General features: G+C 61.4%; 49 protein-coding genes and 5 pseudogenes (1 of these 54 running past the window's edge). 32 read left to right on the forward strand and 22 right to left on the reverse strand.

What is annotated here, in order from left to right; genetic code table 11:
- Positions 1-380: 380 nt before the first annotated feature.
- The 4 genes and pseudogenes from E4K09_RS26330 to E4K09_RS26345 form a co-directional block, all read left to right on the forward strand.
- Positions 381-674, forward strand: a pseudogene (locus E4K09_RS26330) (ABC transporter permease); the annotation flags it as partial.
- Positions 673-930, forward strand: a pseudogene (locus E4K09_RS26335) (thioredoxin domain-containing protein); the annotation flags it as partial. The pseudogenes E4K09_RS26330 and E4K09_RS26335, both read left to right, overlap by 2 nt.
- A gap of 9 nt (positions 931-939) precedes the next feature.
- Positions 940-1,485 carry an alkylhydroperoxidase, AhpD family gene (gene ahpD, locus E4K09_RS26340; protein ID WP_134500600.1) on the forward strand — a complete coding sequence of 182 codons (546 nt, stop codon included), beginning with the start codon at positions 940-942 and terminating at the stop codon, positions 1,483-1,485.
- A 375-nt stretch (positions 1,486-1,860) separates the two neighbouring features.
- Positions 1,861-2,559, forward strand: coding sequence for an IS6 family transposase (locus tag E4K09_RS26345; protein ID WP_134500601.1), 699 nt, complete (start codon positions 1,861-1,863; stop codon positions 2,557-2,559).
- Between the two features lie 279 nt (positions 2,560-2,838).
- Here the strand turns inward: E4K09_RS26345 and E4K09_RS26350 are convergent, their stop codons facing one another.
- From E4K09_RS26350 to E4K09_RS26360, 3 genes are read right to left on the reverse strand one after another with little or no spacing between them, the layout of a single operon-like run.
- Entirely contained in the window at positions 2,839-3,765 is a 927-nt protein-coding gene (locus tag E4K09_RS26350) for a 2-hydroxyacid dehydrogenase (RefSeq protein ID WP_134500602.1), read from the reverse strand.
- A 51-nt stretch (positions 3,766-3,816) separates the two neighbouring features.
- Positions 3,817-5,124 carry an NAD(P)/FAD-dependent oxidoreductase gene (locus E4K09_RS26355; protein ID WP_134500603.1) on the reverse strand — a complete coding sequence of 436 codons (1,308 nt, stop codon included), beginning with the start codon at positions 5,122-5,124 and terminating at the stop codon, positions 3,817-3,819.
- A gap of 27 nt (positions 5,125-5,151) precedes the next feature.
- Complete coding sequence (locus tag E4K09_RS26360) at positions 5,152-5,832, reverse strand: helix-turn-helix domain-containing protein (RefSeq protein ID WP_204985794.1); 681 nt, start codon at positions 5,830-5,832, stop codon at positions 5,152-5,154.
- A gap of 235 nt (positions 5,833-6,067) precedes the next feature.
- Between E4K09_RS26360 and E4K09_RS26365 the strand changes: the two genes are divergently transcribed.
- From E4K09_RS26365 to E4K09_RS26385, 5 genes are all read left to right on the forward strand, one after another.
- Positions 6,068-7,711, forward strand: coding sequence for an ABC transporter ATP-binding protein (locus tag E4K09_RS26365; protein WP_134500604.1), 1,644 nt, complete (start codon positions 6,068-6,070; stop codon positions 7,709-7,711).
- Between the two features lie 52 nt (positions 7,712-7,763).
- Entirely contained in the window at positions 7,764-9,422 is a 1,659-nt protein-coding gene (locus E4K09_RS26370) for a peptide ABC transporter substrate-binding protein (protein WP_134500605.1), read from the forward strand.
- Positions 9,423-9,494: 72 nt separating this feature from the next.
- On the forward strand, positions 9,495-10,445 hold the full coding sequence (locus E4K09_RS26375; RefSeq protein WP_134500606.1) for an ABC transporter permease: 951 nt from the start codon (positions 9,495-9,497) through the stop codon (positions 10,443-10,445).
- Between the two features lie 22 nt (positions 10,446-10,467).
- Positions 10,468-11,355, forward strand: coding sequence for an ABC transporter permease (locus tag E4K09_RS26380; protein WP_134500607.1), 888 nt, complete (start codon positions 10,468-10,470; stop codon positions 11,353-11,355).
- A gap of 76 nt (positions 11,356-11,431) precedes the next feature.
- A complete protein-coding gene (locus tag E4K09_RS26385) occupies positions 11,432-12,133 on the forward strand; it encodes an IS6 family transposase (protein ID WP_134500608.1) in 702 nt (233 codons plus the stop codon).
- A 156-nt stretch (positions 12,134-12,289) separates the two neighbouring features.
- On the opposite strand, the gene E4K09_RS26390 is transcribed toward E4K09_RS26385, so the two are convergent.
- Entirely contained in the window at positions 12,290-12,946 is a 657-nt protein-coding gene (locus E4K09_RS26390; protein ID WP_134500609.1) for a TerC family protein, read from the reverse strand.
- Positions 12,947-13,494: 548 nt separating this feature from the next.
- The gene (locus E4K09_RS26395; protein WP_134500610.1) at positions 13,495-14,193 is read right to left on the reverse strand and encodes a GntR family transcriptional regulator; all 699 of its coding nucleotides are present in this window, start codon (positions 14,191-14,193) and stop codon (positions 13,495-13,497) included.
- A gap of 187 nt (positions 14,194-14,380) precedes the next feature.
- Between E4K09_RS26395 and E4K09_RS26400 the strand changes: the two genes are divergently transcribed.
- From E4K09_RS26400 to E4K09_RS26445, 10 genes and pseudogenes are all read left to right on the forward strand, one after another.
- Positions 14,381-15,352: a Bug family tripartite tricarboxylate transporter substrate binding protein gene (locus tag E4K09_RS26400; protein WP_134500611.1), complete on the forward strand. Its 972-nt coding sequence runs from the start codon at positions 14,381-14,383 to the stop codon at positions 15,350-15,352.
- A gap of 161 nt (positions 15,353-15,513) precedes the next feature.
- On the forward strand, positions 15,514-15,966 hold the full coding sequence (locus E4K09_RS26405; protein WP_166802532.1) for a tripartite tricarboxylate transporter TctB family protein: 453 nt from the start codon (positions 15,514-15,516) through the stop codon (positions 15,964-15,966).
- 12 nt (positions 15,967-15,978) lie between these two features.
- Positions 15,979-17,484: a tripartite tricarboxylate transporter permease gene (locus tag E4K09_RS26410; RefSeq protein WP_134500613.1), complete on the forward strand. Its 1,506-nt coding sequence runs from the start codon at positions 15,979-15,981 to the stop codon at positions 17,482-17,484.
- Between the two features lie 55 nt (positions 17,485-17,539).
- Positions 17,540-19,279, forward strand: coding sequence for an L-arabinonate dehydratase (araD, locus tag E4K09_RS26415; RefSeq protein WP_134500614.1), 1,740 nt, complete (start codon positions 17,540-17,542; stop codon positions 19,277-19,279).
- Positions 19,280-19,297: 18 nt separating this feature from the next.
- On the forward strand, positions 19,298-20,017 hold the full coding sequence (locus tag E4K09_RS26420; protein ID WP_134500615.1) for a ribonuclease activity regulator RraA: 720 nt from the start codon (positions 19,298-19,300) through the stop codon (positions 20,015-20,017).
- A gap of 87 nt (positions 20,018-20,104) precedes the next feature.
- Positions 20,105-20,902, forward strand: a complete 798-nt coding sequence (locus tag E4K09_RS26425) for an HpcH/HpaI aldolase family protein (RefSeq protein WP_134500616.1) — start codon at positions 20,105-20,107, stop codon at positions 20,900-20,902.
- A gap of 525 nt (positions 20,903-21,427) precedes the next feature.
- Positions 21,428-22,204 carry a Crp/Fnr family transcriptional regulator gene (locus E4K09_RS26430; protein ID WP_244610706.1) on the forward strand — a complete coding sequence of 259 codons (777 nt, stop codon included), beginning with the start codon at positions 21,428-21,430 and terminating at the stop codon, positions 22,202-22,204.
- Positions 22,205-22,580: 376 nt separating this feature from the next.
- The gene (locus tag E4K09_RS26435; RefSeq protein WP_134500618.1) at positions 22,581-22,835 is read left to right on the forward strand and encodes a DUF2934 domain-containing protein; all 255 of its coding nucleotides are present in this window, start codon (positions 22,581-22,583) and stop codon (positions 22,833-22,835) included.
- A gap of 123 nt (positions 22,836-22,958) precedes the next feature.
- Positions 22,959-24,320, forward strand: coding sequence for an NAD(P)/FAD-dependent oxidoreductase (locus E4K09_RS26440; RefSeq protein ID WP_134500619.1), 1,362 nt, complete (start codon positions 22,959-22,961; stop codon positions 24,318-24,320).
- Positions 24,321-24,575: 255 nt separating this feature from the next.
- A pseudogene (locus E4K09_RS26445) lies at positions 24,576-24,890 on the forward strand (IS6 family transposase); the annotation flags it as partial.
- A 42-nt stretch (positions 24,891-24,932) separates the two neighbouring features.
- Here E4K09_RS26445 and E4K09_RS26450 read toward each other — a convergent pair.
- Positions 24,933-25,082: pseudogene (locus E4K09_RS26450) on the reverse strand (IS6 family transposase); the annotation flags it as partial.
- 414 nt (positions 25,083-25,496) lie between these two features.
- Here E4K09_RS26450 and E4K09_RS26455 point away from each other — a divergent pair.
- The 10 genes from E4K09_RS26455 to E4K09_RS26500 all read left to right on the forward strand — a co-directional run bounded on the left by E4K09_RS26455 (position 25,497) and on the right by E4K09_RS26500 (position 35,900).
- The gene (locus tag E4K09_RS26455) at positions 25,497-26,702 is read left to right on the forward strand and encodes an ABC transporter substrate-binding protein (RefSeq protein ID WP_134500620.1); all 1,206 of its coding nucleotides are present in this window, start codon (positions 25,497-25,499) and stop codon (positions 26,700-26,702) included.
- Positions 26,703-26,776: 74 nt separating this feature from the next.
- Positions 26,777-27,631, forward strand: a complete 855-nt coding sequence (locus E4K09_RS26460) for a branched-chain amino acid ABC transporter permease (protein WP_134500621.1) — start codon at positions 26,777-26,779, stop codon at positions 27,629-27,631.
- An 11-nt stretch (positions 27,632-27,642) separates the two neighbouring features.
- Positions 27,643-28,638, forward strand: a complete 996-nt coding sequence (locus E4K09_RS26465; protein WP_204985795.1) for a branched-chain amino acid ABC transporter permease — start codon at positions 27,643-27,645, stop codon at positions 28,636-28,638.
- Positions 28,635-29,408 (forward strand): ABC transporter ATP-binding protein, encoded by a 774-nt coding sequence (locus E4K09_RS26470; RefSeq protein WP_134500623.1) that lies wholly within the window; start codon positions 28,635-28,637, stop codon positions 29,406-29,408. The genes E4K09_RS26465 and E4K09_RS26470 overlap by 4 nt, the downstream gene beginning before the upstream one ends.
- The gene (locus E4K09_RS26475) at positions 29,405-30,115 is read left to right on the forward strand and encodes an ABC transporter ATP-binding protein (RefSeq protein ID WP_134500624.1); all 711 of its coding nucleotides are present in this window, start codon (positions 29,405-29,407) and stop codon (positions 30,113-30,115) included. The genes E4K09_RS26470 and E4K09_RS26475 overlap by 4 nt, the downstream gene beginning before the upstream one ends.
- A gap of 20 nt (positions 30,116-30,135) precedes the next feature.
- Positions 30,136-31,389 carry a M20 family metallo-hydrolase gene (locus tag E4K09_RS26480; RefSeq protein WP_134500625.1) on the forward strand — a complete coding sequence of 418 codons (1,254 nt, stop codon included), beginning with the start codon at positions 30,136-30,138 and terminating at the stop codon, positions 31,387-31,389.
- Between the two features lie 76 nt (positions 31,390-31,465).
- Positions 31,466-32,968, forward strand: a complete 1,503-nt coding sequence (locus E4K09_RS26485) for a M81 family metallopeptidase (protein WP_134500626.1) — start codon at positions 31,466-31,468, stop codon at positions 32,966-32,968.
- Positions 32,965-33,744: a FadR/GntR family transcriptional regulator gene (locus tag E4K09_RS26490; protein ID WP_134500627.1), complete on the forward strand. Its 780-nt coding sequence runs from the start codon at positions 32,965-32,967 to the stop codon at positions 33,742-33,744. The genes E4K09_RS26485 and E4K09_RS26490 overlap by 4 nt, the downstream gene beginning before the upstream one ends.
- Positions 33,745-33,829: 85 nt before the next feature.
- The gene (locus E4K09_RS26495; protein WP_134500628.1) at positions 33,830-34,276 is read left to right on the forward strand and encodes an Lrp/AsnC family transcriptional regulator; all 447 of its coding nucleotides are present in this window, start codon (positions 33,830-33,832) and stop codon (positions 34,274-34,276) included.
- A gap of 343 nt (positions 34,277-34,619) precedes the next feature.
- Entirely contained in the window at positions 34,620-35,900 is a 1,281-nt protein-coding gene (locus tag E4K09_RS26500; protein ID WP_134500629.1) for a D-amino acid dehydrogenase, read from the forward strand.
- 97 nt (positions 35,901-35,997) lie between these two features.
- Here E4K09_RS26500 and E4K09_RS26505 read toward each other — a convergent pair whose 3' ends face one another.
- On the reverse strand, positions 35,998-36,546 hold the full coding sequence (locus E4K09_RS26505) for a cupin domain-containing protein (RefSeq protein ID WP_134500630.1): 549 nt from the start codon (positions 36,544-36,546) through the stop codon (positions 35,998-36,000).
- A gap of 153 nt (positions 36,547-36,699) precedes the next feature.
- Here E4K09_RS26505 and aptA point away from each other — a divergent pair, with 153 nt between their 5' ends.
- Positions 36,700-38,037, forward strand: coding sequence for an omega-aminotransferase AptA (gene aptA, locus E4K09_RS26510; RefSeq protein WP_134500631.1), 1,338 nt, complete (start codon positions 36,700-36,702; stop codon positions 38,035-38,037).
- 169 nt (positions 38,038-38,206) lie between these two features.
- On the opposite strand, the gene E4K09_RS26515 is transcribed toward aptA, so the two are convergent.
- A complete protein-coding gene (locus E4K09_RS26515; RefSeq protein WP_134500632.1) occupies positions 38,207-38,362 on the reverse strand; it encodes a DUF1127 domain-containing protein in 156 nt (51 codons plus the stop codon).
- 539 nt (positions 38,363-38,901) lie between these two features.
- Between E4K09_RS26515 and E4K09_RS26520 the strand changes: the two genes are divergently transcribed.
- Positions 38,902-41,199, forward strand: a complete 2,298-nt coding sequence (locus tag E4K09_RS26520) for a phospholipase D-like domain-containing protein (protein WP_134500633.1) — start codon at positions 38,902-38,904, stop codon at positions 41,197-41,199.
- 7 nt (positions 41,200-41,206) lie between these two features.
- Positions 41,207-42,829, forward strand: a complete 1,623-nt coding sequence (locus E4K09_RS26525) for a hypothetical protein (protein WP_134500634.1) — start codon at positions 41,207-41,209, stop codon at positions 42,827-42,829.
- Between the two features lie 544 nt (positions 42,830-43,373).
- On the opposite strand, the gene E4K09_RS26530 is transcribed toward E4K09_RS26525, so the two are convergent.
- From E4K09_RS26530 to E4K09_RS26595, 14 genes and pseudogenes are all read right to left on the reverse strand, one after another.
- Entirely contained in the window at positions 43,374-44,393 is a 1,020-nt protein-coding gene (locus E4K09_RS26530) for an MFS transporter (RefSeq protein ID WP_204985796.1), read from the reverse strand.
- A gap of 223 nt (positions 44,394-44,616) precedes the next feature.
- A pseudogene (locus E4K09_RS26535) lies at positions 44,617-45,342 on the reverse strand (alpha/beta fold hydrolase).
- Between the two features lie 46 nt (positions 45,343-45,388).
- Positions 45,389-46,225, reverse strand: a complete 837-nt coding sequence (locus tag E4K09_RS26540; RefSeq protein ID WP_425293888.1) for an alpha/beta fold hydrolase — start codon at positions 46,223-46,225, stop codon at positions 45,389-45,391.
- 157 nt (positions 46,226-46,382) lie between these two features.
- Entirely contained in the window at positions 46,383-48,017 is a 1,635-nt protein-coding gene (locus E4K09_RS26545; protein WP_134500636.1) for an MFS transporter, read from the reverse strand.
- On the reverse strand, positions 48,017-48,439 hold the full coding sequence (locus E4K09_RS26550) for a DoxX family protein (RefSeq protein WP_134500637.1): 423 nt from the start codon (positions 48,437-48,439) through the stop codon (positions 48,017-48,019). The genes E4K09_RS26545 and E4K09_RS26550 overlap by 1 nt, the downstream gene beginning before the upstream one ends.
- Before the next feature lie 12 nt (positions 48,440-48,451).
- Entirely contained in the window at positions 48,452-50,323 is a 1,872-nt protein-coding gene (locus E4K09_RS26555) for an amidohydrolase (protein ID WP_134500638.1), read from the reverse strand.
- A gap of 160 nt (positions 50,324-50,483) precedes the next feature.
- Positions 50,484-50,762, reverse strand: a complete 279-nt coding sequence (locus tag E4K09_RS26560) for a XapX domain-containing protein (RefSeq protein ID WP_134500639.1) — start codon at positions 50,760-50,762, stop codon at positions 50,484-50,486.
- Positions 50,763-50,879: 117 nt separating this feature from the next.
- A complete protein-coding gene (locus E4K09_RS26565) occupies positions 50,880-51,554 on the reverse strand; it encodes a hydrolase (RefSeq protein ID WP_134500640.1) in 675 nt (224 codons plus the stop codon).
- Between the two features lie 142 nt (positions 51,555-51,696).
- Positions 51,697-52,089, reverse strand: coding sequence for a response regulator transcription factor (locus E4K09_RS26570; RefSeq protein WP_244610707.1), 393 nt, complete (start codon positions 52,087-52,089; stop codon positions 51,697-51,699).
- A 140-nt stretch (positions 52,090-52,229) separates the two neighbouring features.
- Entirely contained in the window at positions 52,230-52,856 is a 627-nt protein-coding gene (locus tag E4K09_RS26575) for a response regulator transcription factor (RefSeq protein ID WP_134500642.1), read from the reverse strand.
- Positions 52,857-52,867: 11 nt separating this feature from the next.
- Positions 52,868-54,454: an MASE4 domain-containing protein gene (locus tag E4K09_RS26580; protein WP_134500643.1), complete on the reverse strand. Its 1,587-nt coding sequence runs from the start codon at positions 54,452-54,454 to the stop codon at positions 52,868-52,870.
- A 768-nt stretch (positions 54,455-55,222) separates the two neighbouring features.
- Positions 55,223-56,857: an adenylate/guanylate cyclase domain-containing protein gene (locus tag E4K09_RS26585; RefSeq protein WP_134500644.1), complete on the reverse strand. Its 1,635-nt coding sequence runs from the start codon at positions 56,855-56,857 to the stop codon at positions 55,223-55,225.
- A complete protein-coding gene (locus E4K09_RS26590) occupies positions 56,854-57,228 on the reverse strand; it encodes a response regulator (protein WP_134500645.1) in 375 nt (124 codons plus the stop codon). Before E4K09_RS26590 ends, E4K09_RS26585 begins: the two co-directional genes overlap by 4 nt.
- 35 nt (positions 57,229-57,263) lie before the next feature.
- On the reverse strand, positions 57,264-57,671 hold the 3' portion of the coding sequence (locus tag E4K09_RS26595) for a hybrid sensor histidine kinase/response regulator (protein ID WP_193557360.1). It continues 1,977 nt past the right edge of the window; only the last 408 of its 2,385 coding nucleotides appear in the window; the start codon falls outside the window, past its right edge — the gene reads right to left on this strand; the stop codon is at positions 57,264-57,266.

A 57,671-nucleotide genomic window follows, 5' to 3' on the forward strand; every position in this document is an offset into this window, starting at 1 on the left:
TTGGGCTACCGGCCACCCGCACCCATGACAATGGAGGCGCTCACACAGCAGCTACCCACATCCGCAAGCATGCAGTAGGCTCTCAATGCGCCTGGTCCAAAACCACGGTCAGGTCACCGTCGCTGGTATCCTACTAAAGGAAAATAAACGTGATCCCGGCCGATGTACTTCGAGCTCATGGTAGATAATCATCAACGGTCCTTCCATGACATACTTTGTATGAGCCACTGTTCGCACCGCTGTTGGCATACCCTTAACGGCCGGCGTGGGGCACAGTAGCGGTACACTTCGCTATGAGTTTCCCATGGTTCTAGAGCAGGTTGATCTTGCGCGAGCTTTCCCTGTAACTCCCGACGGATGCGCATCCATGATGCTCCCTCATCCTTAGTCTTGCCGCAAAACGCTTAGCAGTGGCATTCGTAACGCTGCTCTTCGTTGCGTTCGCGATTTTCTTTGCGACCGAGATGCTGCCGGGCGATGTAGCGGAGATCCTCTTGGGGCAGGCCGCCACGCCCGAGGCGGTGGCTGGGCTGCGTTCCGCCATGCACCTCGATCAGCCAGCCTTCGTCCGCTTCATCTACTAGCTCGGCGACCTGTTCGCCGGCGATCTCGGCGTCTCCTATGTCAACAAGATGCCGATCAGTGATCTTATTGGCGGCCGGCTGGTCAACTCATCGGCTTCCCATTTGGCAGTTCGCCGACACGAACGGTTCGCTGGTCGACGGCCTTGGCGTCCGCTCGCCGGATGGCGTTGCCTATCGCTATACCTTCGTGGTCGATCCGGATAACACCATCCAGCACGTGTATGCGACCAACCTCAATGTCGGCCGCAATCCCAAGAACACCCTGCGCGTCCTCGACGCCCTGCAGACCGACGAGCTCTGCCCGTGCAACCGCGAGGTTGGCGGCGAGACCCTGAAGGCAGCCTGAGGAAAGCCCATGTTGATCGAGAGCCTCAAGGAGAAACTGCCGGCCTTCGCGAAGGACGTGCGCCTCAACCTGTCTTCGCTCGCATCCGACGAGACACTGTCGGATCAGCGCAAGTACGGACTCTTCGTCGCCTGCGGGCTCGCGACCCGCAATTCAGTCGTTGCGGGCGCCCTGGAAACCGAGGCGAAGGCCCATCTTTCGCCCGAGGCTCTCGATGCCGCCCGCGCGGCCGCGTCGATCATGGCGATGAACAATGTCTATTACCGCTTCATGCACTTAGCCTCGAACAAGGAATACGGATCGATGCCAGCGCGGTTGCGCATGAATGTCATCGCCAACCCCGGCGTCGACAAGATCGATTTCGAGTTGTGGTCACTGGCAGTCTCGGCCATCAACGGCTGCGGTCTGTGCATCGACAGCCATGAGAAGGTTCTGCGCGAGGCTGGCGTGAGCGCCGCCGAGATCCAGACGGCCGTCCGCTTCGCGGCCGTGATCCAGTCGGCAGCGGTTGCCCTCGAGGCGGTGGGAACACCCTCCCTGATTGCTGCTGAGTAGATCGATTTGCTCCATCCCGTAAAGGTCGGTTAGCGCAGTCTGGCAGCGGCATTCAGCAAGGCAGAGTATGCGCTAAATGCAGCCCTTTCATGAGGCATGCTGCATTGCAAATAAGTCGAATGCAGCCGATATAGGCATTGGCTGATTTCAACGCGGCACCGCTTTTTCTTCCTCCCGGCGTTGCCGTGTCGGCCGTTCCCTCTGGAAGGTTTTGACGTTTTGTCGGACCTCACTTCATGCCGGGCCTTTGGCCCGGCTTTTTTCTAGGACGGCAAAGACAGCTGTCTGGTAGATTGGCGCGATGGAGGTCTTCTGGGCATCGTTGCATTAATCTTGGCGGTATAGGGAGGGGCAGCTATGTGAGGAGCTGTCCTGTTGTCTCTGTTCAAGCGCCGTCGCTTTCCCGTCGAGATCATCCTGCTGTGCGTGCGCTGGTACTGCAAGTACGGGATCAGCTGCCGTGATCTCGCTGAGATGACGCAGGAGCGTGGTGTGGAGGTCAACCCGTCCACCATCTTCCGCTGGGTTCAACGCTATGCGCCAGAGATTGAGAAGAGGATCCGTCAGTATCAAGGACCTCGCTCAGGCTCTTGGCGTGTGGATGAAACTTATGTGCGGGTGGGCGAGCGATGGAAATACCTTTTCCGGGCCGTCGACAAGCACGGTCAGTTGATCGACTTCATGCTGTCAGACCGCCGCAACACCCGAGCCGCTTATCACTTCTTGCGCAAAGCCCCCAAGACAATGAGCGACTGTCCTCACTCATCCATCACGACCGACAAACTGGCATCTTATCCGAGGTTGTTCCGGCGCTTGCAACGAGAGGGTCACTTGGCACACAACGTCGAGCACCGGACATCGAAATATCTCAACAACATTATCGAAGCCGATCACGGTGCGCTCAAGCGCGTGATCCGGCCGACCCGCGGCTTTCAGAGGATGAGAACGGCCTCCGCGACCCTGAAAGGCTTCGAAGTGACGCACATGATCCGCCGGGGCCATTGCATCCTGAGGAAGTCAGGCACGGCAGGCGAAATCTGTCTGGTCAATCAGCCCTTCGGTCTTGCTGCCTGAGCGGCCCATTCGACTGGGTTCGTTGTGTCGTTTCCAAGTTACTGCAACGGAACCTCAGTAGGACAGTGCGGCCAACTTGCCTGAGCGGAAAGGCGGTGTGCCTCGGGGATATGTTGGGTTTCAAGTTCGATCAGATTGACCGCAGGTGTGGCTTGCATGTCCGTCTCCTTGGGTGAGGGATCATGCGATGCCCAGCGACGGCACAGGTACCGCAGTACGGGCTGCAATCAGCATCATATGCCGATTGCAGCCCCGCAACAAAACCGGATTGCGCCGAAACTAATAGCCCCTGGCCGGATCGACCAGCCCGGTAACTGGCTGGCCCGCACGGTGACGGCGGATGTTTTCGACCGTCGCCTCGGCCGCGGTTTCGGCCCGCGAATGTCCTGCAACATGCGGGGTCAGGATTACGCGCGGATGTGACCACAGCGGACTTTCAGCGGGCAGAGGCTCGGGATTGGTCACATCGACGAAGGCGCCCGAAAGCTGGCCCCGGTTCAGCGCATCCAGCAGCGCCTGTTGATCCATGTGCCCACCGCGCCCGGCTTGCACCAGGGCTGCACCTCTCGGCAGTCTGCCGAACAGATCGGCGTTCAGGATGCCGCGCGTGGCATCGGTCAGGGGTAGCAAGCAGACCAGAATATCGGTCTCGGTCAGCATGGCATTCAGCCCGTCCGCGCCGTGGTGGCAATTGATGCCCGCAATGTCCTTAGGTGTGCGGCTCCAGCCCGAGATCTGGAAGCCGAAGGAGCGCAGCGCCTCGGCCACGGTGCTGCCCAGCTGGCCCAGACCCAGAATCCCTACCCGACGCTGGTCGGCCCAGACGAAGTCGCGGGCTTTCCAGATTTTCTTTCGCTGCTGCTCCAGAAACGCGGGCAGATCGCGATGCAGGGCCAGCACCGCCATCACGACGTAATCGCGCACCATCGCGGTGACGCCACTTTCGACCATGCGCACCAGCCGCGCCTTGGGCGGCAGTTCGGCGTTGATGACCTGATCGATGCCGGCGCCGGTCGAGAAGATTAGTTCAACATTGGGGTAGCGCGTCGCCAGATCGCTAGGAAAGTCCCACGTCATCAGATAACGCACCTGTGCCGGGTCCACCTCATCGGCGTCGCTGACGAACGGCAGATCGGGCAGATTACACGCAAAGATCTTGCGGAATGCCTCGACGCGTTTGGGATAGGAAAGAATAAGAAAGGCCATGAAGCATCCTGTCCGTGAAAACGTCCCGGCGTGAGCCTGGACTGTGCCGGTTCAGCGGGTTGCGCGCGCCAGTGCCATGCGGTCGCGCAGGCGATAGCCCTGGATTATGGCAGGCATGAAGTAGGGCTTGCCGTTATAGAAGGGCACAAAGGCGGGCGGGCGGAAGTCGAATGCTGTCTTGCCTTTGTCATCGCCCAGCAGTTTCAGCGCGGCGCGGCTGCCCAGCCATGGCGCCCAGACCACGCCCGATCCACAGAATCCGGTCGCATAGGTTAGGCCCTTGTGCTCGAACAGACGGGGGACCATGTCGCGATTCATGGCGACGTTGCCGAACCAGCTGTGGCTGAGCGCCACGTTCTCAAGCTCAGGGAAGATTCGCAGCAGACCCTTGCGGATCAGCCGCGTGGGCCCCGTTGGATCGTCGTTCGAGGACGCGTCGCGCCCGCCCAGCAAAATGCGCGTGCCATCGGGCGAGGGCCGGAAGTAGTGCCCCAGGATCAACCCTTCGCTATACATCATCCGGCTTGGCATCAGCCGGCCCATGACTTCAGACGACAGACTCTCGGTCACGATGATGCGGCTGCGGACCGGAATCAGGCGACGGCGCAGCCACGGGTTGGCACCGTCGGTATAGCCGTTAGTGCAGACCAGGACTTGACGCGCCTGAATAACCCCAGCTGAGGTCGTGATCTTGTGCCCATTGGTTTCGGCGTCGATGGACTGGACCGCCACACCCGAATGAACGCTTGCGCCCGCCGCCAGCGCCACGCGCAGAATCTCGAAATGGAGCTTCGCCGGATGAACGCCGCCGATATCCTTGCGGACATAGCCGCCACGATAATAGTCGCTGCCGATATAGTTGCGCTGTTCGGACTGTGGCACGGCATATGCTTCGATCCCCAGCTTGCGCTGCAGCGCCTCGGCGCTGCGGGCATAGCTTTCGTACTGCTCGGCCCCGATGGCACCGCCAAACTTTCCGACCAGCTGAAAATCGCAGTCCAGCCGCTCGGACCGGATGAAGTCATACAGAAAGTCGCGGGCGATCTTGCCTTCGAGTTCAATCGCTAGCGCCCGATCCTCACCAAAGCGGCGCGTCAGGTCGGCAAAGCTGGGGCGGATATTGCCGCTGGTGATCCCGCCATTGCGAGACGACGCACCCTCGCCAGGGTTCATCTTATCCAGCACAGTCACCGACCGACCGGCGCGGGCCAGCATGATTGCTGCCGTCAGCCCGGCGTAGCCGGCGCCCACGACGACGACGTCGGCCTGCTTTGTCAGAGGCTGCAAAGGCAAGGGCCTGACCGGGGCCGCTTCCCACCAGTACGGAGTGTTCTTGCACGGGATTTTTGACTGCTGCATTTTCTTCGCTTTCGAATCGTTATCATCTTAAAGATGGCGGTCGAACTGGACCGCGCTGATGATCCACAACACCTCGGCGGGTTCAGCGCTGACGTTGCGCAGGCTGTGCGGGCGGACGCTGTCAAAGACAAAGCTGTCCCCCGGCTCAAGCGCGACTGCTTGATCGTCGACGTTCAGGATGACGTTGCCCGACATGACAAGCCCGCCTTTCTCGGCAGGATAGCTTAGTGCGCGTCCGCCGGACTCGCCGCCCGGCTCGATATGAATGATCATGATCTGCATATTACGCTGATCCGTCGGCGTCAGAAGCTCCTTGCGCAGCGCACCAAGTTCGATCACAGGCCGGTTCTTTCGACGGCGGACGAATTCGGGTTCGGCGCTGCCCGTCAGCTCGTCTTTGGTCTCGCCAAACAGTTCCTGCATTGACACATTCAGGGCGCGCCGCAAGGCCGTCAGCAGCCGAACCGAGGGATTGGCAAGGCCGCGCTCGACTTGGCTGATCATTCCGACAGATACGCCTGACGCTTCGGCTAGCATCTTCAGCGACATCCCTTTCTGATTGCGCAGGTGTCGTAGTCTAGCACCGACCGATTGTTCGGCGGGCTCGCGCACTGCATCTTTGGGAACCAAGGTAGCCAATTGTCCGCCCTCCATAATTTCGGTCTTCTCATTTGAGGCTTGGGACGTAAACAGCTCACGAACCTTCATTATTATGATTTTATACCAGTTTTTTAAAACTTCAAAGCAGATTCGTTAACTGCTATAACAATTCAAAAATGTCACTTTAACTGCTGATTGCTCTTACTTATCAGCTAGTTATCGTCAGTTCTGCGCTGATGTTCCGATTCTTATCCGGTTCTTAGCAGTCAGGCCATCCAAAGCTGTTGTTAAAAAATTCAATATATGTTTTCTTCAGTGAACAATCTGCAACACAGGAGGCATCATGATTTCGGCACCTGCATCGCCAGCGGCCGCGCATGAAGCTGCCCTCTCGATTAACAGTCTGACCGTCAGCCTGCCCAAGGGAATGGAGCGCGGGCATGCTGTTCGAGACATTTCGTTCGACCTTATCCCCGGCCAGATTCTCTGCATCATTGGGGAGTCAGGCTCGGGCAAGTCGGTTACGGCGAATGCCATCATGGGCCTGCTGCCGGCCAGCATTCGCGTGACGAGCGGTGCGATCCGTGTCGGCGCAACCGACATCATGTCCATAGAACGGTCTGAACTTCGCGATATGCGCGGACGCATCGTTTCGATGATCTTCCAGGATCCGCTATCGGCTCTAAACCCGCTGATGACGGTGGGCGCACAAATCGTCGAAGTAATGACCTCTCATGGGGTGGGTACCCCGTCGGAACGCCGAGCGCGCGCTATTGAGTTGTTAACGGAGGTTGGCCTGCCCGAGCCTTCGGTCATGTTCAACCAGTATCCCTTCCGCCTGTCAGGCGGCCAGCGGCAGCGCGTGATGATTGCGATGGCGCTGGCGCTTGAACCGTCGGTCCTGATTGCGGACGAGCCGACGACCGCGCTAGACGTGACGACACAGGCGCAGATTCTGAAGCTGATCCGCGACATTCAGCGTCGCAAGAATATGAGTGTGATGTTCATCACCCATGATTTCGGCGTCGTGGCCGAAATCGCCGACAGCGTCGTGGTCATGGAAAAGGGCAGCATCGTCGAACAAGGCGGCGCCGAACAGGTGCTGAAGAACCCGTCGCACCCCTATACCAAGCGCCTGATCGCGTCTGTGCCACATATGATCGGGCAAGACCGCACGCCACTTTCGGCCTCGGGAGCCGAGCCGATCCTACGGGTGCAAAATCTGGTCAAGACTTACCGCAGCGGCAGCCGCCTGTTCGGTCGGGAACGCGTGGTTCAGGCCGTCAACGACGTGTCCTTCGATCTTCTGCCCGGTCGCACCCTCGGCGTCGTGGGCGAAAGCGGTTCGGGCAAGTCGTCGCTGGGGCGGCTGCTGCTCAAGCTGATGAACAGCGACAGCGGCAAGATCATCTTCGAAGGGCAGGATATCGCCTCGATGCCGGAGGAGAAGTTCCGTGCCCTGCGGCCCAAGCTTCAGATGATTTTTCAAGACCCGTTCGCATCGCTGAACCCACGTTCGACCATCGGCCACATCCTGACAGTCGGCCCCTGCGCGCACGGCGTGCCCTATGAGAAGGCTAAGGCCGATGCTCAAGCGCTGCTGAAGCAAGTTGGTCTGGATGCGGGTGCCTTCGGCCGGTATCCGCACGAATTCTCCGGCGGACAGCGTCAGCGCGTCGGCATCGCGCGGGCGCTGATGTTCAAACCGAAGCTGCTGGTAGCAGACGAATCCGTCTCGGCACTGGACGTGTCGATCCAGGCGCAGATCTTGAAACTGCTGGAACAGATCCAGCGCGATACCGGGGTTTCGATGGTCTTCATTACGCACGATCTGCGCGTGGCGTCCCAGATCTGCGACGAGATCGCCGTGATGCAAAAGGGCAAGATTGTCGAACGCGGGCCGCCCTCGCGCATCTTCTTGAACCCGCAATCCGCTTACACACGTGAGCTGGTAGCAGCAATTCCGGGGGAAAAGCCAGGCGTTTGAACCCACCAGCTCTTTCTTTCGTAACTTCTCTAACAACAACAGGGGAACAGCAATGACTGACAAGACGATGAAGGCGCTAACCCGCCGCGGAGCCCTAGGCCTGCTGGGGAGCGCAGGAGCCGCACTGATGGCACCTAACCTGCTCGGCAAACCGGCGTTTGCGCAGACCAAAGGCGCGCCCTCGGGTCGCATCATCGTGGGTTTGGTACAGGAACCCACCGTCTTCAACCCGCTGATGGTCAAGATCGAGGTTGATGATGGCGTCCACTTCTCGCTGTTCGACGCGCTGTTCCGGTTCACGCCCGAAGGCGAACTGGTCCCCAACCTTGCGACCGAAGTTCCCTCGCAGGCAAATGGCGGCATCTCGGAAGATGGCAAGGAATGGCGTGTTAAGCTGCGCGACAACGTGAAGTGGCATGACGGCAAACCGTTCACTGCCGAGGATGTGAAATTCACACTCGAGCTGATCGTCAACCCCAAATTCCGCGCATGGCGCACGGCGGGCCACTCGCTCGTGCGTGACATCAAAATCGTTTCCCCGACCGAGATCACCTGGAAGATGGAGAAGCCGTTCTCGCCCTATCTGTCCTTCCTGACCGAGACCTTTATCATCCCGAAACATGCGTTCGATGGCGTGGCCGATCCGAACTCGGCGCCCTTCAACCAAAGCCCAATCGGCACCGGCGCCTTCAAATGGGACCGCCGCGTCGCAGGCGACCGGGTCGAGCTGGTGGCCCACGCCGACTATCACGGCGAGGGCCCGTTCCTGAAACAGCTGGTGTTCAAGTATATCCCTGACACAACCGTCCATTATACGCAGTTCCGCAGCGGTGACATCGACCTGCTGGGCCGCATGTATATCACGCCAGACAACTATAAAGATGCGAAGACCCTGCCAGACCGCATCATCCAGTTGCAGCCCGCACCCTCGATCGAATCGATCGCGCTGAACCTTGAGCGCCCGCAGTTCAAGGACCTGGCCGTGCGTCAGGCGCTGTATGCCGCGATCGACAAGGCCGCGATCATCGACGCCATTTATTATGGCGTCCCCGATTCGGTGGAAAGCTACGTTCCCCGCAGCTCGTATTACTATTATGACGGATTGCCGCGGCACGAGTATTCGCCGGACAAGGCGAATGAACTGCTGGACAAAGCCGGCTGGAAGCGCGGCCGCGGCGGTATTCGCGAAAAGAACGGCGTTCGTCTCTCTTTCAAGAACTCGACTACTTCGGGGAACCACCTGCGCGAACAGATGCAGCAGTTCGTTCAGCAAATGTTGCAGCAGGTCGGCGTCGAAATGACGATCGAGAACATGCCCGCCGCCGTTATGTGGGGCGATTTCTGGATGCAGTCGCGCTTCGATACCGCTGTCGTGGGCATTACCTACCTGATCGGTTCGGATCCGGATGTAACCAACCGCTTCCATTCAAAGTCGATCACCGCACAAGGCGGTGCCGGTTCGAACAATGTGCAGTTGAAAAACGCCCGGGTGGATGAGCTTCTAGAGCAGGGAACTGCACTGTTTGATCCTAAACAGCGCAAGGTCATCTATGATGAGGTTCAGCAGATCGTTCGAAACGAACTGCCGTTCCTCCCCCTGTTCGCCGAAAACTACATTCACGGTCGTAAGAAGGGCATCAATGGGTTCAAGCCGAACGGCAACACCCGCACCGAATCCTGGAATGCCGCCCAGTGGTACTGGGCCAGCTGACCCTGCCCCCTCCCGTCGCCTGCCGACCCAGGCGGCGGGACCTTGCGTCCGTCGTCTCTTTGGGAGAGCTGAATGTTCGTCTTTCTGCTCAATCGCCTGTGGCAAAGCGTGATCTTGCTGATCATTGTCTCGATTATCGGCTTCACCATTCTTAACATGATCCCCGGTGGGCCACTGTCGCAATACGCGCTTGATCCGGGGATGACGGCAGCCGATCTGGAGCGACTGAAAGAGCAGATGGGTCTGAACCGTCCACTCCCGATCCAGTATCTGGACTGGGCTTGGCGGATGGCTGGGGGCGACTGGGGAACGTCCTATCGAGACGGTCAGCCTGTAACTGCTGTCATCGGCCGCCATATCTTTGCAACCCTGATCCTGATGGGGTCATCTATGGCGATCTCAATGGCTCTCGGCACCTGGATCGGCATCCGAGGCGCAACGCATCGCTATTCGATCTTCGACTATACTGCGACGGTCGGCGCGATGGTGGCCCTCTCGATCCCGACTTTTTGGTTTGGTCTGGTCGGCATCTATATCTTCTCGTTGCAGCTTGGCTGGCTGCCTGCGGGCAATATGTACACTATCGGAAACGAGACAGTGCTGGGCTATCTGCAGCACCTGATCCTGCCTAGCCTTGTACTGTCGCTGGTACATGTCGCGGTTTGGAGCCGTTACATGCGCACCGCGACGCTGGACGTCATCAACCAGGAGTTCGTCAGAACCGCTCGCGCCAAGGGCGTGCCGGAAAAGCGCGTACTGATGAAGCACGTCGTGGGCAATGCGCTACTGCCGATGATTACGTTGGCCGGGATGCAGCTGCCGCAGCTTCTCGGCGGGGCATTGGTGACAGAAACAGTCTTTACCTGGCCTGGCATGGGGCGGTTGTTCCTCGACAGCCTTGGCTACAGTGACTACCCGGTGGTGATGGGGCTGCTGATGCTGTCGGCTATCCTGACGCTGCTTGGCAACCTGATCGCGGATATCGTCGTCTCGATGGTCGACCCGCGCATCCGGCTGAGCTAACTCTCCGAAGCAGAGGAACGACATGAACGCAATCTCAGCAACCGCCATCGCTTCGGGGCGTTCCCGCTGGTGGCGAAGCCGCGCCACACAACGCTTCATGCGGCATCGCCTTGCGCTGATCGGGATACTTTTGATCACCGTCCTGGCTCTGGCTTGCGCCTTTGGACCCTATCTGCTGCCCTACAATCCGCTGCAGATCGACATTCGCGCGCGCTTTTCGCCGCCCTTTACGGGCAACCACTATCTGGGCACCGATCCCTTGGGTCGCGACCTTGCCGCGCGCCTGCTGGAAGCTGGGCGCATCTCGCTGCTGGTTGGGCTGTTCGCAATGATCCTGTCAACCTTTATTGGCGCGGTCATCGGGGTCGTCGCAGGCTATCGCGGTGGCTGGCTGGGCAACGCGCTGATGCGCTTCGTTGATGCGTTTCTTGCCTTCCCGTCGATCTTTCTGGTTCTGGCGATGGCGGCACTGCTGCAGCCTAGCCCGGTGATGATCACCGTCATCATCGCCCTTACTAGCTGGATGGAGGTCTCGCGCATTGTCGAGGCCGAGGTCCGGTCGCTGCGCGAGCGTGAATTCGTGCTGGCTGGCCGGATGCTGGGCCTCAGCGGGACGCATATTATGTTCCGCGAGATCCTGCCGAACGCCGTGGGGCCGATCATCGTGGCCGCGACCCTAACCGTCGCCCGTGCCATCCTGACCGAATCCTATATCAGCTTCCTCGGCTACGGCATCCAGCCGCCACTGCCCAGCTGGGGCAATATGTTGAACGGCGCGCAGCAATACCTGGAAAGCGCGCCTTGGTTGGCCATCGTGCCAGGCGTCGCGATTACCATGGCCGTGACCAGCTTCAACTTCATCGGTGACGGGCTGCGCGACGCGCTGGACGTGCGCAACGACCACCACTGACCGCTATAAGAATGTTTGAAAAAGGGTGCTGTCACGGTAATCTTTGGTCAGAGGCTTCTGCCCTAAGAGCTGTGGCATGACCAAGTCCATCAGCTACAAGCGCCATCGATTCCCACCCCAGATCATCGCCCATGCAGTTTGGTTGTACTTCCGATTTCCTCTGATCCTCCGGCTCGTCGAGGAGATGCTGCTCGAGCGCGGTATCGTCGTCTCCTACGAGACGATCCGGCGCTGGGGTAAGAAGTTCGGACCGGCTTATGCCCGGCGCCTTCGCTGCAAGCCACCACGCCCGACTGACATTTGGCACCTGGACGAGGTACTGATCACAATCGCGGGCAAGAAACATTGGCTGTGGCGGGCTGTGGACCAGGACGGATACGTGCTCGACGAGATCGTCCAGAGCCACCGCAACACCAAGGCGGCCAAGCGCCTGCTGATCCGGCTGATGAAGAAGCAAGGCATGGTGCCCAAGCGCATCATCACCGATAAGCTGCCCTCCTACGGGGCTGCCAGGCGCAAGGTCATGCCGAGGGTTGAGCACCGGTCTCACAAGGGCTTGAACAACAGGGCTGAAAATTCGCATCTCTCGCTGCGAAAGCGGGAGAGAATGATGCAGGGCTTTCGGTCTGTGGAAGGCCTGCAGCGGTTCACATCAGTCTTTTCGGCTGCCAGAAATCTGTTCGTTCCGCCCCGCTCGCACCAGTCTGCCCTCGCTACCCACGTCTACCGTCTACGAGCCATGGCGGCATGGAAGTCCGCGGCGGGCGTGCTCGCCTGAATTCAACAAAGCAGGGCTTCTCGCGGTCGCCTCAGGTTACCGTGACATCACCTGCAGCGGACATCGCATGGATTCTAGAGATTGGGTGCGCAACAGGTTGATGTGATGGCTCGCTTCCGGAGCGAGGCGAGCCATCTCTGAAGTTAGTACGTCAGGCTATGCACCATTGATAAGCGGCCAGACCTCAAGAGCGCCGCGGTAGATCATCTCGACGGACACATAGAGGATGATGGCGAGGCCCACATAGGCAATCCAGCGGTGTTTCTGGAGAAGACGGGCGATGAAGCTCGCGGCGACACCCATGAGAGCAATGGACAGCACAAGCCCGAAGATCAGCACGTTGGGGTGCTCGCGGGCGGCGCCTGCCACCGCCAGCACGTTGTCGAGGGACATAGACACGTCCGCAATGACGATCTGCCAGGCGGCTTGGGCGAAGGTTTTGCGCGGGGCTGCACCGGCGATCTTGCCGTCCTGATCGAGGTCGCGTCCTTCGAGGGCTTCCTCACCCTGGATCTCTTCCGCATGGCTGGTGCGCAGCTCACGCCACATCTTCCAGCAGACCCAGAGCAGCAGGATGCCGCCAGCCAAAAGCAGGCCTACGATCTGCAGGAGTTGAGTTGTTGCGGCGGCAAACCCGATGCGTAGGACCGTGGCGGCGATGATGCCAATCAGGATCGCTCTGGCGCGCTGCTCCTTGGGTAGTCCGGCGGCGGCCAGACCGATGACAATGGCGTTGTCGCCCGCAAGCACCAGGTCAATCATAATAACCTGGAGGAGGGCGGAGAGGGCTTCTGTGGTGAAAAATTCGCTCATGTGGCTCCCGTTTGCATGAACAGGGGCAGCCGCCATGCCGTCTGGAGTGACCGCACAAAGATCCACGTCGCATCAGCCTCGCTGGAGACGGACGACGTTGAGAAGCAAGTTATGGTCGGCAGAACGCCATGAGCCGGGCACCCGATTGGACATCCAGTCCGACATCGCAGTTCTTCCGAACTGCCAGAGGGGCCCGGCCTGGTCCTAAACCTGTAAGGGCGGGAAGACGTCAACTCAAGAGGCAATTGAGCGACCTTGCGCCTTGGCGCTCCCCACGGACCTCCCTCCAGCCTGCCCGGAGCGGGGGCCAGAGGCAATTCGACCCTTCCAGACGGCCTCTCCAGCGAAGGGCAGCTTCTGGCACATCCGAGACCTAAACCTGAGGACAGCTTTCCCCGTCGAAGCGGACGCTCCTGAAGGGCAGACGATGGGCAGAGGATAACCCTAGCCGGCATAGGGCGGCTGCCCAACCGAGCGCTTTGCCGTTCAAGGCAGCCACGAAGTTGCGGATCTTGGAATGGTCTGCTCCTATGAGGCACAGCAGCAGTCTAGGTTCGAACGTATCCAGGATACTTATCCTTAATCTCATCCACATGAGAAAGTGTGCCTGAAAGGTGCACCCGAAGATGGTTCTGTGCTTCCTCAGGTTTGCCCTCGGCAATGGCCTGCACGATTAGCCTATGATGCTTTACAATATCCTGAGCCTTGCCTGGCGTCGGCAGATGGAGGCGGCGGAGGCGATCAATATGTCCACTGCGGCTGCGGACAAGCGTCCATAGGTCGTGCATCTTGGCGGCTTCGTAGAGATGCTGATGGAAAGCCTGATCGGCCATTGTAAAGGCTTCGAAATCTTCGGCTTCCATCAAAGCCTGCTGCTGGGCCAGGAAGCCCTGGAGCCTTGCGATCAGCCTTTGATCGGGCGCAAGCGCTAGACTTCTGACGATTTCGAGTTCCAAGGAGCGACGTAGGAAATGCGCTTGGTGGGCAAGCGTCAGGTCTATCGGGCTGACCACAGTCGCATGCTGCGGGAAAATCTCCACCAAGCCTTCCTCCTGGAGTCTCAGGAGAGCATCCCGGATCGGCGTTGAGCTCAGTCCGAACTCCTTCTGGAGGGTAAGGCGGTTCAGCACCGTTCCCGGAGCGAGGGTGAGGGCGAGGATGGCTTCTCGCAAATGCTCGAAGACCTGAGGGGCCGCATGGCGCGACCTATCCCGGGGCCGCAATGAGCTTACCATCAAGGTATCCATCTCTCTGTCCTTCTAGGGCATCATCCCACTTGCCGAAGCAGCATTACATCAGGAAGTTGCATCAGAATCCACATTGACAGACTAATGCATTAGCGTTTTAGTGTCCAATGTTCCCGCTGGAACACCCAGCCGCAAACCCGCGAAAGACGGGTGTTTACCAATCGACCCATATCAAAGGAGGAAGCGCATGAAGGCGCTGAAACTGTTGTCCGCTGCTGCCCTGGGTATCGCGATCTCTGCACCTGCGCTCGCCGCCGGGTATCCGGAAAAGCCTATAACGGTGGTCGTGCCGTTCCCGGCCGGCGGAGCGTCCGACACGACGGCCCGGGTGACCACCCAGAAGATGCAGGAAAGCCTCGGGCAGCCCATCGTGGTGGAGAACAAGCCTGGCGCGAATGGCTCCCTCGGAGCCGGGCAGGTCGCTAAGGCGAAACCCGACGGCTACACCTTGATCGTCGGCTCAATCGGCGTTTATGCGATCAACCCGGTCCTCTACAAGAGCCTGCCTTACGACCCGACCAAGGACTTCGACCTGCTGACGGTGGCAGTGCGTACGCCGAACGTTCTCGTGGCCAACCCCAACTTCCCGGCCAACAGCGTCAAGGAACTCGTCGAGTATCTGAAGAAGAACCCGGAGAAGGTCACGTTCGCTTCGTCCGGCGCGGGTTCCTCAGACCATCTCACCGCAGCCTTGTTCTGGCAGAAGACCGGCACCACCGGCGTCCACGTGCCCTACAAGGGCGGCGCTCCCGCGATTACTGATCTGATCGGTGGCCATGCCGACGTGTCGTTCCAGAATCTCGGCGCGGTGTCGAACCACATCAAGGCCGGCAAGCTGAGGCTTCTCGCCGTCACGGCTGACAAGCGCAATCCCGCTTTCCCCGATGCGCCGACCATGAAGGAAGCCGGTGTCGAGGGCGTCGAGGTCTATTCCTGGCAGGCTGTTGCTGCGCCTAAGGGACTTCCGGCCGACGTGAAGGGCAAGCTAGAGCAGTCGCTGACGGCCGCTTTGAACACGCCCGACGTGAAGGGCAGGTTCAACGACATCGGCTTTGAGGTCGTCGCCAACACCAGCGGCCAGTTCTCGGAGTTCCTGAACCAGGAAATCAGCCGCTGGAAGACCGTCGTTGAGACGGGCAAGATCACGGCTGACCAATAAGCCAACCCGGTGGGGCAGCCCCTACGGCTGCCCCGCATCCTGACTTTTCAGAATTGCCGAGAACGTCGCCATTTGCCTGATGTCTGCGCGGCCATTGCGCCCGCCAGCGACGCCACAACGTTCATCGTCATTTCACTGGGAGGACGCTCGTGATGCCACACGTGCTCCATAAGAAAGATTTTTGGGCTGGCGTGCTCTACATCGTCTTCGGCGCAGCCGCCTTCTGGATCGGCCGCGAGTATCCGATGGGCACGGCCGGGCGCATGGGGGCTGGCTATTTCCCAACCATCCTGAGCGTCATCCTCATGCTGATCGGCTTGCTCTCGGCAGCGCGCGCCTTTGCTCAAGAGGGTGAGGCCGTTGGCGCCATCGCCTGGAAGCCTTTGGCATTCGTCGTCGGCTCGACGGCTCTCTTCGGATTGCTGCTCCCCAGCGCGGGACTTGTCGTCGCTCTGCTTGTGCTCATCCTGGTCAGCGCCGCTGCGAGCCAGCACTTCCGCTTCGACCCCAATGCGGCCGCCGGGCTGATTCTTCTCGTGGCTTTCTGCACTCTCGTCTTCGTCAAGGCGCTGGGCGTTCCGATGCCGCTCGTCGGCTCGTGGTTTGGTGAGTAGAGGGCTCAAGCAATGGAAACGCTCTCGAATCTCTGGCTCGGCCTGGAAACGGCCCTGACCTTCTGGAACCTGGCCTATTGCATGGTCGGCGTGCTCCTCGGCACCGCCATCGGCGTGCTGCCGGGCCTCGGGCCCACTGCCACCATTGCCATGCTGCTGCCCGTCACCTTCGGTCTGCCGCCGGTTTCGGCGCTGATCATGCTGGCTGGTATCTACTACGGCGCGCAGTATGGCGGCTCCACCACCGCGATCCTGGTGAACCTGCCGGGTGAGTCGTCGAGCGTCGTGACCGCGCTCGACGGCTACCAGATGGCCCGTCAAGGCAAGGCGGGGAGGGCGCTGGCGACAGCCGCCATCGGTTCCTTCTTCGCCGGCACGGTCGCAACGGTGCTGCTTGCGGTCTTTGCTCCTCCCCTGGCTGACCTTGCCTTGCAGTTCGGCCCCGCCGAGTACTTTTCCTTGATGGTGCTTGGTCTGGTTGCCTCGGTCGTGCTGGCGCATGGATCGCTCCTGCACGCGTTTGGCATGATCATCCTCGGGCTCATCCTGGGGCTGATCGGAACCGACGTGAACTCCGGCACGACCCGCTATACGTTCGGCTTCCCGGAGATCGCAGACGGCATCAACTTCGTCGTTGTCGCCATGGGGGTGTTCGGCCTGGGAGAGATCATCGGCAACCTGGCGAACGAGTCGACGCGCACGGTCATGGCGAAGACCGTCACGGGTCTCATGCCGACGAAGGATGACATGAAGCAGATGGCAGCACCGGTCCTGCGTGGAACCGTCCTCGGCTCCATGCTCGGCATTCTTCCCGGCGGCGGTGCCATGCTTGCCTCCTTCGCAGCCTATACGTTGGAGAAGAAAGTTTCCAAACATCCCGAGCGTTTCGGCAAGGGAGCCATCGAGGGTGTCGCGGGGCCGGAATCAGCCAACAACGCCGGTGCGCAGACATCTTTCATCCCGATGCTGACGCTGGGCATCCCGTCCAACCCCGTCATGGCCCTTATGATCGGCGCGATGATCATGCAGGGCATCCAGCCGGGGCCTTCTGTGATGACCGAGCAGCCGGTGCTGTTCTGGGGCCTCATCGTGTCCATGTGGATCGGCAACCTGTTCCTGCTCGTCCTCAACCTGCCGCTCATCGGCCTGTGGGTGCGCATGATCTCGGTGCCGTACCATTTCCTGTATCCGGCTATCCTGGTCTTCTGCGCCATCGGCGTGTTCAGCCTCAACAACGCGACCTTCGACGTCTACCTGATGGCGATCTTCGGGTTCCTTGGCTACATCTTCCGCAAGCTCGATTGCGAGCCGGCCCCGATGCTGCTCGGCTTCATCCTCGGTCCCATGATGGAAGAGCACCTGCGCCGGGCCATGCTGATCTCCAAGGGCGACGCTACGGTGTTTCTCTCCCGTCCGATCAGCGCGACGATGCTGCTTCTCGCTCTCATCCTCCTCGCGACCGTTCTCGCTCCGGCCGTTCGCCAGAAACGCGAAGAGGCCTTCCAGGAGGAGGCTTAAGCCTCCTCCCTATGGACCTTGAACACATCGACATCACAGGCACGACGTGGCTCCCATGACATCCAAGACAAAAAAGCCGGAAGACCTTCGTAGCGCGCGCTGGTTCGCGCCCGACGACCTGCGCGGCTTCGGCCACCGCTCCCGCATCATGCAGATGGGCTATGCCCCCGAAGATTGGGTGGGACGCCCGGTCATTGCGATCATCAACACCTGGTCGGACATCAATCCGTGCCACGCCCATTTCAAGCAGCGTGTCGAGGACGTGAAGCGCGGCGTGTTCCAGGCCGGCGGCTTTCCCATCGAACTGCCTGCGATCTCGCTCTCGGAGAACTTCGTCAAGCCGACGACCATGCTCTACCGCAACATGCTCGCCATGGACACCGAGGAGCTCATCCGCTCTCACCCGGTCGATGGTGTGGTTCTGATGGGCGGTTGCGACAAGACCACGCCCGGCCTGCTGCTGGGCGCAACCAGCGCCAATCTGCCCTCGATCTACATCCCGGCCGGCCCGATGCTGCGCGGCAACTGGAAGGGCAAGACTCTCGGCTCCGGCTCCGATGCCTGGAAGTACTGGGATGAGCGCCGGGCCGGCAACATCACCAAGGAGGACTGGGTGGAGGTCGAGGGCGGCATCGCCCGCAGCCATGGCCACTGCATGACCATGGGCACCGCCAGCACCATGACGGCGATTGCGGAATCCGTCGGCATGACCCTACCGGGGGCGTCTTCGATTCCTGCCGCCGACGTCAACCACATCCGCATGTGCGCGGAGGCGGGCCGACGGGCTGTCGAGATGGTGTGGGAAGACCTCACGCCTGACAGGATTCAGACCCGTCCCGCGTACGAGAACGCTATCACGGTTGCCATGGCGATGGGATGCTCTACGAATGCCGTGATCCACCTCATCGCCATGGCTCGCCGGGCCGGACATGACATCGGCCTCGACGATTTCGAGATTGCCAGCCGCAAGGTTCCGGTGATCGCGAATGTGCGCCCGAGCGGTGCGGCCTACCTGATGGAGGATTTCTACTTCGCGGGCGGGCTGCCGGCGCTCATGACGCGCATTCGAGGGCATCTGCATCTTGACTGCCTCACGGTGACGGGAAGGACGCTCGGCGAGAACATCGCCCGCGCCGAGGTCTACAATGACGATGTCATCCGCACTGTGGACAATGCCATCTACGAAGAGGGCGCACTGGCCGTGCTCAAGGGCAATCTTGCGCCGGACGGCTGCGTCATGAAGCCGAGCGCCTGCGAGCCGCGCCTGCGCAAGCATTCGGGCCCTGCGCTCGTGTTCGACGACTATCCTTCCATGAAGGCCGCCATCGATGACGATGACCTCGATGTGACGGCGGACCATATCCTGGTCCTGCGCAATGCAGGCCCGCAGGGTGGTCCCGGAATGCCGGAATGGGGCATGCTTCCGATCCCGAAGAAGCTCGTGAAGCAAGGCGTGCGCGACATGCTGCGCCTGTCGGATGCCCGCATGAGCGGGACCAGCTACGGCGCCTGCATCCTTCACGTCTCACCGGAGGCGCATGTGGGCGGACCGCTCGCCCTCGTGCGTACGGACGACATCATCACCGTGGACATTCCCGCACGCCGCATCACCCTCGAAGTCTCCGACGAGGAACTCGAGATGAGGCGCGCCTTGCTGCCCCCGCCCAAGCCGCGCTTCGAGCGCGGCTACGGCTGGATGTTCACCAAGCACATCCGCCAGGCCCATGAAGGCTGCGACTTTGACTTCCTTGAGACGAGCCACGGCGCGCCCGTGGCCGAGCCCGATATTTTCTAAGTTCCAGGAGATGCACCGATGACCGGACTGAAGCCCGAGACCCGCGAGAAGCTCAAGAAAGTCGCGACCCCAACGCTGATGACGGCGCTCTACAAGCGCGGCCTGCGCAACCAGTGGATCCAGGACGTGCACCGCATCAACCGTGATGCCGGCCCGATGGTGGGCGAGGCGTTCACCCTGCGCTACATGCCGGCGCGTGAGGACCTGAACCAGTTGAGCGTCTTCCGGGACCGGGAGCATCCGCAGCGCAAGGCGGTCGAGATCTGCCCTCCCGGAGCGGTTCTCGTCATGGACAGCCGCAAGAACCCGCGTGCGGCCTCGGCGGGCTCGATCCTGATCTCCCGCCTAATGGTCCGCGGCGTGGCCGGCGTGGTCACCGACGGCGGCTTCCGCGATACGCCAGAGATCGAAAATCTCGGCATTCCCGCCTATCACAACCGTCCCTCTGCTCCGACGAACCTGACCCTGCATCAGGCCATCGACATCAACGTTCCCATCGGCTGCGGCGATGCGCCGGTGTTTCCGGGCGATGTGATCGTCGGCGATGCCGAAGGCGTCGTGGTGATCCCGGCTCACCTGGCCGACGAGATCGCCGACGAGGCCACCGAAATGACCGCATTCGAGGATTTCGTGACCGAGGAGGTCCTGAAAGGACGCTCGATCCTCGGCCTCTATCCGGCGACTGACGAGCAGACCAACATCGACTTCGCAGCCTGGCGCGAGAGAACCGGCCGCTGATGGGTAGTTGACGAAGAGCCACGACACCACGAACCTGCAACCTGCCTTGCGCTTCAAAGCGCAGGGTGAAGGTCGTTTGGAGGCACAATGAAGGCGAACAGGATCAAGTCGCTCTGGGCGGATAACAAACCGGTGCTGAATGGCTGGCTATCCATCCCGAATGCGTTCACCGCCGAGATCCTGGCAGAGCAGGGATACGACTCTATCACGATCGATCTCCAGCATGGTCTCATCGACTATCAGGCCGCTCTCGGCATGCTCCAAGCGATGCGTGCCAGTGAGGTGGCGCCTCTCGTGCGCGTTCCGTGGCTTGATCCCGCGGCCATCATGAAGGTGCTTGATGCAGGCGCATGCGGGGTGATTTGCCCCATGATCAACACGGGCGCGCAGGCCGCCGAACTTGTGTCATACATGCGCTATCCCCCAGCAGGGACCCGCAGCTTCGGCCCGACCCGGGCGGTGTTCTCCGCTGGCCCGAACTATGGCGTCGAAGCCGACAACAATGTTCTCTGCTTTGCCATGATCGAAACCGCGGAAGGCTTCAATAATCTCAATGAGATCGTTGCAACACCCGGCTTGGACGGGGTCTATATCGGCCCGTCCGATCTGACCCTTGGACTGACCGGACGAAAATATCCCTTCGGCTTCGATCGGGAGGAGCCGGAGATGGTAGACGCGATCCGCACGATCCTGGATGCAGCCCATCTAGCCGGCATCCGCGCGGCTCTCCATTGCGGCGGCTCGGCCTATGCCGCGAAGGCCGTCGACTGGGGCTTCGACCTTGTGACGCTTCCCAACGATGTCCGCCTCCTTGCCGCCGCATCCGGTGCCAGCGTGGATGACACGCGAAAACTGATCGCAGCCGACGCTGGCACAATCACGTAGAATCCTTGCCTTCGGAAGCATACCAGCTCAAGCTGGTTGACAAGGTCCGGTCCTGGCACGAGGCGGAAGTAGACTGAGGGTCTGCTCATGAGGCGGTGAGCAGACCTTCATTTCATCTGCTGTTCGCTACTCTTTGATCCGCAGCAGTCTTTTCGGGCCTCCGATTATGTCTGAGCGATTGGAATAGGCCTGTCACTTTTCAGGTGAGCTGGTGCACCGGCAAGACCAGCGCCAGTCCGCGGACCGCTTCTTGGGCCGAGCTTTTCAGGCCCGCCTTGGCACAAGGGGTGAACAATCTATGAGAGACTGTTTGGCCTCGCTCAATGTCGCTGGTGAGCTCCGTTGTGGAGCGTGGAACGTCGCAATCCGACTTCTGCCAAAGCGTTTTGACACGACCAAGACCCTGAGGCGACGTTCGAGGCCTGCGGCTACGTCGAACGGATGAACCCTTATCACGTCTTCGTGATCCGCCTGCGTCACGTTGTCAGGTACTCTCATCAGCCTGTAGGAGCGTTGCGGACCGCCTTGGTAAGGAAGCTACCGAAAGACCATCGTGCCAACCGGTTCCTGAATGCCTTAGAGCCTGACGACTTCATCCTGCTTGAACCCCATCTGGAGGCCGTCATCCTGCCCCGTGGGACTGTACTGTACGAGCCCGGGGATCCCATCCGCTACACCTACTTCCCGCATGATGCCATCGTGTCCCTTGTTGATGTCATGGAGGATGGCCGTCTGGCAGAGGTGGCCATCTTCGGCTGTGAGGGATTGTTCGGCCTCTTGACCGCGTTTGCGAGCCGGGAGGCCTTCGGGCGCTACGTTGTGCAGATCCCTGGAACCGCCTCCCGCATTCCCCTGGCCCGCCTCCATGAGGCGATCAGGACGCGCCCCGCTGTTCAGAGGCTGGTGTTGGCCTACAACGAGGCGCTGCTCGCGCAAGCGTATCACACCGTTGCCTGCAATGCGGTGCATACGGTCGAGGCCCGGTGTTGCCGCTGGATTCTGAGCACACATGATCGCCTGAACCAGGACACCTCGCCCTCGAAGGACTCGCTGCCCCTGACACACCAATTCCTCGCCGAAATGCTTGGTGTGCAGCGTTCCACGGTCAGCCCCATCTTACGCGGCCTCCAGATATCGGGCCTGATTGAGCAACGACGAGGCGGCATCGACGTGATCGACCGCGCCGGGCTCGAACAAGGGGCCTGCGAGTGCTATCGCAAAATCCGCTCCCGCTTCGACAAGTTCCTGTCCGGTACCCATGCCCCGGCTGGACGCGGCAGGCTGGGAAAAGCTAGGGATTGAGTTCGGTGCTGAGACTATACGGGGTGGTTCACCGTCGCAGGCCTGATGCTGCGCGGCAGCGACGGCGGCCAACCGACTCCGTCGGCGGCGGGAGGGCCAGCTACTGGCACTTGGCGGACCTTAGCCGAAATTCGGCATTGGCGGTGTGAGCAGACCCTCATAGGCAAGAGCTCAATGGCTCAGGTTGACCCAAACCAGACTTCCAGGGCGGACACTAGGCTGCGGAAGATTGGCTCAGCCGGAGAGTTCCGGTGGCTCGCAGTTGTTCATGGGCTCGCAAGCGTGCATCGCGTGCGGCATCCACATCTATTGCGGCAAGGCGTGAACATCTCCCCGGCCTGATCATTAACGGATGTTCTGGACAGGAGAGGCGATCATGTCCGACACAGTGTCCGCCGCAGCCATCGCTACCAGCCAGGATGAGCGGATCCGGCAGCGGGCTTACGAGATCCGGGAGAACGAGGGTCGAACCGGAAATCCTGAAGATCATTGGTTCAGGGCCGAGCGGGAGCTTGCCTATCAGGGGCAGGAGCGCTCCGACGCGACGATGGAGAATGCTCCACCGGCGGCTGCCGCCAATGCCAGCTCAGCCGCCATCGGCGAGATTCCTGATGAGCGGATGGCCAAGTAACCTGGAGAGTGGTTGAAGGGGGTCGTTACCGTTGCCATCGAGGAGGGAACATCAGGACCGTGCCTCGGTTGGCAGTGCGAGGATCCGCCCGTCCGGTGGACCTCGACAGACAACGGGAGCGCCATGACCAACACTGTGCCGAAGGTCGTGATCGTTGGAGCAGGGTTCGGCGGGCTGACGGTCGCCCAGTCCCTGGCGCGGCTCCCGGTTGAGGTGACTGTGATCGACCGTCATAACTTCCACTACTTCCAGCCCTTGCTCTATCAGGTCGCGACAGCGGCCTTGTCGCCGGCGGACATCGCCTGGCCGATCCGCGGCATCCTCAAGCGGCAGACGAATACAACAGTACTGATGGCGAACGTGACCGGCATCAATACGGATCAGCGCCTGGTTCATGCCGGGCCTGTGACCGTCCCGTACGATTACCTGGTCCTTGCCACAGGTGCCACCCACTCTTACTTCGGCCACCCGGAATGGGCGTCCGTTGCTCCAGGCTTGAAGCAGATCGAGGACGCGACCGCCATCCGCCGCAGGATCCTGATGGCCTTCGAGCAGGCTGAGTTGATCGAAGATGTCGAGGAACGGCGGCGGCTGCTCACCTTTGTGGTGGTTGGCGGCGGTCCCACGGGCGTCGAGATGGCGGGGGCCATCGCCGAGGTGGCGCATCATGCCTTGCCCGCCGAGTTCCGGCGCATCGACCCGCACGCCGCCCGCGTGATCCTGATCGAAGCCGGTCCGCGCCTGCTACCCACCTTTCCCGAGGATCTCTCGACCTATGCGCAGCAGGCACTGGAGCGGATGAGCGTCGAGGTCATGACCGCAACTCGGGTGACGCACTGCGATGAGCGAGGGGTTGATCTGGAAGGATCACGCATCGAGGCCGGCACGATCGTGTGGGCTGCGGGTGTCGTAGCCTCCCCGGCGGCCGATTGGATCGAGGCGGAGCGGGACCGGGCAGGGCGGGTCAAGGTCGGCTCGGACTTGACGGTTCCCGGGCGGCCCGAGATTTTTGTGGTCGGCGACACCGCAGCGGCCGTCGATGAGACCGGACGGATGGTGCCCGGCATTGCCCCGGCGGCGAAGCAGATGGGCCGATACGTAGCGGGTGTCATTGCGGCGAGGGCCGCGAACCGACACAGCCCCGGACCGTTCCGGTACCGGCATCAAGGCGATCTCGCCACGATCGGCCGCAAGGCTGCGGTGGTGAAGCTCGATCACCTCCACCTGACGGGCTTTTTAGGCTGGCTGTTCTGGGGCTTTGCACACGTCTACTTTCTGATCGGTCTGCGCAACCGTGCCGTGGTCGCACTCAACTGGTTCTGGAACTATCTGACGTACCAGCGGGGCGCACGCCTTATCGTTGACGGCCCTGACGCGCAGGAGTCGGCGCAAGCGGAGAAGACCAAGCCGCTCGCGTCCTCAGTCGAGATGAGCCGAAGCTCGGATCGAAGCCAAGTCAACATGGCGGGCCAGGATTGGCGGTAGAGGCACCTGGACGCGGGCTTCTCTCGAGTTGGCTTCCTCGATGGCAGGCTCGGATAACATGATCTTGTTCATTGATATGGAGGGCAAGCTGCCGAAGCTCGAACGTCGCCTTCTGGCACGACGCGGACGGGGGACGAACGTCCGCTTTGGTCAGGAACATCGGACGTTCCAGTCAGGGAACGAATTTCACTGCCTGACCCGATGCGGCATCGTCAGGTTAACCGGAGAGTGACCGGATCGAGGCATATGTGAGGGATGAAATCGACCCATCATCCTCGTTACGTTCGCCACCGCTTCCCGGCTGAAGTGATCAGCCATGCTGTTTGGTTGTACTTCCGGTTTCCGTTGAGCCTGCGGATGGTCGAGGAGATGCTCGCTGCTCGAGGAATCCTGGTCAGCCACGAGACAGTCCGACAATGGGCGCTGAAGTTCGGCCAGAGCTTTGCCACCCAGATGCGCCGGCGTCTTCCGGCAGCAGGCGACAAATGGCACTTAGATGAGGTTGTCATCAGCATTGCAGGCCGGAAGCATTGGCTCTGGCGCGCCGTCGATCAGCATGGGATGGTGCCTTCTGACGAGCTGATCTGAGGGAGCTCTCTAATGTCATCCCGTTAACCTGACGGTGCCGACGACAATACCGCGCTCGAGCAGCATCTCCTCAACCAGCCGCAGGCTCAATGGGAACCTGAAGTAGAGCCATAGCGCGTGGGCGATGATCTCTGGTGGGAAGCGGTGACGCTTGTAGCTGACGGGCTTGGTCATGGCGACCCGTCTATGCGGCCTGCTCTCATAGTCGGGTTAATGTGACATCACCGTCTGCGCGGCCGCTGGACTCGGGCTTGGCGCAACGATCCTGTCTGTCGGCGTGCAAGGGCTGGACGCCCTCGGTACATCGTTCCCTCTGCTGCTCTCGCTCCACCCGTAGCACGAGGGTCTGGCGACAACAGGGCCGGCCCTACGCCTCTGTCGAGGGCGGATCGAGCGAGCACCATCACGATGGTGAGCCCGTCACCGACCGCAGAGGGCACGGTGTCTCCACTCCGCTCTGGACACGCCATAGTCCTGAGACCCTGCTACCGCTGGGCAGGCCCCGCCAGGCCCTAGCACCCCTTGACAGGCTGAACTCTATGATAACTATTCGTATAAACAGAATAATTATATCGGCCAGAGGTACCCATGCTTAACCGTCGTGATCTGCTGAAACTCTCATCTGTTGCAGCGAGTTCGCTGCTCTTGCCCGCTGGCCTTCGTCCGGCCTTCGCTGCCGGCGAGGACATCACCATTGGCGCGCCGCTTCCAATGTCGGGGCCCTTCGCTGCTAACGGTAAGTTTGGCTCTATGGGTACCGCCATGATTGTCGAGGAGGTCGGCAAGGTCCTGGATCGTAAGCTCGGCTATCTTGAGATCGACACGGAAGGAAAGCCGGCCACAGCCGTCCGCAAGGTGCAGGAGGCGATGGAGCGCGGCGTGACACTGTTCGCCGGCGGCATCCTGTCGTCTGAGGCCCTCGCCATGGGCAAGGAAGTCGCTAAGGGCAAGGGCGTCTTCATCACCACCGCCGGGGCCGACGAGATCACTGGCTCAGAGTGCAACAAGGGCACGTTCCGGTGGAGCGTGCCGACCTTCGGCGCAATCGAGCAGACCGTGCGACCGCTCATCGAGCAGCTTCCCAACGCGAAACGCTGGTACACGATCACACCGCAATACGTCTTCGGCGACGGCCTACTCAACGCCGCGAAGGCTATCTTCAAGGAGAAGGGCATCGAGCATGTGGGCAACAGCTACCACTCGCTCACCGAGAAGGAATTCAGCGGTTACCTGACCAACGCCATGGCCGCGAAGCCCGACGCGCTCCTTATCCTCAATTTCGGCTCGCAATCCTCCGACACCCTTCGCCAGGCCGTCAGCTTCGGCATGAAGAAGCGCATGACGATCCTGCTCGCCTGGGCCTCGGGCCTCGAACAGTTCGAGACCCTCGGGCCCGACCTGATGGAAGGCGTCTATTTCGGCGCGCAGTACTGGCACGGCATCGACTCGCCTTTCAACCGGGAGCTCGTCGCCAAGGTGCAGGCCAAGCACAAGATGAACCCGAACTACGCCTTCGCCAGCGCCTATCTGACGACGAAAATCCTGATCGACGCGGCCGCGAAGGCGGGCAGCACGGAAGGCTCGGCCGTCATCCAGGCGATGGAAGGCATGAAATATACCGGCCTCACCGGCGACGAGGAGATCCGCGCGGCTGACCACCAGGTGATCAAGAACTATTACCTGCTCAAGGGCAAGGCCAAGAGCGCCATGAAGGACAAGGACGACTACGCCGACATCATCAGCTTCGGCAAGTCGTTCCAGTCTCCGGAGCAGGCCCAGTGCAAGATGGCCTGACCATCGGTGGGGACGGCACGCGGCCGTCCCCATTTTCTTGCGACCATTGATTGGCTCCAACATCAGGTGCCCGCGTGATTTATTTGTTTCAGCTGGTGAACGGCATCGGCTTGGGAATGCTCTACTTCCTGCTCGCGGTGGGATTGAGCATCATCTTCGGGCTGCTTCATTTCGTGAATTTCGCCCATGGCGCATTTTATCTTCTGGGCGCCTATCTCGTTTATGACATGACCGAGCGCGGCTTGAATTTCTGGGCGGCACTCCTTGTGGCGCCGATCATCGTCGGGGCGCTCGCGGCCCTGACGGAATCCGTCCTGCTGCGACGTATCTATCATCTGCCCCACACGTTCCACATTCTCGTGACCGTCGGGCTCGCCCTGATGGTGCAGGAACTCGTCATCATCCTGTGGGGCCCGGTGGGCGGCAACGTCTCGACTCCGGACGCGCTCAGCGGCGTCCTCATTCTGGGCGATTTCATCTATCCGCAGTATCGCCTCTTCGTCATCGGCCTGACCCTCGTTCTCGGCATCGGCCTCTGGTGGCTTCTGGAGGGCACGCGGCTCGGCGCCGTAGTGCGCGCAGGCTCAGAATCGACCGACATGGTCTCGCTGCTCGGCATCGACATCCTGCGTGTGAACACGGCCGTCTTCGCCCTCGGCGCTGGCCTCGCAGGCCTCGCCGGGGCACTTGCGGCGCCGATCCGTGGCGTCGAGCCCTTCATGGGCGTCGAGGCCCTCGGCATCGCCTTTGTGGTCGTCGTCATCGGCGGCATGGGCAGCTACACGGGCGCGCTCATCGCAGGCCTTCTGGTGGGAATCGTGCAGAGCATCATGACGACGCTCTGGCCCGAGGGCGCCCGCCTGATGATCTATCTCGGCATGGGTCTCGTCATCCTGACGATGCCGCGCGGCCTACTCGGCCGGGCATGAGAGGCGTCATCATGAACCGCGCTTCTCTGCATTTTCTTCTCGCCGCTCTCGTCGCCATCGCGCTCCCGCTCTTCATGCGGTCCGGCACGCTCGCGTCCGAGGTGCTGATCTTCGCCATGGCGGCGGCAGCCTGCAATCTTCTCCTCGGCTATACGGGCCTTTTGTCCTTCGGCCAGGGAATATTCTTCGGGCTCGGGAGCTATGCGGCCGGACTGACCCTGCTGCACACCTCGCTTCCGCTCGGCGTGGCGCTCGTTCTCGCGGCGATCGCGGGAGCCGTCGTCGCCACGGGAGTCGGCTGGCTCTCGATCCGCCGACAGGGCGTCTATTTCGTCATGCTGACGCTCGCCTTCTCCCAGTTCTTCTACTTCCTCGCCTACACGTTCAAGGACATCACGGGCGGGGACAACGGCTTGCTCAACATTCCCCGGCCCGCTATCGGACCGTTCTCCCTGGGAGATTCCTGGGCCTACTACGCCTTCGTGGCGATGCTCTTCCTCATCGTCTTCGCGGCCCTGCAGCGGGTGGCAAGCTCCACGTTCGGGTGCACGCTGCTCGCGGTCCGCGACAACGAGGAACGCGCGCGCGCCATCGGTTTTCCCGTCCGGAACTTCAAGATCACGGCCTTTGCCATCTCCGGCGCGGTGACGGGGCTTGCCGGCGCGCTCCACGCCCTCCTCATCGGCGTCGCGCCGTTGTCGAACATCGAATACCACATGAGCGAGAGCATCCTGATCATGACGATCATCGGTGGCAGCGGAAACCTGTTCGCCTCCGTGCTCGGAGCCGGGTTCTACGTGATCGTGTCGGATCTGCTCTCGTCGATCTGGCCGCGCTGGCTTCTCCTTCTCGGCGGGCTCCTCATCGTGGTGGCGCTCTTCATGCAGAAGGGCCTGTGGGGGCTCATCGAACGGCTGGTCGTGGCCCTGCCCATGGGCCGCAGGTCTGCCATCAAGTCTCCCATCGAATCTCCCATCCAGCCGGAATCCGAGGGGAGGGGCATATGAGCACTCAGGCTCCGATTCTTGCGACCGAAAAACTCGGCGTCCGCTACGGCAGCTTCCTCGCCCTCTCGGACGTCACCCTGTCGATTAAGTCCAACACGATTCATTCCGTGATCGGCCCGAACGGCGCGGGAAAGACCACCCTGTTCCATGCCCTCACCGGCCGCGTGCGAGCATCAAGCGGGCGGATCACCCTCAACGGGCAGGACATCACGCATGTGTCCGACGATAAGAGGGTTCCGCTCGGTATCGCGCGCTCCTTCCAGGTGACGAGCCTGTTCCAGAACCTGAGCGTTCGCGAGAACCTGCGCCTGGCGGCTCAGGGGCGCACGCCTCTGCAGGCGCTCGCGCCCTGGCGCGGCGTCGATCCGCGCAGCCAAGCGCTCGCCGTCGCGGACGAAGTCATGGAGCGCCTGGAGCTGACCCATGTGTCGGACAGGGCGGCGGGCGAACTCTCACATGGGCAGCAGCGGCGGCTCGAAGTCGGCATGGCAGTGGCCGCGAAGCCGCGGCTGATCCTGCTCGACGAACCGACATCCGGAATGGGCATCGACGACGTCGAGGCGATGAAGGCCCTAATTCGCGATCTGGGCCGCGACCACACGGTGCTCTTCATCGAGCACAACATGGGCATCGTCATGAACATCAGCGACACCGTAACGGTCATGCGTGCGGGGCGCGTGCTGGTGGAGGGGCCCCCGGCCGTGGTGCGAGACGATCCGGAAGTGAGGCGCGCCTATCTCGGCAACATGATCACGGGTGATCTCGCATGACCACGGCATTGCTCGAAATCGAAAATGTGCATGGCTATTACGGCAAGAGCCATATCCTTCAGGGCGTGACTCTGGAGGTGCGGGCCGGGGAGGTCGTGACGCTGCTCGGCCGGAACGGTGCCGGGAAAACCTCGACCCTCAAGAGCATCAGCGGCCTGCTCGCGCCAAGCGCCGGACGCGTGCGCTTCGCCGGAACGGACGTCACGGGATGGCGTCCTCACAAGATAGCGCAGCGCGGCCTCGCTCTCGTGCCCGAAAACCGCGGCATCTTCGGATTGCTCAGCGTCGAGGAGAATCTGCGCATCGCCGAGCGCAAGGGCTCGCCCTGGTCGCTGAAGGACGTGTACAGGATCTTTCCGCGCCTCGAAGAGCGCCGCCGCAACGGCGGCGGCCAGCTCTCCGGCGGCGAGCAGCAGATGCTCTCCATCGCCCGAGCGCTTCTCAACGCGCCGAAACTCCTGATGCTGGACGAGCCCGTCGAAGGACTGGCTCCCGTGATCGTCGACGAGATCGTCGATCAGATCAAGAAGATCCGCGCGACCGGAGTCCCGATCCTGCTCGTCGAGCAGAACCTCGCTGTCTGTACGCAGCTCGCCGACCGTCATTACATCCTGGAGCTCGGCCGGGTCGTCTATCACGGCACGCATGACGAGTTCGCGGCCGACGACGCGACGAAGGACCGCTATCTGGGCGTGAAGGCTCACTGACCCTGCTTTTGGTAAACCGAATGATTCCCAATCTTCAGATCAATCCCCAGCGTCTCTGGGACAGCTTGATGGACACCGCCAAGATCGGCGGAACGGCGAAGGGCGGCGTGTCGCGCCTGACCCTGACCGACACCGACAGGCAGGTGCGCGACTGGCTGAAAGGCGAATGCGAGAGGCTCGGCTGCACCGTGACGGTTGACGAGGTCGGCAACATGTTCGCCGTTCGCCCCGGCAGGCGCTCCGATCTTCCGCCCATCGCGATCGGTAGCCATCTCGACACGCAGCCCACGGGCGGAAAGTTCGACGGAATCCTCGGCGTGCTCGGCGGCCTGGAGGTCCTGAAGACCCTGCAGGATTCCGGCTATGAGACGAACGCGCCTCTCATGCTGGTGAACTGGACCAACGAGGAGGGATCGCGCTTCGCGCCCGCGATGCTCGGATCCGGCGTCTATGCGGGCGTCTTCGATCGGGCCTATGCGGACAGCCGGGAAGATCGTCAGGGCGTCACCTTCGGCGAGGCCATCGAGGCGATCGGCTATCGGGGAGAAGCCAAAGCCGGATCGATCACGTTCGGAGCGATGTTCGAGCTGCATATCGAGCAGGGGCCCATCCTCGAACAGGAGGAGAAGGTCATCGGAATCGTCCAAGGCGTCCAGGGCATGCGCTGGTACGAGGTCTCCGTCACCGGACGAGAGGCCCATACAGGCTCGACCCCGATGCCCATGCGGCGCGACGCCCTCGTGGGCGCGGCGCGGCTCATCGACCGGATCGAGGCCATCGCGCTGGAGCACGCGCCTTCCGCCGTGGGCTCCGTCGGGTTGATCGAGGTGCAGCCCAATTCGCGAAATGTCGTGCCGGGCCACGTTTTCTTCACGGTGGATTTCCGTCATCCCGACGACGCCGTCCTCGACGTGATGGAGCAGAAGCTCCTCGCCGCGATCGACGAGATGGCCGGCAAGGGAAACCTCGGCGTGGAATCCAAGAAGGTCTGGGAGTCGCCCGCCGTCAGGTTCGATGCCGATTGCCTTGCGTCCGTGAAGAAGAGCGCGCAGGCGGCCGGGTATCCGGCGCGCGACATGATCTCGGGCGCGGGTCACGATGCAGCCTACGTCGCCCGCGTCGCACCGACCGCCATGATCTTCGTGCCCTGTGCGGGCGGGCTGAGCCACAACGAGGAAGAAAGCACGTCCTTCGAGGAATGCGGGGCAGGGGCGCAAGTGCTCCTCGGCGCCGTTCTCGACTACGACGGACACCGGACGGAGAGCCTGGACTGACAGGCGTCCCGGCAGGAATCCGGATGCATAGAGCTCTTTTCGGCGCTGGGCAGCGCCTTCACAAGGATGGACCGGCATGCGTTTCGTTGTCGCCCGCATGAATCATGAAACCAATACGTTCTCGCCGGTGCCGACGCCGCTCGCATCGTTCAATCCCCGCTGGGGAACGGATGCTCTGCAGGCCGGCGCGGGCTCCCGCACGGCCATGGGTGCTTTCCTGGCCTTTGCGGAAGCGCGCGGCGCGGAGGTGGCGACGCCGGTCTTTGCCACCGCCAATCCGAGCGGCCCCGTGGCGGACGAGGCTTTCGAGGCCATGGCGGCCGCCATCGTCGAGGCTGTCCGGAACGGATGTGACGCCATTCTTGTCGATCTTCACGGTGCGATGGTGACGGAAAGTTTTGACGACGGGGAGGGAGAACTTCTCGCGCGCGTTCGCGCCGTCGCGCCGGATGTGCCGCTTGGCGTCGCCCTCGATCTTCATGGCAACATCACCGAACGCATGGTCGCCAATGCCGACGTGCTGGTCGGCTTCAAGACCTATCCCCATGTGGACATGCATGAGACCGGCGCCCACGTAGCTCGGCTCGTGGGGCGCATGCTCGACGAGCGGCTCGCGCCGAAGCGTGCGTGGTGCCATCCGCCGCAACTGGCCCATACGTTGAAGATGAATACCGGCGTCCCCGGTGCCATGCAGGATGCGATCGCGGCGGCACGAAAGGCGGAGGAGCGGCCCGGCGTGCTCGCGGTCAGTGTCTTCGGCGGTTTTCCCATCGCCGATATTCCGGAGGCCGGCGTCTCGGTGATTACGGTCGCGGAATCCGCGGTTCTCGCGGCGGAGGTCGCCCGCGACATCGGCGGGCTTCTGTGGGAGCGCCGCGCCGAGTTCGTGTATCACGAGGAGCCGCTTCAGCAATCGATCGCGGAGGCGCGCGCCGCCGGCGAGGGAGCTGGGCAGGGCCCCGTGCTCCTGCTCGACCATGGCGACAACTGCATGTCCGGCGGCACCTGCGACACCATGGACGTGCTCAGCGAGGCGCTGGCGCAAGAGCTCGACGACATTATCGTGGGTCCGATCTGCGATCCGGAAGCCGTGGCGGCCATGATGGCGGCGGGCGTCGGCGCGCGGATCGAGATCGGAATCGGCAACCGCGTGGCCATGCCCCGCATCGGCGTCTCCAAAGATCCGCTGCGGCTCGCAGGCGTGGTGCGCGTCCTAAGCGACGGGGAATACACGATCAGTGGGCCGACCTATACGGGCATGCGCTGCTTCATGGGGCGAGCCGCCGTGCTGGATACCGGCCGGGCGCGGGTGCTCGTCACCGAGCTGCCTCACGAGCCGTGGGACCTTGCGGTGTTCACGAGCGTCGGTCTCGATCCCCGTGCGTGCCGCACCCTGATCCTGAAATCACGCATGTATTGCCGCCCCGTTTTCGAGCCCATCGCGAAGGCCGTCGTCGAATGTGCGAGCCGTGGGGTGACCAGCTCGGACTATGAGTTATACCGTTTCGAAAAGCTTGCCCGTCCGATATATCCTCTCCAGGACGATATCCCGTGGAGACCTGAGGCGGTTCGGCTATGACAAACGACAAGGAAGGCGTTCCGGCCCCCGGGCGCGGAAGGATGCAGCGCACGAAGCTCTCGGACCAGATCGCCGAGGACCTGAGGCGCTGGATCGCGCGGGAGGGCCTGAAGCCGGGTGACCGGCTGCCTAACGAGAAGACGCTGATGCAGCATTACGGCTGCGCGAAGGGTACTCTTCGCGAAGCTCTGAAGGCCCTTGAGGTGCAGGGGCTCGTGAAGATGCAGACCGGCCCGAACGGCGGCGCCGAGATCCAGCCCGTGTCCATCGACGCGGCGATGCAGCAGCTGCGCAGCTACCTTCATTTCCAGGTGCTGGATTTCGAGCAGATCTACGTGCTCCGGCGCAGCCTCGAAGTAGCTCTGGCGGAGAGCGTCGTCGGCCGCCTGACGGAGGATCAGCTTCAGCGGCTGGAGACCAATATCGAGCAATGCGTCGAAGCCCGCGACAGCGGCGACCGGGTCGCGGGCCGTCGGCTCGAGATCGAGTTCCACGACATTCTCTGCGAGAGCTGCGACAATCCTCTCCTCGCCTTCATCTGTCGCTTCCTCAACGGGCTCCTGCGCGATCTCGTCGAATTCCGCAGCGACTGTTACGACGAGCACGAGGCTTTCGGCCAGCACAACGTGACAAGCCACCGCGATCTCGTGGCGGCCTTCCGCGCCAAGGATCGCCGCGCCGTCAGCCGGATCATGCGCGAGCACATGTGCTGCGCGGAAACCTTCATGCAGCGCCTCGATGCATCCTTCCGCTCCGATCTTTTGAGCACGGCTTAAGAGAAAGCGCTTTGCACAGGCGTTTGAGCTGTGAGATGACGCCGCTGCATTGCAGTCGTTCGACGCTACCGACTTTTGAGCCGCCATGGACGGGATAGACCAGCGCATCATCAACATCCTCCGGGCCGACGGGCGCATCACGAACGCCGATCTGGCCGAGAAGGTCGGGCTGTCTCCCTCCGCCTGCCTGCGTCGAGTACGGCTTCTCGAGGAGAGCGGGACGATCCGCGGATATTCGGCCCTCATTAACGACCGGGCTGCGGCACCCGAGACGGTCGTGATCGTCCAGATCACCTTGGAGCGGCAGACAGACGAGTATCTCAGGCGGTTCGAGAAGGCTGCCTGCCAATGTCCCGACATCCGGGAGTGCTATCTGATGACCGGAACGTCGGACTACCTTCTCCGCGTGACCGTCCCCGACGCGGCGAGCTATGAGCGCATTCACACGGACGTTTTGTCCTGCCTGCCCGGCGTCGCCCGCATTCAATCGAGCTTCGCGATCCGGGCCGTGATCAAACCGCCGGATCTTTAGCGATCGTTCGCGTGTCCCCCTCGGCTTTCCCTTGCGGAATTTTAAAGGGGCCGCCGTCGGCGGCAGAAAGTTCGATTCGGTCGAACTTTATGAAGCCTTAGCAAGGCAAAGACGCGAAGTCTGCGACGCTTCGGCAGGATATTCGCGACGATTTACGTCACCTTAAGTCATCCTTTGAGGTGCCCCCGTGCCACTTGTCCGTTCGACCTGCTCTTTCGTCGCTCGTTCACTCCCGCAGCCGATGGCTGCCGGCCGTTTCGGCGCGGTCGGCTTCGAGCCAATCGCCCGCTTGGGCACCCGCTTCCATTCTCAATCCACTCCTTCTTGAGGTTCAGGAACCACCATGCGCGTTCTCATTCTCGGCAGTGGCGTCGTCGGCGTCACGTCCGCCTATTATCTCGCACGGCAAGGTCATGAGGTGACAGTGGTGGACCGCCAGCCCGCCGCCGGAATGGAGACAAGCTTTGCCAATGCTGGACAGGTTTCGCCGGGCTACTCGGCACCATGGGCGGCTCCGGGCATTCCGATCAAGGCGATGAAGTGGCTGATGATGAAGCATCGGCCGCTGGTGCTCTGGCCTCGTACCGAGTTGCGCCTGTGGGGCTGGCTTGCCCATATGCTGGCCAATTGCACCGAAGAGGCGTATCGGCGCAACAAGAGCCGGATGGTCGCACTTGCCGAGTACAGCCGGGACTGCCTGCGCGAGCTGCGGCAGGAGACCGGCATCACCTACGACCACCGGGAGAAGGGGCTGCTCCAGCTCTTCCGCACGCAAAAACAGCTCGACGGAATCGGCGAGGACACGGCTGTCCTCGACGCCTACGGCGTGCCTTACGAGATCCTGGATCCCGCAGGATGCGTCGGTGTCGAACCGGCACTGGGTCTCGTCAAGGGCAAGGTCGCTGGTGGCCTGCGCCTTCTCGGTGACGAAACCGGGGATGCTCACCTGTTCACCCAGCGGCTCGCCGCGATCGCGGAGCAACTGGGTGTCCGGTTCCGGTACGGCACCTCCGTCCAAAAGTTGCTCACCGAAGGGGAGCGGATCTCCGGCGTGCAGATCAACGGCGGCGAGGTGCTCACGGCGGATGCCTATGTGGCAGCGATGGGCAGCTATACGCCCCATCTGGTGAAGCCCTTAGGGATCCACCTGCCGGTGTATCCGGTGAAAGGCTATTCCCTGACCATGCCGGTCGCCGATGTGGATGCGGCACCGGTCTCGACAGTGATGGACGAGACCTACAAGGTCGGGATCACGCGCTTAGGCGATCGGATCCGGGTCGGCGGCACGGCGGAACTGGCGGGCTTCAGCCAGCGTCTGCGGGCGCCCCGGCGGGCGACGCTCGAGCACTCGGTCACCGACCTGTTCCCGCAAGGCGGCGACGTCAGACAGGCCAGCTTCTGGACGGGCTTGAGGCCGATGACGCCGGACGGCACTCCCGTCGTGGGGGTAACGCGGTGTAGAAATCTGTACACGAACACCGGTCACGGTACCTTGGGTTGGACGATGGCCTGCGGTTCCGGGCGTGTGCTCGCCGACCTGATCTCCGGTCGTGCACCCGAGGTCTCCCACAAGGATCTCGCCGCCGATCGTTACAAGAATGAGTGGCGCTTCCAGGCCGCATGAGCTTCGCTAAAACTGATCCGCAAGAAAATCACCACTCGTTGTCGACTGCTCGAAGTTCATGGAGCAGTCGACAACCGACATTCGTCACTTTGCGGCGCTAGAATGTAGGTGGCGTACAGGCACTCACAACCTCGCAAGCCACCGGACCGACACATCGAAAGCGATGCGGTCTCCAGCTTTCGAAGTAATAGGCATCACCCGGCCCCAGGATCCGCCGCTCGCCTTCGACTGTGACCTCCAAGCGGCCGCTCAGGATGATGCCGCCCTCTTCGCCTTGATGCGTCAGAGGAACCTTGCCGGTATCTGCGCCGGGTTCGTAGCGCTCCTTCAGGATCTGGAGTGCACGGCCGAACAGGTTATTTCCCACCTGACGGTAGGAGATCTTACCCTTTCCGATCTCGACGAGTTCATCAGAGCGGTAAAATGCCTGCTTCGGCTTCTCCGGCTCCAGAGCGAAAAATTCCGCCAGCCCGATCGGGACTCCATCGAGGATGCGTTTCAGCGCACCGACCGAGGGATTGGTCTGGTTGGACTCTATCAGTGAGATCGTCGAGTTGGTGATCCCAGCGCGCTTGGCAAGCTCGCGCTGGGACAAATTATGTAGCCCCCGTACATACCGTAGCCGACTACCCAGATCGAATTCCATATCAGCACTGCGTCCGACGTGTTTCTGTTGTTTTGAATAAAGCAAACACGCCACTACGCATCAAGCAATATCAATAGCTTAGCCGATGATAGAAAAGGACTTGTTGGCTGCTCCCGATCATGGCCATGATCCAACATCGAAAGGATTTCGGTCATGAACGCTCCCCAACGACACAACAGCTTCCAGCTCGACAGTTACTGGATGCCCTTCACGGCAAACCGCCAGTTCAAGGCAGCACCCCGCCTGCTCACAAGGGCAGAAGGGATGTACTACACGAGCGATGACAACCGTCAGATCCTCGATGGCACGGCAGGTTTGTGGTGCGTCAATGCCGGTCACGGCCGTCGCGAGATTGCTGAAGCGGTCGGGCGGCAACTCTCGACGATGGATTATGCCCCATCATTCCAGATGGGACATCCGATCGCCTTTGAGTTCGCCGAGCGACTGGCCGCCATGGCACCGGGTGGGCCGAGTGCCGGTCTCGACCGTGTGTTTTTTACTGGGTCTGGATCGGAATCCGTCGACACTGCGCTGAAGATCGCCATCGCCTATCAACGCGCCATCGGCCAGGGCACGAGAACGCGATTCATAGGGCGCGAGCGCGGCTATCATGGTGTAGGCTTCGGGGGTATCAGTGTTGGCGGGATCCTGAACAACCGCCGCGTGTTTCCGCAGCTTCCGGGGGCCGACCATCTGCGGCACACTCACGATCCAGCTCGCAGCGCCTTCGTGAGAGGACAGCCGGAACACGGTGCTGAACTCGCGGACGATCTCGAGCGCCTGGTCGCCCTTCACGGGGCTGAGACGATTGCAGCCGTGATTGTCGAGCCAGTGGCGGGCTCGACTGGGGTCCTCATCCCTCCTAAAGGTTATCTCGAGCGCTTGCGAGCGATCTGTGACCGCCATGGCATCCTGTTGATCTTTGACGAGGTCATCACAGGCTTCGGACGTCTTGGCGCGCCGTTCGCGGTTGACTACTTCGGCGTCGTCCCTGATCTCGTGACAACGGCCAAGGGCCTGACCAACGGCGCCATTCCCATGGGTGCCGTGTTCGCCAGCAGGAAGGTGCATGATGCCCTGATGCAGGGACCTGAAAGCCAGATCGAACTGTTCCATGGCTACACCTACTCCGGACATCCGGCTGCTTGCGCCGCCGGACTGGCGACGCTCTCGATCTATCGGGAGGAGGGGCTGCTCACCCGGGCATCCGAGATCGAGGCTGACTGGCACGATGCAATCCACAGCCTGAAGGGCCTGCCGAACGTTGTTGACATTCGGACCATAGGGTTGATTGCGGGTATCGAGCTGGAAGGCCGTGCGGGAGCTCCGGGAAGCAGGGCGTATGATACGTTCGTTGACTGCTTTGAGAGAGGGCTGCTGATCCGGGTTACTGGCGACATCATTGCCCTGTCTCCGCCCTTGATCATTGAGACCGCTCAGATCGACGCCATTATTGACACCTTGTCTGATGCCTTGAAGCGGGTTGCCTGAACTGCGTGCTGGTTAACGGATCTGATTTTGGCACATAACGAATGGGGCCGTGTCCTAGTCAGGACACGGCCCTATGTCGTCTCGGCTGTGTTGAGTAGACAGGTTGTGCACCCGGCAAGCAAACACCTGCCAATAGGCGGGCGCATCTTCAAGCGAATACCGTGACTGCTTACGCGACGGCACCCTCGCGGGCCACGCGGGCGATGTCGAAACGGGCGATGCCGAGATCGGCCAGCTCACGGTCGGAGAGTTCCGACAGCTCATTCACGGTCTGACGGTAGAGCTTGTAGGCGCGGATCTTGGACAGGATGTAGGTGACGAACATGGAGTTTCCCCAGCAGGTGGCTGGTCACCGTGACCAGCGATCATTGCTCTTGTTGCAAAGAGGCATATAGGGATGCGCAGGCGCCCTGAGGAGCGGGGATTCCTGAGGACAGTTATGCTTTAGTAGCATAACCACCTGAGAGACGCTGAGTGCCCAGCGAGACTGGCGTAGGTTCCATAAGATATGTTATGCGAATATCTTCCTATAAACCGTGGAGCTATTAACCTCCTGCCCTGCTCATCACTCTTGTCGTGTTGATTCGGCTGTCATTAACGCTACCGACGTCCCGCCAACAACCGATAGGCATAATTTAGGTTGATTGTCTCAGGACAGTTTCTCATGCTTCATGCCGGACCTGAGTAGGAAGGGATCGTCGTCAAGACAATCTATCTAAAGTGCAAAATTCAACGTTTTCTCCACGCGAGCTCCTCCTTGCGAAAAGGTGGACGTCGGCTCTCTTCACGACCTATTCACTGAGCCTCTCATTTCTTGAGGCAGTTCCCTTATCTGCCATAGCCCGTACTGTGCGTGGCCTCACCGTGCTGACGGATATCGAGGGATATCGGTCCTCGCTGTCCGATGCGGGCGCTGTAGGCGTCGGCCGAAGCTACGACATTGTTCCGATCTCGACACACGGCGGAGTTTTCCACCCCAAGGTTACTGTCTTAACCGATTCAGACAACGTGGTCCGTGCAGCTATCGGATCCGGAAACCTCACTTTCGGGGGGTGGGGCTACAACACAGAGGTTTTAGACATCCTAATCCCTGGCGAGGACTCGAGAGCCTATGGGGATCTTGCGATGTTCCTTGAGGGGGTGATGGCCCTTACAGGGTCTGGCCAGCGTCTCGAGGCTACGAGAAAACCTGATCTCTCCCAGTTCGTGGACGCTTGCCGTAGAGCCTCGCTTGTATCTGGGTCCGGAAGCTCCCGGGTTCTGCATACGCTGTTCGGACCACTGGATGAACAAGTAGCTGGCATGGCGGATGAACTGGGTGGCGCCGTCTCACTGACGGTTGTCTCTCCATTCTTCTCGTCTCATCATGGAGTTGAGCGTCTCGCCGTTGCGCTCGGGTGCGAGAATGTCGCTGTGGCAGTGCCGCCGATAGCTCCTTCCATCTTTGACTTTGCGGGAGCTCGTAGAGCGGGTCTCGAGGTGACACCCGTTACCTGTGAAACGTTCAGTGATACGCGGTCGCTTCATGCCAAGGTTTTTGACATCGCATGCCAAAAGGGCCGTCTGCTGGTAAGCGGCAGTGGCAATGCCACCACGGCAGCGCTCTCGGGCGCAAACGTCGAAGCGATGGTCGCAAGGATCGTCGACCGGTCGACCTCGCTCGGATGGAGGCCCTCGGGAACGCATGAGGGGGCGGCAACCGGGGAGCGATCCCCTGACGCGACGTCATCACCCTGCATCGTGGCGCATTTCGATGGACGAGAGATCATTGGCCGAGTCTTCGGGGTTCCTAATCCAAGCGGTGATTGGATTGCCTACCTCTCTTCCGGAACTCGCAAATCGGCCGCGGACATCGTTGCAATCGGCCCAAGCGGATCTTTTCGTTGTGCCCCTCCGAAGGACATGGACCCGATTACATTGTCAGCATCGGCCCAAGTCATTCTGGAGCGAGATGACGTTGAAGTCCGTGGCTGGCTGATGCTGGAGAAGCTCCTGGACGCCATCCGGGAGAAGGGACCGGTTGCACGATCTGTCGCCAGGATGCTTAGCGGCTCTGACACTCCCGCTGATGTCGCTGCTGTTCTCGAGTACCTTGCTCAAAACCCATCGTCGCTGATCAAGGCAGCAGAGAGACAGGAAGGCGGACGGGTCGATAGATCTTCCAAGAGGGCATTGCCAGAGATATCGATTTCGGCCGATCAGATCGCACCTGTCAGTGCTTTCGACATGCCGTCGACATGGTCGGGAGGGAGGACAAGCACAGCCTTTGACAGCTTGCTTGATGCGCTCGTTCGTCATTTCGCGAACTCTATTCCCGGCCCTACAGATGATGCCGGGGACGACGAGGACGACGGACTCGATGAAGCTCCAGCCAAGAAGTCTACCAAAACCACGCCAGGCAAGATTGGCAAACGCGGCCAGAGAATCCCAGTATTCTTGGCCCGTAAGGCATTCGACAACATGTTCACGATGCTGAAGGCGAGGCCCGTTGGTCCAGAAAGGGCTCCAGGTCTTCATGTCCTGTTCGACATGATCATCCAAATAGCTCCACGATCAGATCAACCTGAGGAGCTGACGCTCGACTGTTTGCGCAGGTGGATGTCGCTGGCCCTAGGGTGTCGGACAGGAGGAGAAGGGGTTGACGGTCTCGACAGGGCAGCTGCTGCGATCGTTACCAAGTGGGCAATGGACGATCCTGAGAATGCAACCGGCTGTCATGCGGCCCTCCAGCGGTGGTTCGGACGGGTTCTGGATGAGGATATCATCCGCGACCTCGAGCCCGATCCATTTGGCCTCGATGAGCGACGCCTTGCACCTGATGCAACGGAAGCCGGATGGCACGCAGCATGGACATCAGTTATCCCTACGACCACCCCATGGTTTGCTGCCAACGCCCTCTACAAGGCCCTCCGCAACGGAGAGGCCATCGAAATACCGCGAGAGGCAACGGCGGACGAGATCGACATTCTCCGACGCGTCGCGTCAGGCGACGCCAAGGCAAACAGGGTAGTAGCCATGCAAACCCGCCCCAGCAAGAAGATTAACTGCCCCGCATGTCACATTGCGCTCTCGGCGGTGCAGCAGGCCCGCCTTGTTAAGCACAGGCTAGCGAGCTGCAGCAACACGTTTTGCAACAAAGTTATTGTCGACCTTTCGTTTTGAGAACCCGATGTCCCTGACGCTCCAACAGATCGATGAAATGCTGGCTTCGGCCCCCGGCTTCCGAGTCGTCGGTCCCATCCAAATTGACGAGAGTGGTGTGGATCCCATCGGGTTGAGACAGTTAAATCTGGATCTTATGGATGCAACGGTTCCGGGTATCAACAATGTGACCGTTCATGTCCGTCCCTATGCATTCATGGCGTGGGCGTGGTGGAAGGCGGGGATCGTCGCAACAGAGAACGGTGAGATTCAGCCTCAAAAGATGAGGGATCTCGTCATGCGCTATGAGGCAATGTACGCATGGGCGCATTCGCTCGCGGAGCATCCGCTTAGAGGCGTGGGAGTTATCCGTCGCTATCTTCCGCTAAAGGGATCCGAAGAGGCCTTTATCTTTACTGGAGAAAAGTGGGAAACGCTCAAGGGGAGGATGACTAGCCTGATGGCGCCCACTGAGTATGGCCCTTCTATCAAGGCACTTCGCTGGCTGGCTCCTAGTGACGGTGGCACATTTCGCCGATCCCTTGAGGTTGAATCCGCAGTAATGGCGATCGAGAAGATCGTGGCCGAGCACGTTCCTCAAAGTCTTCTCGCCCTCAAAGCCCCAGCAGCGACGTGGGAAGACGTGTTTCCATTTGCGGAGTACCTTCACATCACCAAGCCTACAAGAGAGGAACGAGATGCGTTTCGGTTCCTTTTTTACGAGGCGGGCGCTAAACCCCAGGCTCCGAGGGAGATTCAACGCAGGATGGCGACGATCGATCTGCTTCGAGGTATTTTCTCGAAGGAAGGCTATCCAATCGATCTTCCGACCGTTCGTAGGCGCCTCGCAACAGGATGGCTTCCTGCCGATTGGCAAGACCACAAGTCAGACATCCAAACATCGTCTGTGCTCCTTTCAATCCTTCAAGCCCGTCAGCTTCAACGTCTCGCTATCGAGTCGATGATGATGTGGGTCGAGCGGAGTCTCGCGACCGAAGTGGCCAAGGCGCAACCCACTGAAGACCTCGCGGCAGCAGCCGACGCGGCGGCGAAGAAGGCCGATCCTCTCGTTCTGGCAACTCTGAGGGTTGGGGAGTACATGGATGCCGTGGAGAAATTGGGAGCGGAGGTCGGATGGCCGAGCGCAGCCTCCGATCCCGAGACGGATGTTGTTGGACTGATGACCCGCATCTACGCCGCCCAACGTAAGGACATATTTGTCCTACCCGGCCTGTGCCTTAGGGCTTTTGCCGTTGTCAGAGCTGTGACGAAGGGCGTCCGTGAAATGGAAATTCCTGAGATTGTTGGAAAGTCCCTCGATGCAAGGCTGGATCGCTTTCCAATGGGAGCGATGTCAAAACGAATCGACGCTGTCGCTGACAAGTCCCTGATGTATCTGTGGCGGGACGTGATTGAGCACTGGATCATCGCGCAGCATGTTCACTGGTCTGCGGTACGAGGAGTTGACGGTAAGAAGCGCCTTAGGATCGGACTCGAGGGCGACGGGTGGATCCGTGTGAGGCCTAAGCCGAGTTCAGGGTTCAACGCGACGCCGGATCGCCTATTCACGTTGTTGTCACTAGGAACCGAGTGTGGGCTGTTCACGAGTACTGAGGACAAGGGCACTACGTGCTTCGGGGTGACGACCTGAAGTGCCGATCTGACGTGACTCCCGAGAAGATGCGGATCCCGAGACGAAGCTTCGGAAAGACCAAGGAGAGGCCAAGAAGCGGTTAATGTATGGTTGGTCCTGGTCTCACCGATGCTGGTTTAGTGCAATTTGCGTCTGTCGCATCGCGGCTGAGCCAGTGACTCAATTGTAACTAACTTACACGTGGCCTTCCCCACAACTTGGGCAAACAAGGTGGGGACGTTAGCGCTAAAACGTGGGGAACTCGCCCTCCGCTCATTTTGAGCCGAGGGCGTCAATGTCGTCTCAAATTTCTATGCGGACGGACGAGCCCCCTACCCTCTCCGAACGCCGAGCGATTCTGGGGACCCGACCGGAATGGCTGCAAGTCCTTCCGCTCGCATACAGGATACGGTTGACCTGCTCCTTCAACCCGGCTGTGGGGTGGGGTTCTGTCGCAAACTCGGTTTTTACTTGCCTATACTAGCGAGCTGGCGCTGACCGGCTGTTGTAGAATCAACGGCTTAGCGCCGCCGCCATGACCGAAAATCGCGCTGAAAAATGCCTATAGTTCGAGTTTGCGACAGAACCGGGCAAAGACGATGTGCTGGTTCGATACCAAGGCCGACTGCATCGCAAAGTCCAGAATGATGACGCCCACCACGAGGCCGATGAGGGAGGTCCAAAGGCCGAACACGAGCCAGGATGCAAAGGTGAGTGCCGCGCCCAGCGCGACCACCGGGGCTGGCCCCCGGACATCGGCGAAGCGGCCGGCCAGCGGAGCGGCGAAGATCCCTATGGCGCCGACGATGCCGAACAGGCCGGCCACGTCGGCACCGAGGCCAAAAGGCGGTCCCTGGAGTCGAAAGGCTAAGATGGTCCAGAAGGCGGTGAAGGCGGCAAAAATCAGGGATTGGGTGAGTGCTGCCAGCCGCAAAGCCGGAAATTCGCGCCACAGGTGTATGATCGAGCCGAGCAATCTGTGATAGCCGAGACGCGAGACTGGTGGAGTGTGCGGCAGGACGGCCATCATCAGCGCCCCGGCCACTAGGGCCATGGGTACCCCAAGCCAGAACATGGCTCGCCAGCCGCCATGGGTCGCGACGAAGCCGGCGAGCGTCCGGCTCAGGAGGATCCCGGTCAGGATTCCGGCCAGGATCGTGCCGACGGTGGCACCCCGGCGCTCCGGGGCGGCAAGATATGCAGCCAGCGGGACGATCTGCTGGGCGACCGTCGATGCGATGCCGAGGAGCAGGGAGGCCGTCAGGAGCGAGGCTGCATTTGGCGCAGCCGCCGCCAAGGTCAGGGCAGCGGCCAGGACTCCGAACTGGACCACGATCAATCTTCTGCGCTCAAGGATATCGCCGAGAGGCACGAGAAGAGGGAGGCCGATAGCGTAGCCGAGTTGGGTTGCCGTCGGCACCAGTGGTGACAGGGGGCCGGGCAGGTCAGCCTCAATGAGGCCGAGCATGGGCTGGTTGTAGTAGATGTTGGCGACCGCGATTCCGGCTGCGGCGGCCATGACGAAAATGACCGAACGGGTCACGATGGGAGAGGGACGCTCTGCCTCTTCAGGTTGCTTCATTGTCCATGCCCTAAGTGTATGGAAGGGTGTTCGGAGCAGAATCCGCTTACTGGCCCGTCTAGTGTGATGAGAGCAGCCTTTCCTTTCGGCTCAGCGTTCTCCCGACCCATCATGATCCATGCCCTTCCGTACCATCAGATGGAACGGCGATCGCGAACCCGTTTAGCGTCATCGAGACGAAAAGGTAGCGGCCGAAGAGCCATATGCGGAGACCGGTCATCGATCACGGATCCGCCGTGACGAGGCTCTCCTGAAGCGGGGCCGTAGCCGCAACTGCATCGACAATGATGTCGGCAACCGCCTCCGGCATTGACAGCAGCGACATATGGCTGGCGTTCAGCTCCGTAGTTTTCGCTTCCATCCTCGCCGCCAGCTCACGCTGGAGATCGACGCTCACAGCCCGATCCTCGGTCGAGACAACATACCAATTCGGTCGTGCAGTCCACGCAGCCTCGGTGACCTGTTCTCCGAACGTGGTCTTCGCCAATGGGGCCTGAACGACTGCCAGCACACGCGCCTCATCCTCCGGCAGGTCTTGGGCGACATCGTGCACGAAACCGTCGACACTCATGCGCAGGAAATTCGTCCCCTCCTCTTTGATCCGGGACAGCCCCGGCGGGGCGGCATGCGCCCCGACCTGGTCGCCGACCGACTCCCCGGCCTGAGGCGCGAAGGCCGCGACAAAGACGAGCGCCTTCACCTTGGGGTCAACACCCGCCTGCGTGATCACGGCGCCGCCCCAGCTATGTCAGACAAGGACGACCGGACCCTTGACGGCGTCCAACGCCCGCTGCGTGGCGGCGACGTCCTCGGCCAGCGACGTCGTTGGGTTCTGGACGGCAACAACTGGGATGCCCTTGTTCAGGAGGAGGGGAATGACGCGCTGCCAACTGGACCCGTCCGCCCAGGCTCCATGCACCAGGACGACGGTCGTTTCTGAACGATCCATTGGATACCCCTAAGATGGAATGGGTCCGAAGAGGGCGGGTTGAGGCTCAGCCTTTCACGAAGGCGAGCAGATCCGGGTTGATGACGTCGGCATGTGTCGTCAGCATTCCATGCGGGTAGCCCTTGTAGACCTTGAGAGTGCCGTTCTTCAGAAGCTTTACAGACTTGAGCGCGGAGTCGGCGATCGGGACGATCTGGTCGTCATCACCATGCATGACGAGCGTCGGCACCGAGATGGCCTTGAGATCTTCCGTCTGGTCAGTCTCCGAGAAGGCCCTGATGCCGTCGTAATGGGCCTTGGCCGAGCCAATCATACCCTGGCGCCACCAGTTCTGGATCACACCCGGATATACCTTAGCGCCCTCGCGGTTGAAGCCGTAGAACGGTCCCGTCGCCACGTCGAGGAAGAGTTGGGCCCGGTTGTCGGCGACACCCTTGCGAAAACCGTCGAACACCTCGATCGGCAAGCCTTCCGGATTCCTCTCAGTCTTGAGCATCAGCGGTGGAACGGCGCTCACCAATACCGCCTTAGCGACGCGGCCCGCGGGCTCGCCGTGCTTGGCCACATAGCGGGCAACCTCGCCGCCGCCCGTTGAGTGGCCGATGTGGACAACGTTCTTCAGGTCGAGCGCTTCGACAACCGCGAAGGCGTCGGCGGCGTAATGGTCCATGTCGTGGCCCTCGCTGACCTGGGCCGAGCGGCCGTGCCCTCGACGGTCATGGGCAACGACGCGATAGCCATGCTGAAGGAAGAACAGCATCTGTGCGTCCCAATCGTCGGAACTGAGAGGCCAGCCGTGGTGGAACATGATCGGCTGGGCATCCTTCGGGCCCCAGTCCTTGTAGAAGATTTCCGTGCCGTCCTTGGAGGTGATCGTCGCCATGGTGAGCATCCCTTTCGGTGGGGTTGGTGGTGTGGCCGCTTCCGGTGAACCCGGCAGTGCGAGGGAAGCGGTGAAGGCCGCTGCCGCCGCCAACGTGTCACGGCGGGTCAGGGAGATGGGAGAACGAGGGGGGGCGGACATCGGGACTTCTCCTGGGTCAGGTTGTGGTGGGCTTCCCGCGCGGCTTGTCGATGCCGAGGAAGTGCTGCACCAGGGGCTCGTCCAGTCCCTGGTGGAATCGGCGCGCCTGGGACTGGATGTCGGCGTCGCTCTTCGACACGCGCCTGTGCTGGCGTAGGTGTTCGGCCCAGGACTCGACGAAGAACCACTCCACTAGGCGTTCCGGATCGGCGGCGTCCTCGGAGATGCCCCAGGCATAGGCCCCGTCCCGGCGCCGCTCCTCGGCAAGCCGGTACAGGGCGGCGAGGAAGGCCGGACGATCCTGCGGGAGGATCCGGTAGGTGATCATAATCATCACCGGACTGCGATCATGGGCGACCGGCTCAGCGATGGCTGGCTCCGGCCAATGCAGGGAGGGCGTGAGGTCGCTTTCGCCTTTCGGCAGCGGTGCTCGATGGGCCAGGATCCCACTCAAGGCCAGAGCGACGCCAGCGACGATCAGGGCCGCGTCTGTGCCGGTCTCCTGGGCCACGAGACCCCAACCCAGGCTCCCCGCCGCCATGGCGCCGTTGAAGGCGGTGAGATAGATCGCCAAGCCACGGCCCCGGATCCAATTCGGCAGGATGGCCTGCATGGTTCCATTGAGGGTGGTCAGCATCGTGATCCAGGCCGTCCCGAGCACGAAGGTCGCGAGCAGGCCCACGACTTCGAGATCCGTCAACGCGAGAAGGATAGTCGCGCCTGCGGTGACCAAGGTTGCGGCCAGAACCAAACCGTCCTGACCTAGGCGCGCCCGGGCGCGGGGCATCACAAGGGCGCCGCAGATCGCTCCGGCTCCGACGCTGCCGAGCAGGAGACCATAAAAGCCTGGACCGCCGCCGATCTCCTGGCGGGCCACGAGTGGCAGCAGCGCCCAGACTGCGCTGGCAGAGCCGAAGAACAGAACCGTGCGCCAAAGAATCCGGTGAAGGCTCCGGCTGGCGCGGGCATAACGGAAGCCTGCCCGCAGGGCTCCACCAAAATGCTCACGCAGACCGGCTTCGGCATCGGCCTCCCGCCGCCACCACAGGAGGGCGGCACTAACAATTGCATAGGTCAGCACATCGACGCCGTAGACCGCTGCCGCGCCAAGCGCCGCCAGGACGAACCCGCCAAGCGCCGGGCCGATAGAGCGGGCGATGTTGATGCCAAGCGAATTGAGCGCCACGGCTCCCTTGATGTCGGCCTTGGGCACCAGCTCCGGCGTGATTGCCTGCCAGGCAGGGGTCGCCAGCGCAGCCCCTGTGCCACCGAGGAAGGTGAGCAGGACTAGGCTCTCCACCGTGACATTGCCGGTCCAGGCCAAGAGGGCGAGAGTGGAGCTGACGAGGCCGAGGCCGACCTGGATCACGATCAGGAAGCGGCGGCGGTCAAGGATGTCCGACAGGACGCCGGCGGGAATGGCGAAGAGAAAGACGGGAAGCGTCCCAGCCGCCTGGATCATCGCCACGGCGGCGGGCGAAGCCGACAGGTCCGTGACGAGCCAGGAGGAGGAGACATCGCGCATGAAGGTGCCGATGTTGCCGAGCACGGTCGCGGCCCAGATCACCGCGAATAGGCGGTGGTGCAGCGGTGCGAAGGTGCCGGGAGGAGGGGCGGCCCCATTGGCTAGGGTGGTTCCGGTTCCGCTCATCAGCGCGGTCCTGCGCCGTTGACGAACAGGGCTGATACGGCCAAGCCGCCGACGATGGCAACATGCTCAAAGAAGGTGGCGGTCTGACGGCCCCGATCCAGACCCTCGAACATCCAGAATGGATGCGCCAGGAACGTCGCGAGAGCCGTGAACACGGCGAGGATGCCGGCTCCGAGCCAGCAGAAGCGGCGCGTCAGGAATAGGACCGAGCCGCCGAGTTGCGTGACGATGACGGACGCAGCGACGAGAACGGCCGGTTGCAGCCCGAGACCCGCAACCTCCCCGGTTGTGCTGGCAAAGTCGATCAGCTTGACGACGCCGCTAATCAGGAACGGCGAGGCCAGGGCAAGCCGGGCGATGAAGGCGGCGCCGGGCACGGCCAGCACATGGGCGATAGGGCGGGGGACGGTGACGTCATGCATGGCACATCTCCCTCAAAAGGCCCAACAGGAGCAGCCGAGCACGCCCCAGAACGAGCGGGCGTCGGAGGTTGACGTGTTGGCGCCCCAGGCGCTGGCATGCGCGTGGCCATGCACGCCGCAGGAACTGGCACAGGCGCAGGCTGCCGCCGCGAAGGCGTACTTGCGCGCCTCGTCACTGCCGGCCCGCTGCTGATAGCCGCCAAAGCTCCGCACCGGCGACCAGTCCGGCATGGGCGGGGGCAGGGAGGGCGCAAGATCCTTGAACTCGGCGTCGCCATGCACGACCTTGCCGCCGAGCAGCGTGAGAACGGACGTGATGTCCTGGATCGCGTCCTCCGGCACGGCGAAGTAGTCGTCGGACAGCACTGCCAGATCGGCCAGTTGGCCTTGCCGGATCTGACCCTTCTTGCCGGCCTCGTTGGAGAACCAGGTGTTGGCCTCCGTCCACAGCCGCAGGGCACTCTCACGATCCAGACGATTGGCTGCTGGATAGAGCGTCAGCCCTCCCAGCGTCTTGCCGGTCACAAGCCAGGACAGGGAGATCCAGGGATTGTAGGAGGCGACGCGGGTGGCGTCCGTGCCGGCGCCCACCGGCACGCCGGCGTCCAGCATGCGCTTGATGGGCGGCGTGCGCTCCGCCGCCTTGTTGCCGTAGCGCTCGACGAAGTCCTCGCCCTGGAACGCCATGCGGTGCTGGACCGCGATGCCGCCACCCAGGGCCGCGATGCGGTCGATGTTGCGGTCGTCGATGGTCTCGGCATGGTCGAAGAACCAGTGCAGGCCGTCAAAGGGAATGTCCCTGTTCACCTTCTCGAACACGTCGAGCGCCCGGGTGATGGTCTCGTTATAGGTGGCGTGCAGCCGCCACGGCCAACGGTTCTCGACCAGGAGACGGACGACCGGCTCAAGATCCCCCTCCATGTTCGGCGGCATCTCGGGGCGCTCGACCTTGAAGTCCTCGAAGTCGGCGGCGGAGTAGACCAGCATCTCGCCCGCACCATTGTGGCGGTAGAGATCGTCGCCCCGGCCCGGCTTGACCTGTTTGGACCAGCTGTCGAAGTCCTTGAGCTCCTCCTCCGGCTTCTGGGTGAACAGGTTGTACGCGAGGCGCACCGTCAGGTGCCCTTCGCGGTGCAACTCCTCGATGATCCGGTAATCGTCCGGATAGTTCTGGAAGCCGCCGCCGGCGTCGATCACGCCGGTGACGCCGAGGCGGTTGACCTCGCGCATGAAGTGGCGCGAGGAGCTCTTCTGGTACTCGGGCGGCAGCTTCGGGCCCTTTGCCAGGGTGGCGTACAGGATGGTGGCATTGGGCCTAGCGATCAGCAGACCTGTGGGGTTGCCCTGAGCATCGCGCTGGATCTCGCCGCCGGGAGGATTGGGTGTGTCCTTGGTGTACCCGACAGCGCGCAGGGCCGCGCCGTTGAGCAGGGCGCGGTCATACAGGTGGAGGATGAAGACGGGTGTGCCGGGCGAGACGGCGTTGATCTCGTCGAGCGTTGGCAGGCGCTTCTCGGCAAACTGGTGCTCGGTGAAGCCGCCGACCACGCGCACCCACTGCGGCGCCGGTGTGCGGTCCACCTGCTCTTTCAGCATCCGCATGGCATCGGCCAGGGAACGCACGCCGTCCCAGCGCAACTCCATGTTGTAGTTGAGGCCGCCGCGGATGATGTGCATGTGGCTGTCGATCAGCCCCGGGATGACGCGGCGTCCCTTGAGGTCGATCCGCTGCGTGATCGGTCCGGCGAGAGGCATCACCTCCTGTTCGTCGCCGACGGCCGCGAAGCGTCCGTCCCGGATGAGCAGCGCCGATGCTTCGGGCTTCTGACGATCGAGCGTAGTGATCTTGCCATTATGAAGGATGAGATCAGCGGACGTGTTCATGAATTGCGCCTCGGTCCATTCAGGAAGTGAAAGCCCGGCCGCCAATGCACCAAGCCCGTTGACGACGCTGCGTCGATTGAGGGAGCTCACCATTGCAGTTCTCCGGCCGGGCGCGATCCTATGCACTTCCGGTGGTTGGGAAGGGTGAAGCGGCGCGGAATCATGATGCCTTACTCTGCCCTTCACCTGCCCGTCCGGAGGGCCTGCCGCCTTGCGGCAGGTGGCCGAAGACGTGCGGACGGAGCTGATGCAGCCAGGACTCTGCCGGCGATTCCTTCTGCCAGATGCCCTTGAGTAGCGGCGGGATCTGCTCTCCGACGAGAATGCCGAGCAGGCCAATCAAGGCGACCACGGGCGGCGCCGGAGAGCGCACGTTCAGCATGCTGTAGATGACGCCAACCAGGAGGCCGGCCCCAAGCGACATGAGGTAGATTCTCATTGCATCCTTCCTAATGAATGCTTGGGGAGGGCGGCGCATCGGCATTGATGCGCCGCCAACTCGCGCAGAGACCGATTAATTGTCTGCCAGGCTTAGGCAAACCAGCCCTGAACCAGATTATTCAGCGGCCTGAGCGTGGGAACCCTCGCTCGCGCCGAACATCGTCTTGGCGTAGATGATGCCGAGCCCATAGGCGCCGCCAAACCTTTTCGCGATACCGGTGGTCATGTCGTAGGTCTCGGTACGAGCCCAGTCGCGCTGGAGTTCGAGCAGGTACTGCAAGGATGTCATAGGTCTGGCGCCTGCCTGGATCATTCGCTCCATCGCCCGCTCGTGCGCCTCCTCCGAGACGTCGCCGCAAGCATCGGCGATGACGTAGACCTCGAAGCCTTGATCGATCGCTGACAAAGCCGGGCCTACGATGCAGACCGACGTCCACAGACCCGACAGCACGATCCGGTTCTTACCTATCTCGTTGATGCGTTCGATCACGGTGGCATCTTCCCAGGTGTTCATCGACGTGCGGTCGAGAAGAGCCTGCCCTGGGAACGCGTCGGTAATCTCAGTGAACATTGGCCCAGAGAAGCTCTTCTCGGCCACTGTCGTCAGGATAGTCGATACACCGAAACCCGCCGCGGAGTGGGCGACGAGCGCCGCGTTGTTGCGCAGCATCACCGCGTCGATCGACTTGGTCGCGAACGACATCTGCGACTGGAAGTCGATCATGATGAGCGTGTGGTCCTTCGGTGCGACGAGCTGTGCGCCGGGGGTCGGTGTGGCATTGGTGGTCATGGTCTTCTCCTTCGTTGAGCAGGATTTGCGGCATCATGGGATGCGACAGGAGGCTTCTTCAGGCCCGGAGCACTCCTCTTCCGTGCCGCCAGATACGCAGGTGACTGATACGATGTCTGTTCTTGCCCGGCTGGGCCCAAAGTTACCGCCCTTGGGATCCTTTACCCACAGGCCCCTCGGAATGATCGACGGCCGATAGGATGCACGATAGAAGCTCATCCGCCTCCAATGGCTTCGCGATGTAGCACTTGATGCCTTCCCCCAGTGCCTGTGGGCGGATGCGATCCTCGGGATAGGCTGTCATCAGGATGGTCGGGATCGTAAAACCAGACGCGGCGAGCTCTCGATGAAGCTCGAACCCGCCCATCCCAGGCATCCGCACGTCCGTGATCAGGCAGTCCATCTTGTGCAGATCCTCCGACCCCAGGAGCGTGGCCGCCGAGTCGAATTCCGCAGCAGCAAACCCCAATGCTTTGACCAGATCGACGGTGGCATCGCGGGCGGATTCATCATCATCCACGATCGCGATCAGCAAGTCGCCCACCCTCTGGCCCCTTACGAAACCCCGGAAGATCATGTGACCTCGGCCCGGGCTGGCGGCGTGACAACTCCAACGCCGAGCTGATCATCGCAAGGGCGGGCGGATGAGTTCAATCGAACTGTGGTGGCGGGTGTCTACGCCTTTCCGGTAGCCGCGTTGATACTATCGGCAATCCGGACAAGGTCTGCGAGGGAGGGGGCGTTCATTTTGCGCATGACTTGGGCGCGATGGACCTTCACAGTCATCTCGCTCAATCCCAACTCGGCCGCGATCTGCTTGTTCAACATGCCGGTCACGACTAAAGCCATCGTCTCCTGCTCCCGCGGCGTCAGCGAGGTGTATCTCGCCCGCAATTCCGTGAGCGCCTCCTCGTCTGCCCGGCGGCGGCGATCAAGCGCGATCCCCGCATGGACCGCATCGAGCAGGTCCTGATCTCGGAATGGCTTGGTGAGGAACTCGATCGCCCCTGCCTTCATGGCGGCGACCGACATCGGGATGTCACCGTGGCCGGTGATAAACACGATCGGAAACCTCATGCCGATGGATTCCTGCAATCGCTGGAACTCGAGCCCGCTGGTGTCAGGCAGCCGGACATCGAGAACGAGACAGGTGGGGAGGTCGATGCGGTGATCATCCAGGAACGCCTCGACCGAACCGTAGGAGCGCACCTCGTGACCGACCGAGCGAAGAAGGTCCTCGATCGACTCGCGGACATAGAAGTCATCATCAATAATGTAGACGATTGAACCTTTCCTGTTCATGGGCTTGATCCTCAACGGCGAATGTCCGATACGGCGTTGCAGGGTAGTGTGAGATGGAAGACTGCGCCGTGCGGGATATTGTCAGCCACCCATAGCCGCCCGCCGTGGTCTTCGATGATGGATCGGCTGAACATCAGGCCCATGCCCATGCCCTCCGGCTTTGTGCTGAAGAACGGATCGAAGATTCGGTGCCGGAGGTCGGATGCGATGCCCAGGCCGTTATCCTCCACCGTCACCAAGACCTCTCCCTCTCCTGAACGGGACCTGACCTTAATGATCCGGGGACGATCGGTGACGGAACTCAATGCATCAACGGCGTTTGCGATCAGGTTCAAGATGACCTGTTCCATTTGCATTGGGTTGACGGTGACAGGAAGTGCTCCCTCAAGATGGGTCTGTATCGAGACACGCCTAAGGCGCGTCTCCTCCTCGGCCCGTAACAGGACACCCTCGATGAGACGGTTTAGGTCGATTGGAACACGCTCCCGGGTGTCCGTTCCGAAGAGATTTCTGATGCCATTGACCACGTCGCGGGCGCGGTGACCATCGCGCACCACCCGCTCTAAGGCGGATCGCGCCTCCCCGACGCGTGGCACGTCATTGTCGAGCCAGCGCAGGCCAGCGCTGGCATTGGTGACCATGCTGGCCAGTGGCTGGTTGATCTCGTGCGCGATTGAGGCCGATAGTGCCTCCATAGCCGTGAGCCGGCTCTCCCGGGCCAAGCGCTCAGAGCGGATGGAACGAACCAATTGAGCATGCAAGGCTGTCGTCTCGGACAGGAGGACGAGCAGTACCACGCTGGCAGATGCCAGGCCAAACAGACGACCTGCCCACCAGCCGACGCTCAGCCGCGTGGCGCCGCCGAGATATGAGATCAAGAGGATCTCGATCAGTAGCGTGCCGAGCACCACCATCAACCACAGATCGAGCGTCGAACGCAGCCGAGTCCAAAGCACTGCGAGGCTGGTCAGATAAATCCCCACTGATGCTGCGGGAACAACGTGCCAGAGCGGGGCCACCTCCCGCGTATTGAGCATGAAGGCTGGAAGGTTCTCCGCACGCAGGACCAGGGCGAGAGTCAAGACCGATGTCAGGGTGGCAACCAGGGCGATCCAGCCCACGATGGCGTGACCTGAACTCTTCCACGATTGGTCCCAGTTCTTCTTGTCCTTCATGAGTGTGAAGGCGAGGATGGAGAGGGCGAATCCGAGACGCCGCGCCGCGGCGATGCCGGCTGTGGTCTGGAGGTTCGGTTCGAGCCCAAGCGTGGTGAACACGCCGGGGAAGCTCAGGGCCCAAGGAATCGTCAGCAGGCCCGAGAGGAGATAGCCGGTTGCCAGGATGAGTATGGCCCGCGAACGGTCGATCGAGAACAGAGCGAAGAGAAGGGCTGACGTGAGCAACTCGATGAGGAGCGCTGCCGCCGCGTAGGCCGGGATAAGGATCTCGGTTCCCGGAAGGTCGAGGCGGGCGAAGGGTGCGGAAAGCAGCATCGCCGCCATCAGAGCGGCAACGATGCCCACTGCCAGCCGCCGTTGGCTTCGGTTGGGCAATGCGGTCGACAAAAGGAAAGGGTGCTGGCCTTGCGCTTCAATCATCGACGCATCGCGATCCTTACGGTTGCGGGATTTTTACGGGAAATACCTTTTGAATGGAAGGAGCTGCTGGACACGCAGAGATATGAGCTCGACATTAAGGTCTATGCGGGGGCTTGGTTCCCCGTTTCAGGTTGGGCTTGGATGGACCGCCCTTGGTCGATGGGCTCCCGACCTGGTGCTTAACAACGCACGCCTCTATCGCGGGTCAACACCCGAAGGGCAAACATCTGTACGCCATTGACAACAACGCCATTCTTGCGGCCAAGGGTCAGCCTGAGATGCCAGTGTTGCCAAACAGGCGAGAAGTCGTCTGACCTGATGATCGCAACCATAACGCGATTTATTGTCAGCAACTCGACCACAGGGATCGTCCCTGATGCGCGCCATGAGCTATCGCGGAAAACCCAATGCCGACGAGTGCAATGGTACCATCCTTTCTGGTTCCCTCTTCAAGGATATAACGTCATAGACATATAGTTGCGCCGACTGGTTGCCAGACGGAAGGTCCGGTTCTGGCACTCATCTGAAGTAAACCAAGTGTCAACTCTGGCAGCGAATACCGGACGTTGCTGACGGGCAAGGGAACTACCGTGCCTGACCCGTTGCGGAACTTCTATCGCTCCGGTTCTATATCGAAAGATTATCAGCCTTTATTGCTCAAGGCTGAATGCTGGAGTAACTGGGCACACCACGCGGTAAGACCCGACCGCTCAAGAGATGCAGAGCCTCAGCAGGTGAAGACCTTCCCGTAATGACCAGCATATCGATCTATGAGGTGTGTTTCCTTCTTGTCAGGAAGGACGTTGCCATCCGTCCCCTCCCTCTCAGGCTAATGACGCCCCGAGGATCGAACTCGTAGCGCTGCTCAAGGGCGCATCGCATCTCGTCCAACACTTGGATGCGACCCGGAAGGCTACAGGCCTCAAGACGGCTGGCCACGTTCACCGTATCGCCCCAAACGTCGTAGATGAACTTGTTCATGCCGATCACCCCGGCGACAACTGGACCTGTGTGCATTCCGATCCGAGCCCGAAACCGGATCTTGGTATCCTGATTAAGCCCCTCGAGCGTCTCAAGCATGCGCAGGGCCAGTTCCGCCATGACCTCGGCATGATCCGGCCTGACTTCAGGAAGGCCTGCGGCAGCCATATAAGCGTCGCCTATAGTCTTGATCTTCTCGACACCCAAGCTCCCAGCAAGGGCGTCGAAGGCTGAGAAGATCCGGTTGAGGTTTTCTACAAGCTGGCCAGGAGCAATACGCGCGGCCACCTTGGTAAACCCCACAAGATCACAAAAGAGGATCGTGACATGTTCGAAGCGGTCGGCAATCACCACCTCGCCACCGTTCAAACGCCCTACGATCTGCCCTGGCAGGATACTGCGCAGCAGCGCGTCGGATTTTTCTTTCTCGGCCTTGAGCTGTGCCAGATAGCCAAGCTCCCGGTCATGCCAGTGCTTCCGCTCCAGGCAGGCATTGATCCGGGCCCGGAGCAGGACCTGATCGAAGGGCTTGGGCAGGTAGTCCTCGGCGCCTGCCTCAATGCACCGGATGACACTGTCGGTCTCCTGGAGACCAGAGATCATGATCACCGGAAGGTCCCGCAGCCGTTCGCTTCCCTTGAGCCGCTCCAGGACCTGAAGGCCGTTCATGTCAGGCATCATCAGGTCGAGCAGGATTAGGTCAACTTCCTCGGCGTCGAGAATCTGTAGGGCTTGGCGACCTGACCGAGCTTCGATTGCCTGGTGACCTTCGCGCTCCAATTGACGCAGGAGAAGGCCACGATTACTCGCATTGTCATCAACGACCAGGATCCTTCCCGTTTCGCGCGGATGCTTACGGGAAAGGTCCGGAGCCCTTATGGCGAGCAGCGGGTCGGCCGCCATGAGCCGCGTGCGTTCGTCCTCGGTCTCGGCTGTGGTCGCATGATAGCAGGTGAAATTGACAATCCATTCGAGGCTGGCAAGGAGGCGGGCTGCCTCGGTCAGAAGCCGCTCCAGATCCTGGCGCAATGAAACGGCACCAGCATCCACGATGTCCTCGAGGAGCATCTCGCCATAGCCCTTAATGGCGTTGAGCGGGTTGCGGAGATCATGGCGCAAGCGTTCCTGGAAGTCTGGCAGGCTCTCCCCTTCGTGGCGCGTCAGTGTGGTTCCGGCGTCGAGGAGCCCTTCGACAAGCCCGAGCAAGGTCTCGGCCGACTCCAGAACGCGCTCGACGTCCGGCATGAGAGCCAGCAGCCCGAGCCGGGTTGCCTCATCACGCAGGATATCGGCGTACCCGGCGATCGCGTTCACAGGAGCCAGCAGCTCCTGCCGGACATGGGAGAGGCGTGCGTTCGTTTGGCGTTCGCTCAGAAAGCGCTCGGACCGGCCATCTTCAGTGAAGGGTAAATCCCAGTTCATAGGGAGCCAGCCTGGAGAAGGCGTTCAATCTTCGCGAGCAGGCGCTCCAGCTCGACCGGCTTCGTATCATAGTCATCGCAGCCCGCCGCCACGGCCTTTTCCCGATCGCTCGACATGGCATGCGCCGTAAGGGCGATCACGGGGATGGCCCGGGTTTGCGGCTCCGCCTTGAGCCGCCGCGTGGCTTCCCAGCCGTCCATGACTGGTAAACTCATGTCCATCAGAATGAGGTCGGGTTTGCCATCGATTGCTGCGCTCAAGCCTTTGGCGCCATCTTCGGCGATGAGAACGCCATACCCGTTACGCACAAGCCGGCGCGAGAGCATGTCCCGGTTCAACTCGTTGTCTTCGACCAGCAGGATCGTGGGCATGGGCATCTCCGGTGCTCAGGGAAGGGAAGGTAAGGCTAACGCGCACCTTCCATTGATCGGCGTGAGACGCTCGTCCCCGTGCCTCTCGCGATCATGTCGTGAACAACGCCGACGAGTTCGGATCTCTTGTATGCTCCCTTCTGGAAGACCTTTTCGGCATGCTGATTAAGCCAGGTGATCTCCTCAGCGCTCAGGTCCTTGGCCGTGACGACCACAACGGGGATCTCACGCCAAGCGGCTTCCCGGCGCATTGCGTCGAGCACTTCGAAACCATCTATCCCGGGCATCATCAGGTCCAGAACTACCACCGCCGGCCGCGTCCTGCCGAGAACGGACAGTGCATCGGAACCATCGGCCGCTTCAGTGACCGACCAGCCCCGCTTCGACAGGATCCGCCGCAGCATCTCACGCGTGATCGGATCGTCATCGACAACCAGAACAGG

This window comes from Microvirga pakistanensis (assembly GCF_004458765.1).
Classification (GTDB): Bacteria; Pseudomonadota; Alphaproteobacteria; order Rhizobiales; family Beijerinckiaceae; genus Microvirga; species Microvirga pakistanensis.

Coding starts and splice junctions, on each gene's coding strand:
- ahpD (WP_134500600.1), top strand. CDS start 940: ATGTTGATCGAGAGCCTCAAGGAGAAACTGCCGGCCTTCGCGAAGGAC.
- E4K09_RS26350 (WP_134500602.1), bottom strand. CDS start 3,765: ATGGCCTTTCTTATTCTTTCCTATCCCAAACGCGTCGAGGCATTCCGC.
- E4K09_RS26355 (WP_134500603.1), bottom strand. CDS start 5,124: ATGCAGCAGTCAAAAATCCCGTGCAAGAACACTCCGTACTGGTGGGAA.
- E4K09_RS26360 (WP_204985794.1), bottom strand. CDS start 5,832: ATGAAGGTTCGTGAGCTGTTTACGTCCCAAGCCTCAAATGAGAAGACC.
- E4K09_RS26365 (WP_134500604.1), top strand. CDS start 6,068: ATGATTTCGGCACCTGCATCGCCAGCGGCCGCGCATGAAGCTGCCCTC.
- E4K09_RS26370 (WP_134500605.1), top strand. CDS start 7,764: ATGACTGACAAGACGATGAAGGCGCTAACCCGCCGCGGAGCCCTAGGC.
- E4K09_RS26375 (WP_134500606.1), top strand. CDS start 9,495: ATGTTCGTCTTTCTGCTCAATCGCCTGTGGCAAAGCGTGATCTTGCTG.
- E4K09_RS26380 (WP_134500607.1), top strand. CDS start 10,468: ATGAACGCAATCTCAGCAACCGCCATCGCTTCGGGGCGTTCCCGCTGG.
- E4K09_RS26385 (WP_134500608.1), top strand. CDS start 11,432: ATGACCAAGTCCATCAGCTACAAGCGCCATCGATTCCCACCCCAGATC.
- E4K09_RS26390 (WP_134500609.1), bottom strand. CDS start 12,946: ATGAGCGAATTTTTCACCACAGAAGCCCTCTCCGCCCTCCTCCAGGTT.
- E4K09_RS26395 (WP_134500610.1), bottom strand. CDS start 14,193: ATGGATACCTTGATGGTAAGCTCATTGCGGCCCCGGGATAGGTCGCGC.
- E4K09_RS26400 (WP_134500611.1), top strand. CDS start 14,381: ATGAAGGCGCTGAAACTGTTGTCCGCTGCTGCCCTGGGTATCGCGATC.
- E4K09_RS26410 (WP_134500613.1), top strand. CDS start 15,979: ATGGAAACGCTCTCGAATCTCTGGCTCGGCCTGGAAACGGCCCTGACC.
- araD (WP_134500614.1), top strand. CDS start 17,540: ATGACATCCAAGACAAAAAAGCCGGAAGACCTTCGTAGCGCGCGCTGG.
- E4K09_RS26420 (WP_134500615.1), top strand. CDS start 19,298: ATGACCGGACTGAAGCCCGAGACCCGCGAGAAGCTCAAGAAAGTCGCG.
- E4K09_RS26425 (WP_134500616.1), top strand. CDS start 20,105: ATGAAGGCGAACAGGATCAAGTCGCTCTGGGCGGATAACAAACCGGTG.
- E4K09_RS26435 (WP_134500618.1), top strand. CDS start 22,581: ATGTCCGACACAGTGTCCGCCGCAGCCATCGCTACCAGCCAGGATGAG.
- E4K09_RS26440 (WP_134500619.1), top strand. CDS start 22,959: ATGACCAACACTGTGCCGAAGGTCGTGATCGTTGGAGCAGGGTTCGGC.
- E4K09_RS26455 (WP_134500620.1), top strand. CDS start 25,497: ATGCTTAACCGTCGTGATCTGCTGAAACTCTCATCTGTTGCAGCGAGT.
- E4K09_RS26465 (WP_204985795.1), top strand. CDS start 27,643: ATGAACCGCGCTTCTCTGCATTTTCTTCTCGCCGCTCTCGTCGCCATC.
- E4K09_RS26470 (WP_134500623.1), top strand. CDS start 28,635: ATGAGCACTCAGGCTCCGATTCTTGCGACCGAAAAACTCGGCGTCCGC.
- E4K09_RS26475 (WP_134500624.1), top strand. CDS start 29,405: ATGACCACGGCATTGCTCGAAATCGAAAATGTGCATGGCTATTACGGC.
- E4K09_RS26480 (WP_134500625.1), top strand. CDS start 30,136: ATGATTCCCAATCTTCAGATCAATCCCCAGCGTCTCTGGGACAGCTTG.
- E4K09_RS26485 (WP_134500626.1), top strand. CDS start 31,466: ATGCGTTTCGTTGTCGCCCGCATGAATCATGAAACCAATACGTTCTCG.
- E4K09_RS26490 (WP_134500627.1), top strand. CDS start 32,965: ATGACAAACGACAAGGAAGGCGTTCCGGCCCCCGGGCGCGGAAGGATG.
- E4K09_RS26495 (WP_134500628.1), top strand. CDS start 33,830: ATGGACGGGATAGACCAGCGCATCATCAACATCCTCCGGGCCGACGGG.
- E4K09_RS26500 (WP_134500629.1), top strand. CDS start 34,620: ATGCGCGTTCTCATTCTCGGCAGTGGCGTCGTCGGCGTCACGTCCGCC.
- E4K09_RS26505 (WP_134500630.1), bottom strand. CDS start 36,546: ATGGAATTCGATCTGGGTAGTCGGCTACGGTATGTACGGGGGCTACAT.
- aptA (WP_134500631.1), top strand. CDS start 36,700: ATGAACGCTCCCCAACGACACAACAGCTTCCAGCTCGACAGTTACTGG.
- E4K09_RS26515 (WP_134500632.1), bottom strand. CDS start 38,362: ATGTTCGTCACCTACATCCTGTCCAAGATCCGCGCCTACAAGCTCTAC.
- E4K09_RS26525 (WP_134500634.1), top strand. CDS start 41,207: ATGTCCCTGACGCTCCAACAGATCGATGAAATGCTGGCTTCGGCCCCC.
- E4K09_RS26530 (WP_204985796.1), bottom strand. CDS start 44,393: ATGAAGCAACCTGAAGAGGCAGAGCGTCCCTCTCCCATCGTGACCCGT.
- E4K09_RS26540 (WP_425293888.1), bottom strand. CDS start 46,225: ATGGCGACGATCACCTCCAAGGACGGCACGGAAATCTTCTACAAGGAC.
- E4K09_RS26545 (WP_134500636.1), bottom strand. CDS start 48,017: ATGAGCGGAACCGGAACCACCCTAGCCAATGGGGCCGCCCCTCCTCCC.
- E4K09_RS26550 (WP_134500637.1), bottom strand. CDS start 48,439: ATGCATGACGTCACCGTCCCCCGCCCTATCGCCCATGTGCTGGCCGTG.
- E4K09_RS26555 (WP_134500638.1), bottom strand. CDS start 50,323: ATGAACACGTCCGCTGATCTCATCCTTCATAATGGCAAGATCACTACG.
- E4K09_RS26560 (WP_134500639.1), bottom strand. CDS start 50,762: ATGAGAATCTACCTCATGTCGCTTGGGGCCGGCCTCCTGGTTGGCGTC.
- E4K09_RS26565 (WP_134500640.1), bottom strand. CDS start 51,554: ATGACCACCAATGCCACACCGACCCCCGGCGCACAGCTCGTCGCACCG.
- E4K09_RS26575 (WP_134500642.1), bottom strand. CDS start 52,856: ATGAACAGGAAAGGTTCAATCGTCTACATTATTGATGATGACTTCTAT.
- E4K09_RS26580 (WP_134500643.1), bottom strand. CDS start 54,454: ATGATTGAAGCGCAAGGCCAGCACCCTTTCCTTTTGTCGACCGCATTG.
- E4K09_RS26585 (WP_134500644.1), bottom strand. CDS start 56,857: ATGAACTGGGATTTACCCTTCACTGAAGATGGCCGGTCCGAGCGCTTT.
- E4K09_RS26590 (WP_134500645.1), bottom strand. CDS start 57,228: ATGCCCACGATCCTGCTGGTCGAAGACAACGAGTTGAACCGGGACATG.